The organism is Parvimonas sp. KA00067 (assembly GCF_001553085.1).
Classification (GTDB): Bacteria; Bacillota; Clostridia; order Tissierellales; family Peptoniphilaceae; genus Parvimonas; species Parvimonas parva.
Window position 1 is genome coordinate 111,385 of sequence record NZ_KQ960151.1, and the last position, 46,657, is coordinate 158,041.

Consider the following 46,657-nt stretch of genomic DNA (forward strand, 5'->3'; position numbering starts at 1 on the left):
AAAAGGATAATGGGATTTTTTCTTGCTCTAGTAATATTTATGGGTTATCTACCTTTAAATCCAACAGCTAGCTATGCAAATGGCAATGTAGAGATAAATGATACAAACTTTGAGGATGAAATTTTTAGAAATTATGTAAAGGATAATTTTGATAAAGATAAAGATAACTATTTAAGTCAGGACGAGTTAAATAAGGTTAAAAATATTTACATATACGGCCAATCAGTTTCTTCTTTAAAAGGAATTGAATATTTTAAAAATCTTACTAAATTGTATTGTTATGAAAACAAGCTAAGAAGTTTAGATTTAAGAGAAAACACAAAGCTTATTGAATTGGATTGTAATAAAAACAAGCTAACAAAGTTAGATATAAGTAAAAACAAAAATCTTACTATATTGAATTGTATATCCAACAAGCTAACAAGTTTAGATGTAAGAGAAAACACAAAGCTTATTGACTTGTTTTGTTCTTACAACAAGCTAACAAAGTTAGATATAAGTAAAAACAAAAATCTTACTAAATTTTATTGTGATAACAACAAGCTAACAAGTTTAGATATAAGTAAAAACAAAAATCTTACTAACTTGTGGTGTTATAACAACAATCTAACAAGTTTAGATTTAAGAAACAACACAAATCTTACTCGCTTGTATTGCAGTGAAAACAAGCTAGAGAGTTTAGATATAAGTAAAAACAAAAATCTTACTAACTTGAGGTGTGATAACAACAAGCTAAGAAGTTTAGATTTAAGAAACAACACAAATCTTACTAAATTGTATTGTTATGAAAACAATCTAACAAGTTTAGATGTAAGTAAAAACACAAAGATTTTTGGATTTTATTGTAGAAATCAACAATACAAAATAACAGTAATTAAGGGCATAAGAGAATTTAAATATAGCGAGTTCCCAGGGCAATTTGATAAAGATAAAGTTACTTCACAAGTTGGAGCAAGTTTTGGTACTGATGCTCTTACAGTTGATAGTGATGATACAAATAAAGTAACTTACAAGTATAAAGTTGACGACAATAGAGAGATGGATGTAACATTAAATGTTACCTATTTTGACCCAGAAAATGTAGAAAGTATGGTAGTAAAAGAACAACCAAAAAAACTAAGCTACACAGAAGGAGAAAAACTAGACCTATCAGGACTTGTAGTAACATTAACAGACAATCAAGGCTTAACAAAAGATGTAGAATTTAAAGACTTTGGAGCATATAAAATCACAACAAATCCTATAGATGGAACAGCTTTAACATTAGAAAACAATAGAAAAGGCGTAAAATTAACAAAAGGTTTGTTAACTGCACAAACAAATGCATTAACAGTAAAGGCAAAAGTAACACCTTTGCCTTCACCAACACCTACAGATCCAGCAATAGTAGGACCGGTAGATCCAACAGATCCAAACGGCGGAAAACCGGCAGATACAAGCAAGTACTGGACAGTAACCTTTAAAGCAGACTCAGCAAAGGGAACAATGGGAACTAAAAATACATTCTATGTATTAAAGAATTCAGGAAAAACATTAGCAGACCTAGCAAAGGATGCACCAAAGGTTACAGCAAAAGCTGGATTTAAATTTACAGGTTGGGAACCAGCATTAGATGCAAATACAACTATCAATAAAGATATGACAGTAAATGCAAAATTTGAAAAAGTAGCAGTAACACCAGCACCAAAAAATCCACCAGTTGTAGGGACAGAAGATCCAACACAACCAGGTAAAAAGCCACAAGTAGCTAACAATAAGGCACTTCCAAAGACAGCTAATAGTATGAACATAGAATTGTACACTTTTCTTATGATACTTTCAGCAGGACTATTTGTTGTAGCATTTAAAAGAAAAAAAGAGAGTTAATAGATAACTCAAATAGAAAGAAATCGACCTTTAAGATTTAAGGGTCGATTTTTTATTTATTCTTTCATCTAAGATATTTTTAATAAAATTTCGTTAAATTATTTTATAATCAAATGCTAATAGATGTAAAATAGAAAACAAAAAATTTTTATTAACTTTTTGATTTAATTATATTTTTTTAAAATATCCTAGATTGCAAGAACTAAAAAGCTGATAACTAATACTACCGGATTTTTTAACATAAATTTTTCCTCCTAAATAATTTGTTTTTTAAATTAAAAAAAAACATATTTTTTATATCATATATAAATATTCATATTTTTGTAAATAGAAATACTAAATCAATATAAATTTTTTAAAAAAATATTGAAAAGAATTATTAAAAGTTGTATAATATATTTAACGACGATTGTGTCGCTTTGTTTTAGTGTATAAAATATAAATATTTACAAAAAGGAGATTTATTATGCGTAATGAAAGACTACCTGCTGATGAGAGAAAGAGGCAGATTAGATATTGTGCGAAGGATGTTTTTATTCGTAAGGGATTTCACAATACGACTATGGAGGATGTAATAGCAGAGAGTGGCTTAAGTAAAGGTGGAGTTTATAGACATTACAAGAGTACAACGGAAATGATGTATGATTTAATGGAAGATGGTTGTGATTATAGATATAATGTTGTAGATAATTTTTTAAAAGAGCATAAAGATTTAGATAAATACGATATTATTTCCGAAATTATTGTAGAGAAAATTTTAGCTGATAATGAGCTTTTGGCTGTTTATGTTATGTTTCTTCAAGAAAAAAATTATGATGAATCTTTGGAAAACTTATATTTGAAATTGGAAAGAGAAACTTTGATTAATATGAGAAGTCTTTTGAAAAATATGGGTATTAATTTTGATTTTATAGATGATAGGTTCTTTTCTGATTTTATAAACAGTTTAATTTTGGGAGGAGAAATTTTAAAGGCAAAGGGAAACTTTTATAAAAATAAAGAAAATTTAAAAGATATGATAAAAATTTATTTTAAAAATTTAGATAGATAGGAGGGTTAATTATGGAACTGATAAAAAAGTATGTAAATAAAAATGTTTTTAGTTATTTACTATCAGTTGTTTTTGCGATTTTGGGAGTCGCAATGGGACTTATAACTTACATTATTCTTGCTAAGTTGGTGGTTTCAGTTGTTAGTGGAAATATGGATATTTCTTTCTATACACAAAATATTATTTTTATTTTGGGAGCTTTCGTTTTGAAAGAAGTTTTTGCAGGGATTTCTACTTTAATTTCTCATACTGCAACTTTTAAAGTTTTGGCTGATATGAGAAAAGATATTATGGGGAAATTATTTAAAATGCCCTTAGGAGATATTTTAAATTACAGTACGGGAAAATTAAAGGATATAATTGTTGACCAAGTTGACCATATGGAAACTTCTTTGGCGCATATTATTCCTGAGGTAACAGCCAATTTAGTTGGACCTATTGTGCTTTTAGGATATATGTTGATTTTAGATTGGCGTCTTATGTTGTTGTCTTTAATTCCTCTTGTAATTGGTTTTGGTGCAATGGCAACAATTATGAATAAAAGCTATCAATTAAGTTATAAAAAGTCTGTTGAAATAGGACAAAAGATGAATAATTCAGTTGTTGAGTATATTAATGGGGTTGAGGTTATTAAGGCTTTTAATCAAAGCGACAGCTCTTATGAAAAATATTCTAAGTCTGTTTATGATAATGCCAGTTTTTTCTATAATTGGATGAAGTCTTGTTCAATAAGGTCTGCAATGGGGATGCATTTATCTCCAATGGGACTTTTAACTATTTTGCCTTTTAGTGTTATTTTTTATTTGAATGGGAGTTTGAATGTTGTAAATTTAATTGCAATAATTATTTTATCTTTTGGAACTATTGAAAATTTAATAAAGATTTCAGCTTATATTGATGATTTAGCTAGAATTGGAACAATAACAGGAGAAATTCAAGGAATTTTAAGTTCAAAAGAATTGATACATTCAAATTCTGATTTTGAAATTAAAAATTTTGATATAGACTTTGAAAATGTTTCATTTGCATATAATGAAGATAAACAAATTTTAGAAGATTTATCCTTAAATATAAAGGAAAATAGAGCTACTGCATTTGTTGGACCAAGTGGTAGTGGTAAGAGTACGATTACAAAGTTAATTGCAGGTTTTTGGGATGTTGACAAGGGAGATATAAAAATCGGTGGAGTTAGTTTGAAAGATATTTCTTTGAAAAAACTTTCTGATTTGATTTCTTATGTTTCGCAAGATAATTTTCTTTTTGATATTAGCATAAAGGAAAATATAAGAATTGCAAAACCTGATGCAACTGATGAAGAAATTGTTGAAATGGCTAAAAAATCCGGTTGCCACGAATTTATTATAAATTTGGAGAATGGATACGATACTATTGTTGGAGAGGGCGGAAGTCATTTGTCCGGAGGAGAAAGACAAAGAATTTCTATTGCAAGGGCTATGCTTAAAAATGCACCAATAGTTATTTTGGACGAGGCAACTTCTTATATTGATGCTGAAAATGAAAGTATTATACAAGAGTCAATCAGTAATTTGGTTAAGGGTAAAACTTTGATTATGATTGCTCATAGACTTAGAACTGTAACAAATGTTGATGAAATTTTTGTTATAGAAAATGGGAAAATAAATTCAAAAGGAACACATAATGAACTTATTGAAAATTCAAAACTTTATAAGGAAATGTGGGATTCTGCAATAAAGGGGGAAGAGTAATGCTTACAGTATTTAGAAAAATATGGAATTTTTCCATAAAAGAACAAAAAAATATAAAATTTTCTATTTTCTTTGCACTTTTAAATGCAATATTTAACTCTTTTCAATTTGGCGCAATTTATTATATTCTAAATAAAATTTTTACAAATACTTTAGAAACTAGAGATGCCTTAATTGTATTTTTGATTATGCTTGTATGTGTAGTTGGGAAGATTTTTACTCAAAAGACTTCACAGCTACAACAAACTCATGCAGGATATTTTATGTCTGCTCATAGGAGAATAGAAATTGGAGAAAAAATCAAAAAAGTTCCAATGGGATTTTTCTCAAGTTTTAATCTTGGAAAACTTACAACTCTTGCGACTACAAACTTAAGTCAAATAGAAATGTGGGTGCCAATGTTACTTGTAATGGTACTTGGAGGAATGCTTACAACTTTTGTTTTTGTTGTTGGATTGTTCTTCTTTAATTACAAAATTGCTTTGATTGCAACTTTAGGAATATTTGCATTTTTATTTGTAACTGCTATGATGGAAAGAAAATCCAGAAAAAATGCTATGAAGGCGCATAAGATACAAGCAATACTTACTTCACAAGTTCTATCTGCACTTTTAGGAATGCAAATTATTAAGTCATATAATCTTGTTAATGAAAATAATAAAGATTTGGAAAAATCTTTTGATGATGTTCGTGATTATACATTGGGCTTGGAAAAAACTTTAATTCCTTACAACATAATTCAAAAGATTGTAATCGCCATAACAACAGCTTGTATGCTTTATGTTTCTTTTAATATGTATGTTGCAGGTAGTATAATTTTGTCCGATTTAATTATGCTTACTATTGCAAGTTATGTAATTTTTAATGGGATTATCGGAGCAGGTAGTGTAATGGCAATTCTTAGAGTTACTGAAAATGCGATAGATTCACTAAATTATGTAAATGAAATTCCTGATATGAAAGAGGGAAGCGTTGAAAAAGAAATTGATAACTTTGATATAGAATTTAAAAATGTTGAATTTAGTTACAATAAAAAGAAGATTTTGGATAATATTTCTTGTAAGATAAATCAAAATAATTTAACTGCAATAGTTGGGCCGTCAGGCTCCGGAAAGACAACTTTTTGTAATTTGATTGCAAGATTTTGGGACGTAAATTCAGGAAGTATTTTGATTGGTGGAAAAGATATAAGAGAATATTCACTTAAAAATTTAATGAAAAATATTTCTTTTGTTTTCCAAAATGTTTATCTTTTTGAAGATACAATAGAAAACAATATAAAATTTGGAAAGCCGAATGCAACTAGAGAAGAAGTTATTGAAGTTGCTAAAAAGTCTATGTGCCACGACTTTATTATGAGTTTACCTGATGGATACGATACAATTATTGTTGAGGGAGGTTCTAACCTTTCAGGAGGAGAAAAACAAAGAATTTCAATCGCAAGAGCTATGCTAAAAGATGCACCGATAATAATATTTGACGAGGCAACTGCGAATGTTGACCCTGAAAATGAAGATAAATTACAAAATGCAATCGAAGAGCTGACAAAAGATAAAACTGTTATAATGATTGCACATAGATTAAAGACAATCAGAAATGCAAATCAAATTTTAGTTCTAAACCAAGGACATATCGAAGAATCCGGAACACATAGTGAATTGATTGTCAACAATGGTTTATATAAAGATTTAATCGACTCAAAGAATAAATCAGTTAATTGGAAAATAGAAAATTAGAAAAAAGGGTAGCAATGGCTACAATAAATAAAAAAAGAAATAAATAGTTGATTAAAAAAATCCCAGAGTTTAACTTTGGGATTTTTTGTATATTTGTAAATTATGTGAGAGCAAAAATTATAAAAAATATATTGACTTTTTAAATACATTTATTGTACAATGAATGTACAACAATATATTTAAAGGGGGAAAATTTGTTGAATGCTTTGATTACAAGAAATGACGGTTTACTTTTCGTCATATTACTAATGGTTTCATTATCATTATGGGTACAAAAATATAAAGTTTTTAAATCTTTAGGACCTGTTCTTACAGTTGTAGTACTAGGGATTATTTTATCAAATACCCATATTGTTCCTATTTCTCATGATTTATATGGAGAAATTTCTACTTATTTAGTTCCAGTTGCAATTTCAGTTTGTATGCTTAGTATGAATTTTAAAGAGCTAAAAAAGCTTACTAAAGAGCCTCTATTGGCTTTGGTTTCTGCTATCTTTTCTGTCTGTATAGTTGCTATAATATTGGGAATTTATTTTGCACCGAAAATAATTGAAGGTTGGAAATGCGCGGGTATGTTTGTAGGAACTTATACAGGAGGAACTCCTAACTTAACAGCTATAGCTACAGGACTTGATTGTTCAAGAGAAACTCTTGCTGCGGCAAATGCAGCAGATTATGTTGTTTCAACACCACTTATGGTATTTTTATTTGCATCTCCTATGATTCTTAAAGCATCAAAAAGATGGAATAAATTTTGGCCATATCAACTTAGTGATGAAGAATTAGAAGATGGTGAACAAGAAACACTTATGTCCGATAAAAAATGGTCAATAAAAGATATAACTTGGTTACTTACTATAGGTTTTGCTGTAACATTTTTTACTACAATTATTTCTCAAAAAATATTTCCTGCAGATTTTTGGAAATCAGGAAGATTATTGATGCTTACAACTGTTTCTATAATCATTTCTCAATTGAAACCTGTAAAAAAATTAAGAGGAAATTTAGATTTAGGATTGTTTTTATCTTTAATTTTTCTTTCAACAATAGGATTTGCAGTTGATTTAAAACAATTTATCGGTTCAGCATTTATGATGACTTTGTATGTATTACTAATGTTAATATTTTGTATATTAGTACATTTAATAATATGTAGATTATTAAAAATTAAATATGAATATGTAATTTTATCAATGGTAGGATGCATTGTAGATGGACCAACATCTGCTCTTACAGCGGCAGGAGCTAATTGGAAATCTCTTATAAATGTAGGATTGATAATGGGTATAATAGCAGGGGCTTTAGGAAATTATGTAGGAATATTTGTATCCTATACAGTTAAATATTTATGTGGTCTATAGGTTAGATTATGTAATATTAAAAAATTTAGGAAGTGATAAAGTAAAATTCACTTCCTTTTTTAATAAAAATATTTATTTAAACAAATAAATACTTTAATGTACATTTGTAAATGATGGATATAACATTTGTTGTGTTTTTTATTTTCTTGATTTTGTGATATAATTAAATTCACAATAAATTAATCTAAACAGAAAATTTTATTTCATCATAATTTACCTTAAAAAAATTATATAAAATGGAAATTATGATATAATTAAATTTACCTTAGACTAATCTAAAAAGAAAATTTAATTTCATCACAAATAGGGATGACGGAGTAAGTAGAGTGATGTTTTTTAATAGCTTGATGTTAAAAGTAAACAAAAATATGAAAGTGGGAAACTATGAGAAATGTTGAAATAAATATAAATGATTCTGCTCAAAGAATTGATAGGTTTTTGAAAAAGTATTTGAATAATGCTAGTACGTCTATGATTCAAAAGTTTTTGAGGACTAAAAAGATAAAAGTTAATAAAAAAAGAGTTGATGCAAATTATATTTTAAATGAAAATGATATTGTGAATATTTTTATTTATGAGGAAGAACTTGAAAAGTTGATTATTTCAAAGACTAAGAAGTATTCATATTCTAAAAAACTTGATGTAGTTTATGAAGATGAAAATATAATTGTTATGAATAAGCCGAAAAATTTGTTATCTCATGCATCTTCAAAAGAGGATTATGGTAATAATTTGGTTGATTTTATGATTGGCTACTTGCTTGAAAAGGGTGATTACAATCCAAGAGTTGAAAAAACTTTTGTTCCTGCGATAATAAATAGGCTTGATAGAAATACTTCAGGTCTTGTTATTGGGGCTAAGAATTCAATGGCGCTTAGAGAGTTAAATAGAATTAAAGAAACCTCTGTTGAAAAATATTATAAAACTGTTGTAAGTGGTTATGTTAAGAAAAATTTTATCATTAATGAAAAACTTGAAAAGAACGAAGAAAAAAACAAATCAAGTATTTCAACAAATGGTAAGGAGTCCATAACAGAAGTTTATGTTGAAAGGAATAATGAAAATTTTAGTTTGCTTAAGATAAAACTTATAACGGGTAGAACTCATCAGATTAGAAGTCATTTAAGTTCTAAGGGATTTCCTATAATTGGTGATGTGAAGTATGGCGATATGGAAGTTAATAAATTTTTTAGAAATAATTTTGATTTAAAGAACCAGTTTTTACACGCAGAAACTATAATTTTTAAAAATATAGAAGGTGAGCTTAGTTACCTTAATGATAAAGAATTTTTTGCTCCAATGGAAGAAAATTACAAAAATATAATTAGAAAAATATTTTGATAAAAAGTTTCATAAATTTTGTTGAGGGTATATTCTTTGTATCAGAACATTAGAGGTGAATATTATGAAAATTATAATTGATGAAAAAGCTAAAAATTTTTTAGAAAAGAAAAACAATAGTGTTATGACTGTTGAGGTTAGAGGTTGCAGTTCTTGAAGTGGTGTTGTTTTAAAACCAATGGCTTCATTAGGTAAACCTTTAAATTTAGATAAATATACATTAGAAAATATTGATGGAATAGATGTGTATGTTATGAATGGAATTAAAGCAGTTAATGATACTGTTACTGTTTCAACTATGAGTTTTCTATTTATGGAAAATTTGGTAGTTAATGGAATAATTGTTTAAAAGGCTGTTTATACAGTCTTTTTTGTTAGGAGTGATTAATATAAAAGTTGTTATAAATGAAAAAGCAAAAAAACTTTTAAAAGAAAATCAAAAGGATATAACTCTTGAGCTTAAAGGTTGGAGTAGCTGAAATTGTTCAACTGAATTAAAACCGTCGGTTTCGATTGGTAAGCCTAAAAATACAAATGCTTTTGATTTTTTTGAAGTGGATAATTTTAATATTTACATTACTAGAAAACTTCCTGAAGATTCTTTTGTAGAAATTTCTTCAGCTACTTTTTATGATTTGGAGTATTTGATAGCAATAGTTAATTAAGATTTTATATTGTATTGAACTATTGTGTGTTGAACTATGTGATAATTTTTTGTACATTTGTAAATAACATTCTTGACATGTACATTTATAAATGACATTCTTGACACTTATTGCAAAAAATGTTAAAATGTACCCAATAACGATATTAGGGGAGAAAGGAGAGAAAGGAGAGAAAGATGAATAAAAAAATTATAAAACATTTTTTGATTCCCGGGGCACTGAGTCTGACACTTGTGTTTCAGACACAAAGCTCTTATGCCTCTAAAGAAAAAAATGACATCCTACCACCCGGCAATATAGGCCAAAGCGTTGGAAATCCACAAGGGGGGGGTAGAAGGTAGTGAAAACAACCAACAACCTAGTCCTGTTGACGGACGACAAAGTGGAGAAAATCCTAGCGATCAAAAAAGCCCAAGCCAAAAACCAGATGAAAAGGAAAAAAATAAAACTGAGGTTCCTTATGAGGATGAGAACTATAACAAAAATTACCAAAATCATCCAATAGAAGAAGAAGGAACTGGCAAGTATAAATTTGAAAAGGGCAAGGAATTAAGTCAGGAAGAAATTGATAAAGAATTTGCAAAATACAAGGAAAATGCTTCCCAGTTTGTCAAGGTCCAAGAATGGATAGCAAAGCTTAAGAACATAAACCTCCTAGGCTTAGAAAAAAATGAAAGTTCTAGGTTTTACGAAATAGACATGGGAGATAATGCTTATTTTTTGTCACCAAAGGGTTTCAAAATATACAAAAATATTGATAGAGGAATTCTTTTAGCACATGACTTAGCAAATGATAAAATATATGATCTATATCACTACTATTTCGAAGAAAAAGGTTATAAATTAAATTATATAATCGGGGCAGGATCAGACAAGGTTTATGAAAACCCAACCAAACTTTATGGATCATATGTGAAAAAAATAGATGATGGAAATGGCAATATAAGTTATGAATACTACAGGGGAAGTGAGCCTAGCAAGGAAGATTTAGATAAGGTAAAAAAGGTATTAAAAGAAACGCCAAGTGCCCTATTAGAACAACTTGGTGAGAAAAACTATAATAAAATTGTTGAAAGAGCCTATCAGGCTGTCCTTGTCAATTCCTACCTATTAAAAAATGAAAAAGATATGTCAAAAGAGGATAGAAAAAATATCGTTGACTATGTTTACCGTTTTGGTCTAAATTATAAAAATGAAGAATTAGGGATAAAAAAGACTGAATCAAATGGATATGTAGATGTCTCTCCAATGGGATATGCTCAGAAAAATGCTGATGGAACATATAAATATAAGTATAAGGTTAAACTCAATTCTATAACATCTAATGATAAGTATTCTGCAACCCACTTTGATATATATGCTCCAATAGCTGCCAAAAACCTCAAGTTCAAACTAACCGGAGTCCAAGAATATAAGAAAAATGATGACGGGACCTACACTTATGATCACAAAAATGTAGGTGTAGACCTAGAAATAGCTAGTACTGAGGATAAGGTCATAAGAGACCTTATAGAAGCAGATAATAAGACTATACCAAGGCCAACTGAATACATACCTAATGATAAATATATAGAAGAAAGTGTTTGGAATAATGATGAATACAAGCATAGAGAAAACACCTTCTCTATTCCTTATTATAATGATCTAAAGGATAAAAAAAGTCTTAAAAATAAGGTCGTAGAGTTTGATAAAAATGTAAAATTTGACAACTCAACTACTTCCCCATACGGAGATAAAGCGGTAATAGACGAAGAAAGATATAAGGACGGTTATAAACCGAAGGATAATGACAATGTCCTAAGCCCTGCAATCCACTACAGACATTTTAGAATTGTAAACCCTCAAAGTGGAGGTCCTATCACCCTTGAGGCAGAATTTGATGTTGACGAATCAGTAGTAGAAAAATCTCCTAATATGCCACTAGGAGCTAGGATTTTAACAGGATTAGCAGATACTAACCCAACTGCCTTTAACTTTGAATTAACCGGAAGTAAGCCAAGTCATTTTGCAGAAAGACCTGGCTATGGTACTTCGAATGGGAGTTATTTGGGTAGCCCATTTGATGATAAGGATAAGGGTAAATACGACTCTATAAATCAAAGCCTAAAAGATATTTATGGACAGGGCTACTCTACAATATTCAACCATCCAGAGCTAATCAAGCCGGGAGCTTTTGATATAAATGGATTTTATGGAAGTGCTGGAGGTGGACCAAGCGAATATACTGGAGACGATCAGAAAATAGGGCTTAAAATAGGAAAAAGATCTTATGACTATGGTGAATATATTGACAATGAACTTAAAAAGGGTCATGATTATAGCAAGGATAAAGACCTAGAAGTATATATGAGGACATCTGGGGCTAGCTCCTCTGATATAGGTGTCCAAATTGCTAATGGCTACGGCAGGTACGGAGACTATAGAGAAAAGACCAAGGTCAAAGAAGATAAGTTCGTAGAAAATCTTATGACCATAAAAGACTTAGAAATTAAAAAGTCAACTCAAAAGATTAATGAAGTTTATAAAGCCGACTTTACTAAGGATTATAGTGAAAATGGAAAAATTTCCAAGAAAAAACTCCAAGACGCAGACCTAATTGAAAGTGATGAAGGTCCTGCTAATGGAGCAAAAGATTTTTCGTCAGACTCCGGAAGCTTTGGACCAGCAGGAATTGGCCTGGGCATAGACGGAAGGACAAATGCTGACCAGACTCGTGGTGGAGTAGATGTCACTCCAATTGGCAAGGTCAAGAAAAACCCAGATGTGACTCCAATTGGTAAAGTAGAGAAAAAAACAGATGGTAGCTGGAAATATGAGTACCAAGTGAGCGTTAAGTCACTATATTCATATGGTGCCGGAAAAACTGCCGGTGACTACAATATTGTACTACCTAAAAATGCTAAAAATATAGAATTTACTCTTGTTGGAAATAATGACAATTATAGTTCAAGGTTTAATCAAATATGGGACTTAGAAAATATAGAAGATGCTTTAAATGATTATGAAAAACAGATTATAAGCAAGGTTAAGGCTGATTTGAAAAAAAGGGGTCTTTCAGATAATTTAACAAGAGATGAAATAGTAGGTATTATGGAAAAAACTACAGGTACAAAATATTACAATAAAGACCAGAAGCTAGAAGTAGAAGATTGGAGTATAGGTGATAGCAAGGGTAAGTTTATCTCAAGTTCTGATGAAATAACAGCTAAATATGAATTGTTTAAAAAACGTATAGACATCATACCAGACGAAGTTTATGCTGATGCGGGCACAAATAAAAAAGAATATCGAGATAAATTAGAGGCTGAATATGAGCATGCAATGAATGATTTAACAAGTCAGCAAAATTCTCATAAAACTTTCTTAACAGAAGCTAATAGACCAGCCTACTTAGAAGCAGGTAAGATTGATAGTCTAAAAAAATCCTATATCTTTAGCAACTTTAAGGGGATAGACCTCACTGAAGTGCTTAATTACTATGAGTTTTACATCGACAATAAGCTAAGAAGTGAAACAGATGCTCTAGATCAAAAATATAATGACAAAGAGAGTGAAGAATATAAAAAAGAAAAAAATAAGATTACTGAAAAATACCAAAAACTAAAAAGACAGAAAAATGTATCTATCCATGGTTGGTTTGGTACAGGCAACATTGGTTATGAAAGTGAAATGGGAGACTATACTGATCTTTTAGGCCATAAAGTTAAGCTAATAGCAAAGAGAGGATATACTAATGGCAACCCTGGTATAAGTGGTAAGGCTAATATTGGCAACCTAAATATATACACCTTTAGCAGTAAAAATAATTATGGAACGGTAGGATTAAGGGTGACCTTTGATGTTGACGATGAGGTCGCTCGCAAGTCACCATATATGCCTCTAGATATTAGGAGTGCTTGGTTTAGTAAAAAAGACCTGCCAGGAAGAAATCCGGATGAGCCTGAAAATGAAGACTTGCTAAAATTCAATAAGCTAGCGGATAGGTATGTAAATAAAAAAACTGGTCAAGAAATATCACAATCTGCTTTCATGGACTTATCAGATAAGGATAAGCAAGATTATTATGCAACAAATTATTACTATGTTGAACATCCAGAAAATATAAAGAAAGAAATGTTTGACATCCATGGACTTCATAGTGAGTCAAGTGCAAATATAACAACATATACTGGTAGATGGCAAGAAATAGGTGAAGACATAGAACCTTGGGGTGACAATCTAAGAGAATATAGTTTTGAGGCCCTAAAAGACCTAAATCTTAGACAATATAGACATACAGGATTTATTATGGGAGTTAATGAAGACTATAGGGATATTGCTGTGAATGGACCCCCACCAGAGACTCCACCGGAAACTCCACCAGAGACTCCACCGGAAACTCCGCCGAAAACTCCACCGGAAACTCCGCCGGAAACTCCACCGGAAACTCCACCGGAGACACCACCAAAAACAAATAATCCAAGAATTCCAAAAACTGGTATAGGTGGTATGGGAAGTGTATTAGGAGTATTGGCTAGTTCGGTATTTGGCTTGTTTGCAAGCAAGAAAAAAGAAAAATAATTTTTATAAAGGTGATGTTGCAGAATAGAGAAATCTATTATGCTCATCACTTTTTTCTTGTATATCTGTATATATCTGTATATATCTGTATATATCTGTATAAAGCCATTAATTTCTATAGCTTTCTAAGATTTCTTTAGCGGCTATTTTATAGACGGAAATTTCACTATAATATTCTTCTGCGAATTGTTTATCTTCAGGATTTTTCTTGTGATATTTGTAGATTTCACGATACTTATTTATAGTATTTATATTTTTCATATCTTGATACAAAATCTTCATTTCAGCTTCAATTTTCTTTATTTTGTCTAACAAGTTTTGTCTATCATCGGCAGATTTTTTGATTAGATCATCGAGTTGTGTAATTGAATTAATTTCCTGTTCTCTTAATTTAATTATTGAATCAGCCATTATTTTGATATTATGTTTTCTTGCCCAGACTTCGTAACCTTTAGAGGATTGTGCTTTTATATTAGTTGATATTTTTTAAATTAGAGAAGAATAGATATTATTGGGATAAATAGAAAATTTCAGATAAAAATCAGCATTATAACTAATATTCGTGAAGAGAGATGAATTAATAAAACCTCTTAAATGATAATAATGTGTTGAACTATGTGATAATTTTTCTACTTGAAAAAATTTGCGAAATGTGATATTATATGTGAATAAGTAGCGATAAAATTATTTTTAGGAGGAAATTTTATGTGCGGTATTGTTGGATACATTGGTAGTTCAAATGCTATTGATGTAATTTTAAACGGATTAGAAACTTTAGAATATAGAGGATACGATTCATCTGGAATCGCATTTTTAGAAGATAATAAAATAGATGTTGTTAAAACTGTTGGAAGAATCAGCAATTTAAGAGAAAAATTAGAAAATGAATATAAAAATAAAATTTCAAATATTGGAATAGGGCATACAAGATGGGCAACTCATGGAGTTCCATCAGATGAAAACTCACACCCACATTTAAGTATGAATTCAAAATTTGCAGTAGTTCATAATGGAATAATCGAAAATTATTTACATTTAAAAGAAGAACTTTTAGCTAAAAATTTTGTTTTTAAATCAGAAACTGATACGGAGGTTATTCCTCAATTATTGGAAGACTTAGATGATGGAGATTTTTTAAGTACAGTTTTTAAAATGAGAGCAAAGGTAAATGGAAGTTATGCTTTTGGGATTTTAAAACAAGATACTAAAGAGCTTATTGGAACTAGAAAAGAAAGTCCTTTAATCGTTGGTATTGGCGATGGAGAGTTTTTCATTGCGTCAGATGTTATTGCAGTTTTGAAATATACAAGAGATATTATTTATCTTGAAAATGGAGATTTAATTCATTTTAAAGATGGAAAATATACTATTTATGATGAAGATAACAATGTTGTTACTAGAGAAGTTAAACATGTTGATTGGTCTGTTGAGACAGCTACAAAAGGTGGCTATGACCATTTTATGTTAAAGGAAATTTATGAACAACCAAAAGTTATTGAAGAAACTTTCCTTAGAAGATTAGACGAAAATGATGAATTAGTTTTAGACGGAATGGAAAGTTTATTAAATGAAAATTTAAGCAAATTTAATAAATGTTATATTGTGGCTTGTGGTACAGCATATCATTCAGGGCTTGTTAGTAAGGAAATTTTGGAAAAAGCCTTAAGATTTCCTGTAATTGTCGATATTGCATCTGAATTTAGATATTCAGACAGAATGGTAGATGATAAAACTTTGGTTATAATCATCAGTCAATCAGGAGAAACTGCTGATACACTTGCAGGACTTAGAGAGGCTAAAAAGAAAGGAGCAACTATTTTAAGTGTTACAAATGTTGTCGGCTCATCAATAGCCAGAGAGTCAGACAATGTGTTTTACACTTGGGCAGGACCTGAAATAGCAGTTGCAAGTACAAAGGGTTATACAACACAAGTTACTGCTCTTTATATGATTGCTTTAAAATTTGCTAGAATTTTAGGAACAATTTCTTTAGATGAATATAAAAATATAATTTCAAATTTAAAGCAATTGCCAAGCAAAATAGAAACTTTATTGAAAGATACAGAAATTTATAAAAAAATTGCATTAGAATTAAAAGACAAGAATACTTGTTTCTACTTAGGAAGAGGTCTTGATTATTATACTGCTATGGAAAGTGCATTGAAATTAAAAGAAATTTCATATATCTATACTGAAAGCTTTGCAGCCGGCGAGTTAAAACATGGAACTATCGCTTTGATTGAAGAAGGAACTCCTGTTTTTGTGGTTGCAACTCAAGAGAGATTATATGAAAAAATTATTTCAAATGTAAAAGAAGTTAAAGCAAGAGGAGCGCATGTTGTTGAAATAACTCACTTGGATAACAATCTTGACGTTTCTGATGAAAAAATATTAATTCCGGGTACAATAGAAATTTTAATGCCTATAATTTCAGTTGTTGCAAGTCAACTTATTGCTTATTATGTATCCTTAGCAAAGGGAAATGATGTTGATAAGCCAAGAAATTTAGCGAAATCCGTTACGGTTGAATAGAATTAGAGGGGGACTTTGAAGTCCCTTTTTTGATAAAAGTTAGGAGAAAATTATGTATAAATTAATAGCACTTGATATGGACGGAACAACTTTTAATGAGGAGCATAAAATCTCAGATGTTGTTAAAGATGCCTTATTTTACGCTATGGAAAAAGGTGTAAAGATTGCATTTATTTCAGGTAGAGAGGAATTTACAATAAAACAAACCTTAGAGGAGTTAAAAATAGATACTTATTATGGAGCTTTAAATGGTAGTTTAATTTCTACAACTTACAGCAAAGTTCCAAAATTTGTAAAGAGTTTAAATAAAGAATATCTTTTTGATATTTTAGATACTATTGAAAAGAATGATTTGACACCAATAGTTTTTTTGGAAAATTTAATTTTTACAAATGATTCAAATGATGAATATGTTGATATTATTTCTAAATTTATAAATCCTAAAATAGTTAGGGTTAAGAGTGTTAAGGAATATATTTTAGAAAATAATTTAGAAGAAAAGGTCTTGAAAATTGGAATTTGTCAAGAATATGATGTTTTGAAAATTTTAGAAGAAAAGTTTTCTGATACGATAAAAAGTGAATATACTTTAGCTTTTTCATTGCCTTTCTTTTTTGAATTAATGGCAAAAGATACAGATAAAGGTTCTTGTTTAAGGGAAATTTGTAGGCTTAATGATATAGAATTGTCTGAAACTATCGCAATTGGAGATGGAGAAAATGACATTCCTATGTTAAACATTTCAGGACTTTCTATTGCAATGGGTAATGCTATGGAAAATGTAAAGAAAAATGTTGATTATATAACTGATACGAATAAAAATGACGGAGTTGCAAAGTCTATAAGAAAGTTTATTTAGAGGAAAGTTATGAAAAAAATTTTTGTTGATAAAGTTGATAATGTCGAAGATTTTGTTAATACAGTAGTATCTGTTGCGATAGAAAACAATGCATCAGATATACATTTTGAGCCAAGAGAAGATGCTTTTTATATAAGATATAGAATTGACGGAGAACTTATTGATATCTATAAAGTCAGCAGTTTTAATGCTCCTATTATAATTTCTCGTATAAAAATCATCTCAAAAATGGATATTACAATTAAGAGAATGCCACAAGACGGAAGATTAGATTTTAATTTTAATGAAAATTCAGTTGACATTAGAGTTGCATCTGTTCCTGTAATTTTGGGCGAAAAAATTGTAATGAGAATTTTAAATTCCGGAAATTTTAAAATTGATATTGACAATTTAGGACTTTATGAAGAAGAAAAATATCTAATAGAAAATATTATAAAAAGTCCAAACGGTGTTTTAATCATAAGTGGGCCGACGGGAAGCGGTAAATCTTCAACACTCTACTCATTTGTAAAAAAATTACAAAAAGAAAGTATCAACATAATTACTTTAGAAGACCCGGTTGAAGTTAGGATTAGTGGAATAAACCAAATAAATATAAATCAAGCATTGGGACTTGACTTTGCAACCGGACTTAGAGCTATGTTAAGACAAGATTTTGAAGTTGGTTTGGTTGGAGAAATGAGAGATAGAGAAACTGCAAATATTGCTCTTAGAGCAGGGATAACAGGGCATCTCATTTTTACAACTTTACATACAGCAGATACAGTTTCAGCGATAATTAGACTTTTGAATTTGGGAATAGAAAATTATGTAATTTCTTCCGGAGTAATTGCTATTTTATCGCAAAGACTTGTTAGGAAACTCTGTCCAAAATGTAAAGTTAAAAGAGCTTTAACTGAATTTGAAAAGGAGAATTTTAAGAAAAACGGTCTTGAAATTCCAGAATATATTTACGATAAATGTGGCTGTGAAGATTGTAATAGTGGATATATTGGAAGAACTTTGATTTTAGAGCATTTAATTTTAGATGATGAAATAAAAGAAATCATAAATGAAAATTGTAACAGTGTTAGACTTTATGAATACTTTAGAAAAAATGGAAATGAAAGTTTGTATAAAAACGGACTTAGAAAAATTGCTGACGGGATAACAAGTTTTGAAGAGGTTAATAAAATTTTGTTTTCATTAGGAGAGTTTGGAAATGAGTTTTAAAGAAAAATTTTTTAATATTTTAAATATGGAAATTGGAAATAAACTTAATTTACTTGATTTAAGTATTTCTCTAAAAGAGGCGGGACTTCTTTTAAAATCAAATATTAATACTGCTGAAACGATAAATTTACTTTCAAAAACTTCTCCAAATAAGACTTTAAAGAAAATTTTTGCAGAAGTTTATGAAAACTTATTAAAAGGATTTGACTTATATCAATCTTTTTCGGAAACGAAAAAATTTGACAATTTATTTTTATCTTTAATAAAATCTGGGGAGAGTTCAGAAAAATTATCGGAAGTTTTCTTGTATTTATCATTGTATTACGAAAAGAAATACAAACTGAAACAAAAACTTATAAGTATAATGACTTACCCTATTATATTACTTTTTGTTACATTTGTGGTTTTAGTTTTTCTTTTAAACAATGTAATACCAATGTTTTTAGAGATTTTTGAAGATAGTAATGTAGAACTTCCTAAAGTTACAAAATTTTTAGTAAAAAGTACAAATTTTGTAAAGCAAAATTATTTATATATAATTTTAGGAATTTTAATTTTTGTTATTTTTATAAAATTTATTTCAAAGAAATATTCAGTTAGAAAATTCTTTGGAAAAATGCTTTTTAAAATTCCTTATATAAAGGTGCATTACCAAAATTACATCACTTCAATAGTTGCAAAAAATCTTACGATTTTGTTAAATGGAAATATAAGTATAGTTGAGGCTTTGGAAATTGTAAAAAATTCTACAAGAAACATTTTTATTAGTGAACATCTGGAAGTTGCTATTTTAAAAATAAAAAGCGGAAAGCTAATTTCAAATTCTTTGAAAGACGATTTGATTTTCAACCTTGCATTTATAAATATGCTTGCAATAGGAGAAAATAGTGAAAACTTAGTTGAAATACTTGAAAGTGCGACGGAGTATTACGACCAAAAAATAAATTATTCAGTTGATAAAATATTACAATACTTACAACCTATTATAATAATTTTAATTTCATTGTTTGTTGCATTAATCGTCTTTGCAATAGCAATACCGATTTTTGACTTGTCAAACGGAATAAGTATAGAATAGAAAGCAAAAGCTACGATTTTTTCGTAGCTTGTTTTTTTCTTATTTTTCTTTGATTTCTGCTAAGATATTCTTAATATCTGTTAAGATTTCTTCTTGTGTTGGAGCTTTTGGTGCTTCTTCAAGTACTTCTTCTTTCTTTCTTGATAATTTATTCATAGCTTTTACCATCATAAAGATACAAAATGCAATAATTAGAAAATCAATAACATTTTGAATAAATGCTCCATATTTAAAAGCTACTTCTGCAATTTCTTTAGACTTATCTCCAGCTTTTAATACAATTTTTAGGTCTGAAAAATTGATACCACCTGTTAAAATTGAAAGTAAAGGCATTAGAATGTCATTTACTAAAGATGTAACAATTTTACCAAATGCTCCACCGATGATAACCCCAACTGCAAGGTCCATAACATTACCTTTTAAGGCAAATTCTTTAAATTCTTTTAACATAAACATCCTCCTAAATAAATGTGATATAATAAATATGAATTTACAATTCTTGTGTAAAAGAATATTTATTTCATCATATTTACCTTTTTAAATTTATTAAAATGGAAATATGATATAATATACATAACTTAAAAAAGTTAAGTCATAATTACTAAGATTAATTATACCCAATTACATAAAATTTAATCATTTAGGAGATTAATATGTTACAAAAAGTTTTAGTTAGTAATAAAGCTAGTGAAAGTTTTTTTGAACTTTTAAATTCAAAAAATATTGAATATATAAAAAGTGTAGATAATGAAAAATTTAATAAAAATTATAATGACCATATCGATATTAGCGTTTTGAAAGTTGATGATGAAATTTATATTGAAGATTCTGTTTTTGAATATTATAGTGAATTTTTAAAAGAGTTTAGGTTAAAAAGAATTTGCGTTTCAGGTTTTAAAAATAGTGAAATTGTTTTAAATATCGCAAAGAATGATAAGTACTTTTTTCATAATGAAAAATTTACAACAAATGAAATTTTTGAAAAGCTGAGTTTGAATAGAAAATATATAAAAGTAAATCAGGGATATGCAAATTGTAGTATGATTTGTTTTAAAAATCATATCATAACAAGTGATGAGGGAATTTATAAGACTTTAAAAAATGAAAAAATAAATGTGGAATTTGTTACAATAGACGGAATTATATTAAATGGATATAAAAATGGATTTATCGGAGGAACTTGCGGTTTTGTTTCTGATGATACTTTATTGTTCTATGGTGATGTGACAAAATACAAAGATTATGATATAATTAAACACATAGCGGATGAAGAAAATGTGAAAATAATTTTTCCAAAAGATGAAGAATTTGTCGATTTGGGTGGGATTATTTCACTATGGAGGTAATTATGGGATTTATAAAGCCAAGCAATGTTGTTGGAACTATGGAACTTTTGCCTAGTGAACAAATTTTGTTTGATAATGTTAAAAATATAATTGAGGATACTTTTAAAAAGCGTGGTTTTTTACCGATAGATACGCCTGTTTTTGAAAAGAATGAGGTTCTTTTGGCTAAGGGTGGTGGAGAAACTACAAAACAAATTTTTAAGATTGATTCTGAAAGTAAGGATATTTCTTTAAGATTTGATTTGACCGTTCCTTTGGCGAGATATGTTGCTCAGTATTTTAATGATTTGAATTTTCCTTTTAGAAGATACCATATAGCTAAGGTTTATCGTGGTGAGAGAAATCAAAAGGGAAGATATAAAGAATTTTATCAATGTGATATTGATGTTATTGGAAATGGAAAACTTGATATAAAAAATGATGCAGAGCTTCCTTATATAATTTATGAAATTTTTTCAAAGATTATAAACGAAAAGTTTGCGATTAATTTTAGTAATTTAAAAATTATAAATGGCGTTTTTGAAAGCTTAGGTATTGAAAATAAGACAGATATTTTAAGAATTATTGATAAGATTGAAAAAATCGGACTTGAAAAAGTTATTTCAGAGCTTAAAGCTATCGGTATTTCTGATGATGTTTTAGAAAAAATTGTAGAATTTATAAATATATCCGGAAGTAATGAAGAAATTATCGAAAAGTTAAATTCTTTAGAAATTTCAAATGAACTTTTTGTAAAAGGGGTTGAGGAGTTAAAAGAGGTTTATGCTTGTATGAAACTTTTTGGAATTCCTGATGAATTTATAAGAATAAACTTGACGATAACAAGAGGTCTGGATTACTATACAGGAACTGTTTATGAAACATTTTTAGAAAATTATAGACAACTTGGAAGTGTATGCTCCGGAGGTCGATATGACGATCTTTCAAGTAATTATACAAGTCAAGTTTTGCCTGGTGTTGGTATTTCTATCGGACTTACAAGATTGTTCTACCAACTACTTGATAAGAATTTATTTAAGGAAATAAAAGTAAATAGTATTGACGCTTTAATCATTCCGATGGAAAATTGTTATGATTATGCTATAAAACTATTGAATTTATTTGAAAATAGTGGTAAAATAATACAAGTATATTTTGAAGATGCAAAGATGAAGAAAAAAATATCTTATGCAGACAAGTTAAATATTCCTTATATAATCATAGTTGGAGAGGACGAGAAAAATACAAATACTTACACAGTTAAGGATTTAAAAACCGGAGAGCAAAAGACTGTTGATTTTGAAGGATTGTTAAAGTTAATATAGACGTTGAAGTAACGAGTAGGAAAATAGGGCTTTAAGAGAGAGTGGAACGTGGCTGTAATTCCATTTAAGATACCGTTTTTTGAAAACTATTATGGAGTCTTTTATCTAATTAAGAAGTAATTAGGGTGGAACCACGAGCCATCGTCCCTACGTTGTAGGGGTGAAGGCTCTTTTTTGTATAGAAAAATAGGAGGAAGATATGGAAATGATTAAAGTTACATTCCCTGACGGGTCTGTTCATGAATTTGAAAAAGGTGTAAAAATTTTAGACGTTGCAATCAGTATTTCTGAAGGTTTTGCAAGAAATGTTTTAGGAGCAGTTATAAATGATGAGATTACAAAAGGTTTAAGTGAAACATTAAAAGAAGATTGCACAGTTAAATTTGTAAAGTTTGAGGATAAAGAAGGAAAAGATATTTTCTGGCATACATCAAGTCATGTTATGGCTCTTGCCATTCAAAGACTTTTCCCTGATACAAAGTTTGGTATCGGACCATCAATAGAAAACGGATTTTACTATGACTTAGATTCTGATCATAAATTCACACCGGAAGATTTGGTTAAAATTGAAGAAGAAATGAAAAAAATAGTAAAAGAAGGATTTTCAGTAGATAGAAAAGAAGTAGATAGAGATTTTGCTTTAAAATATTTTGCGGAAAAAGGACAAGATTATAAAATTGACTTAATCGAAGGTTTTGATGCAGATGCTGAGCTTTCTTTCTACGAATTAGGAGAATTTACTGACCTTTGTAGAGGACCTCATCTTGTTGATGTAAAGAAAATTAAAGCTGTTAAACTTTTAAGTATTGCAGGTGCATATTGGAGAGGTAGCGAAAAAAATAAAATGCTACAAAGAATTTATGGTATAACTTTTGAAAAGAAAAAAGATTTAGATGAATACTTAGAATATTTAGAAGATGCAAAACAAAGAGACCACAGAAAAATCGGTAAAGAATTGGGAATCTTTATGATTAGCCAAAATGTAGGTGCAGGACTTCCTTTCTGGTTACCAAAGGGAGCAACAATTAGACGTGTAGTTGAAAGATATATAGTAGATAAAGAAATTGAATGTGGATATGAACACGTTTATACACCAATCCTTGCAAATGTTGATTTATATAAAACTTCAGGACATTGGGACCATTACCAAGACAGTATGTTCCCTCCAATGGACTTAGGAAATGGAGAAATGTTAGTTTTAAGACCTATGAACTGTCCTCATCACATGGAAATCTACAATAATGAAGTTCATAGTTACAAGGAGTTTCCTATCAGAATTGCAGAACTTGGAATGATGCACCGTTACGAAATGAGTGGAACATTATCAGGGCTTCAAAGAGTTAGAGAAATGACTTTGAATGACGCTCACATTTTTGTTCGTCCTGACCAAATTCAAGAAGAATTTACAAGAGTTGTAAACTTAATGAAATCTGTTTACGAAGATTTTAATATAAAGAATTATAGATTTAGATTAAGTTACAGAGATCCTGAAAACAAAGAAAAATATTTTGATAATGATGAAATGTGGAACAATGCTGAAACAATGCTTAAAAAGGCAATGGACGACTTGGGATATGAATACTTTGAAGCAAAAGGAGAAGCTGCTTTCTATGGTCCAAAACTTGACGTTCAAGTAAAAACTGCAATAGGTTTAGAAGAAACTCTTTCTACAATTCAACTTGACTTCTTGTTACCTGAAAGGTTTGATTTAACTTATGTTGGAGAAGACGGAAAGAATAATCACAGACCTGTTGTAATCCACAGAGGAATTGTTTCAACAATGGAAAGATTTATAGCTTATCTAATTGAAGAATATAAAGGGTCATTCCCAACATGGTTATCACCTGAACAAGTTAAAATTTTACCGATTTCAGATAAATTTAACGACTATGCTTATGAGCTAAAACAAGCATTTGCTAAAAAAGATATAAGAGTATCAGTTGATGATAGAGCTGAAAAAATTGGATTAAAAATTAGAGAGGCACAACTTGCTAAAATTCCTTACAGCTTGATAGTTGGAGAAAATGAAGTAAACGAAAAAACTGTTTCTGTTAGAAAACGTGGAGAGGGAGATAAAGGCTCAATGAAAGTAGAAGAGTTCCTTGAAATGATTCTTGATGAAGTAAATGCAAAAGCAATTAAATAGTTAAAGAAAAAGTTATTGTGATTTTCGCAATAACTTTTTTTGCGCATAAAAAACTGTATAGAATAATCTACACAGTCAGAGTACAGACAAAACTAATGCTTTTTCTGCACTCTGAAGTAAGGCTTAATGCCTTGCTTTTTATTTTTATTAGATATATATATATATATATATTACAACAAAAAAACAATCGTATAATTAAATTTATCTTAATTTAAATTATCTTTTTAAAGATACAAATAATTTTGTTACTAATTTTTTATATAATATTAATGCTAAAAAACTAGATTGTTAAAAAATATTAAAAGATATTGAAATTTTTTTTGTTTTTTGGTACAATATTACTTACTGTACATATTATTTATGTATAATATATAAATAAAGGAGAAAAAAATGTTTAAGACTATTTTAGTTTCAGTTGTTGTTGCTATATGTTCATTATTAAATTTTAATTTAGGACAAACAGATTTAAGAGCTTCCATGGGAATCGTTGCATTAATTGTTGCACTTCATGATGACCCTGACCTTAATGAATTAAAAACTGGCTTAATAGCTGGTATTTTCGTTTTCTTAATGAGAATATTAGTAAGTGCATTTGCAGGAAAAGCTTTAACCTTTGATGTTATAAGTTCTTATTCTATAGAAATTTTATTTTATGCAAGTTATGCCTTATTCTACCTTATACTTGTTAGACATGATCACTCAGCTTACAAAACACCTTTTATAATGCTACTTATGCTTTGTGATTTTGGTGCAAATACTGTTGAATACGTTGTAAGATTTTTAATATTTGGAGGTGGAATAATGAAAAGTCAATTTAATGATATTTTCATTTCTGCATTCATTCGTTCTGCAATTATATGGATAATTGTTTCATATCTTGCAAAATACAAATTAAAAAATAAGGAGAATTAAATGGATTTTATAAAAATTGTTGATGTTTTAAGCGGTTTCTTATGGAACTATGTTTTACTTTTTTGCTTAGTGGGAATAGGAATTTATATGTCTATTAGACTTAAATTTCCACAATTTACAAGACTTTTTCCAGCTCTCGGAAAAATGTTTAGAGATATAAAAGAAAATAAACCCGTAGAAGAAGGAAGAATGACTCCATTTCAATCTTTATCTACTGCAATTGCCGCTCAAGTTGGAACCGGTAATATAGTAGGTGTTGCAACCGCTGTTGCATCAGGTGGACCTGGAGCTGCATTTTGGATGCTTTTATCTGCTTTTTTTGGAATGAGTACAATTTTTTGTGAAGCAGTTTTAGCACAAGTTTACAGAGAAAAAAGAAATGGAGAATTAGTAGGAGGCCCTGCTTACTACATAAAAAATGGATTAAAAAATAAATATCTTGCTGGATTTTTTGCAGTTACTTGTATAGTTGCTTTAGGAATAGTTGGTATAATGGTTCAATCAAACTCTGTTGTGGAATCATTAAAAACTTCTATAAAATTGCCAAGTACAATAACAATCATCGGGCTTATAGCTTTTGTAGGAATAGTTCTAACAGGTGGTATGGATAGAATTGCAAAATTTACAGAAAAAGTTGTTCCTGTTATGGCTTTTTCTTATGTATTTGGTTGTTTAGTAATAATAGTAATGTTTTCTAATAAATTATTACCTGCTGTAGGTTTGATTTTTGAAGGAGCTTTTACTCCTCAAGCTATTGGTGGAGGCGTATTAGGAATAACTTTAAGAGATACAATAAGATATGGTCTTGCTCGTGGTCTTTTTTCAAACGAAGCAGGTATGGGATCAACTCCTCATTCACATGCCGTAGCACACACAGATCATCCGGCAGAACAAGGTTTTACTGCTATGATAGGCGTTTTCATATCTACATTTTTAATTTGTCTATCTACAATAATTATAAACATTGTAAGTGGTTCATATAACATGAACATTCCATCAGCTGAAATGGCAAAATCAGCTACATTAATGACTCAAAATGCTTTTATCAAAGGATTTTATAGCTTTGGTGGTATATTTTTATCATTATCTCTTACATTTTTCTCACTTACAACAATAGTTGGTTGGTATTTCTTTGCAGAATCAAATATAAAATACATTGCAGGAAACAAAAAAACAATTATAATTGTATTTAGAATAATAGTGCTTACTATGCTTGCTGTAGCTCCAATTTTCCAAGGAGATTTTGTTTGGAAACTATCAGATCTTTTCATGGGGCTTATGGCGTTACCTAACTTAATCGCTCTTATATTATTATCAAATAAAAGCGTAAGTATCTTAAAAGACTATGATAAATGTGTTAAAGAAGGTAATGTACATTTTGAATATGAATTTGAAAATAAATAATTTTTAAATAAAAAAGTGTCAATATTTTTATTGACACTTCAGACTGATGACAAAGGTGTCAATGAGAAATCATTGACGCTTTTTTAGTGGAGAAAAGAGTTGAAAAGTAATATAAGGAGATGTTGAAAATGCTACATAAGAATGATGAAAATAGAGTAAATCAAGTGCAAATGAGAAAGAAAAAGCAAAAATGTAAATAAAAGCTCTCCTAACTTTTGCGTGTCTAAATATGAAAAAATTAGCAAATATGATGAGTAAATTAGGTAGAAAGAGACCTAATTTTTTAAATTTCAGAGAAATTTATATAAAATTTAAGATTTTAATAAATTCTTAAGTGATTTTTAACTAAAAACAAAAATACACAAAAAAAGCACAGACAAAATAATGCTTTGTCTGCGCTCTGACTGTATAGAATAATCTATACAGTTTTTAATATAATAATGTTATTATTGCTAAAAGATTGTTTAAAAAATGTCCCAAAATACAAGGCATTAAAGATTTACTTTTTTCATATATCAAACATCCAATGAAACTTGGAACTATATATAAAGGAACTAAGTACAGTCCATCGTGAATTACTGCAAATACAAAAGCAGAAACTAATGCCGGTAGGAATATTTTTAAGAGCTTTCCTTTGTCTTGAAAAATTTCGTGGAAAAATGTAAATACTCCATATTTAAAAGCAATCTCTTCGCCTATCGGTGCTGATATTAATAAATTAATTAATAATATCTTATTTAATTTTAAAGACTTTAAAATACTCTCAGTATTATTACTCTTAAAAGTTAATCCGAATAGTGGGTAGGTATATGAAATTATGATATTCCATAAAATCATAAATACACCAAGACCAATTCCAATTAAAAATAATTTTTTAAAAGAAACAGTTGTTTTGTTTTTAGAGATACTATCAGTTCTTTTTTTAACTATAAAAATAGCTATTATAAATGCAATAAGTGTTGCAATAGATCCTAAAATATCAACAAAAAATTTATCAAACGATTCTCTGTTTTCAATTAAATAAGCATTATTTTCAAAAAACTTAACTACAAAGTTTAAACTCATCATACTTTCCATAATTTTTTGATTATCTAAAATTTTAATACATATTAACATAATAAAAATTGGAGTTAGAAAGTAGTTTAAAACTATAAATAAAGATTTTTTATTAAATTTTTTTGTCTTTTTATCTGAATTGGATACTGAGTTAGCATTTTCGATAGATTCACTCATAATACTCACCTATTAGTCGTTATCTACACCTTTTTCTTTTGAGTATTCAACTAAATTATCGTAATTTTCCTTTGAAATTATGATTTTACCTGTTTGTCTTGAAATACAATTTCTATCAATCAATTCATTTAAATATCTATACATTGTTCTTTCGTTAATTCTTAAATAGTCAGAGATAACTTTTTTAGTTAAAGTAATTCTAACAGGGAATTCAACTTCAACACATTTAGATAAGAAGAATTCAATTAAGTTTTTCTTTCTTCCGTAGTTTTTAGTTAAATCGAATGTAGCGATAGAATGTTTAGCAAAGTCTAATAAGAAGTGATTGTAAATTTTTAAAAGTTCAATACTTTCAGCTTCTCTTTCAAATGCTTCAACTGGAATTCTAATAAGTCTTGTATCTTTGAAGAATGCAACACTCTTATAGAAATCATGTTTGTTATCCATAAATTCAAGTAAACCAAGTATAGAAGTATTTGTAATGTGATTAAATACTATTAGTTCCCCAACGGGTGTGAAGTGAACTACATTTGCACTACCTCTAACTAATAAATATAAATAATCCAGTTTGTCGTTTTCTTTAATTATTACAGTTTTCTTCTTTACTTTAAGCACAGTGAATTCTGAATATAATCTTTTATCAGTTTTTAAATCGAAAGTTTTGTCGATTAAAACTTTTCTTAATAAAGTAACTAATTTACTTTCCATTAATGTCCCTCCTTAAATAATCATACAATATATTATAATACAAATTAATTAAAAAATAAAGGGATAATCGTTAAAATTCACAAAAAAAATTTAAAAAATACGACTAATAAATGATAATTATTTTTGTTTAGATGATACTTTATCTGATTTATGGTTTTTGATTATTTTTTTAATAACTCAAAAAAGACAAATTACAGTATCATTTTTTGTTTTAATGATATATAATAAGGGTAAATAGTAGATGACTTTATGACATAAAATTTGGAGGTATTATGATTTCAGAAATTAAAACATTAGAAGAAGCTAGAGAGTTGTCAATGAATATTATTAAGGCAAAAGATTTAACTTTTGAACAAAAGACTTCTCAGCTTGCAAAACTTGCGGAAAACTTAAATAATTTTCCAAAAAATTCAGTAAATGAAAGAATATTTGAAATTTCAGAAAACGGAGGTTTTTGTGATTTGTGGGAAGGACATGCTCCTTATGCACCAAGATACATTTGTCCGAATTACCAAAAACTTTTAGATGAGGGCTGTAAATTTTTACGTCTTGAAAAATCTGAAACTCTACTTGATGCAATTAATAATTTATTAATTTTTTACCATCATATTCCTTCTATAACTAGATATCCTGTTTATATTGGGAAAATTGATAAACTTTTAGACCCGTTCATCACAGATAGAGATGAGGCTAAAAAGTTAATTAGATGGTTCTTAATTTCTTTAGATAGAACAATTAACGACAGTTTTTGTCATGCAAATATTGGGCCTGAAAAAACTGTTGCAGGAGAAATCATTTTGGAATTACTTCCAACTTTAAATAATGTTACTCCAAATATGACTATTTTATATGATGAAGACATAACTCCTGATGATTTTGGAGAAAAATGTGTTTATGCATCACTTTTAACTGCAAACCCTGCTTTTGCAAATGACAAATATTACAGAAAAGATTTTGGTGGCGACTATGCGATAGCAAGTTGTTACAACGGACTTCCTATTTCAGGAGGTGCATTTACTCTTAGCAGATTAAGACTTGGTTCACTTGCAAGAAGTTCAAGTTCAAAACAAGATTTTTTTGATAGGGTTTTACCTGAGGCGATAGACTTAATGTGTAACTTTATGGAAGGAAAGATTAGATTTTTAGTTGAAGAAACTCCTTTCTTTGAAGAAAACTTCTTGGTTAAAGAGGGATTCATTGAATTGGATAGATTTGTCGGACTTTTCGGTTTAGTTGGTTTACATGAATGTGTTCAAAAACTTTTAGAATTTGAAAATAAAGATTTGGAATATGGAAAAGATGAATATGCAAATAACTTAGGATTGGAAGTTATGGATTTCTTAGAAAAGAGAGTAAATTCATTTGAAAGTAAGTATTCAACTTTTTGGAATCACAAGTTTATGTTACATTCACAAGTTGGAGCACAAGACGATACAGAGGATAGTGCCGGTGTTAGAATTAGAATTGGAAAAGAAGTTCCAATGTATGAACATATTAAACATTCAGGACTTTTCCACAAATATTTTCCATCAGGGATTGGCGACCATTTTCCATTTGATGAAACTGCAGAAAAAAATCCATCAGCTGTTTTGGATATTTTTAAAGCAGGTTTTAAACTTAATATGAGATACATTTCTTGTTATGGAGAAAATGGAGATTTGATTCGTGTAACTGGATATTTGGTAAAAAAATCTGATATGCAAAAATTTATTGACGGTGAAAGAGTTAGCTACGATACTGTTCAATATGCAAGAGAGGCTTTTGAAAAATATCATTTATTAGAACGTAAGGTTAGAGATGTTGAATAAAGGAAAAATAAACAAAATAATAGATATGTCGGTGGTGGACGGACCTGGTAACAGGACGTCCATTTTCCTACAAGGTTGTAATTTTAATTGTTTTTATTGTCATAATCCTGAAACGATAAGACATTGCATAAACTGTATGGAATGTATTCCGTCTTGTCCGACTAAAAGTTTGACAAATGTAGATGGAAAAATTGTTTGGAACGATAAAACTTGTATAAATTGTGATGAATGTATTAGAGTCTGTAAGCATCTTTCAAGTCCTAAAATATATAATTGGACAGTTGAAGAAACTCTTGAAAGAATTAAAAAGAATATGCCTTTCATAAGGGGAATTACTGTTAGTGGTGGAGAATGTACTTTACAACATAATTTTTTGGTGCCACTTTTTACGGAAGTAAAAAAACTTGGATTAACTTGTTTTGTGGATACAAACGGAAGTCTGCCTTTTAAAAAATTACCAAAATTAGTTGATGTTACAGATTCTTTTATGCTTGATATAAAAGCATTTGATAATGAAGAACATATTTTTATAACTAAGAGCAAAGTTGATACGGTTTTAGAAAATGCAGATTATCTTGCAAGTATTGACAAGCTATTTGAAATAAGAACGGTAACAGTTGCTGGAATGGATAATAGAACAACAGTTGATAAAATTACAAAGATGCTTTCCAAGTACATAAAAATGGGACATAAGATTAGATACAAGATTATAAAATATAGAAAATTTGGTGTTAGGGAAGAATACAGTATGTTTTCATCTCCAATCGATGAAGAAATGGAAGAATTGAAACAAATAGCATTGGATAATGGATTTTATGATGTTGTTATTGTTTAAAGAAAAAGAGGATTTTTAAAAAATCCTCTTTTTGTCTATTCAACTATTATTAAACCATAGTGTCCATCTTTTCTTTTATATAAAACATTTGTTTTTGAATCTTTTGCATTTTTGAAAATAAAGAAGTCATGGTTTAAAAGTTCTATTTGTAAAATAGCCTCTTCTTCAGACATTGTAGCAACGTCAAAGTTTTTAACTCTAACAATTTTTGATTCTTCTTCATCTTCAACCGGTTCAGAAATTTTTTCAAATCTGATAGTTTCTAATGCTTGATATTTCTTTTGTAACTTTGTTTTGTTTTTTCTTATTTGTCTTTCAAGATTGTCTAAAACAATATCTATTGAAGTGTACATATCAGTTGTACTTTCTTCGGCTCTAAGTATTGTACTATTTGGTAAATAAATTGTTGCTTCAAAAATTTTGTTATTTTTAACAGAACTGTAAGTAACTTTACCTTCAATGTCTTTAGAAAAGAATTTATCTAGCTTTTCAAATTTCTTAGCAGTAATATCTCTTAAAGCATCAGTGATTTCAATGTTTTTACCTATAAATTTTAACTTCATACAAATACCTCCTAACATTTTTTACAATTATATCGAAAAAATATAATTGTTATGTTAATTATATTATACCATATTTTCCTGTAAAATAACTAAACTAAGGACAAATACGGTGAAATAAAATTCTCATCATAGAAAAGTTTATTAATGTTGATTTTATTATACCATATTTTCCTGTAAAATACCAAACTAAAGTGAAATAATTTTTTATTTTGCGTTTGTTTGTGGTATAATTAAAATTACTTTAGACTTATCTAAAACGAAAATATGATGAAATAACATTTATTTTAAAGGAGTTAGTATGAAAAGGGATACTGTACTTATAACAGGGGCATCAAGGGGCATTGGCTCGGCGATTGCAAAGAGCTTGGCAAAGGAAAATTATAATATAGTTATAAATTATAGGGAACAAGAAACAGAGGCAAAAAAAGTTTTTGACGAAATAAAAGAATATAATTCAAATGTTTTGATGATAAAGGCAGATATAAGAAAAACAGAAGACGTTGAAAATATGTTTTTAGAAATAGAAAAAATTTTTGGAAATGTAGATATTTTAATAAATAATGCAGGAATTTCAAGTGTGAAATTTTTTCAAGATATCACAGAAGAAGAATGGGAAGATATGTTTAATGTAAATGTTCATGGAGCTTATCGTTGCATAAAGAGAGCTATTCCTTCAATGATAAGTAATAGATACGGAAAAATTATTGGGATTAGCTCAATATGGGGAGTTACCGGTGGCTCACTTGAGGCGCATTACTCTGCAACTAAAGGAGCAATTATTTCTATGAATAAAGCTTTGGCAAAGGAACTTGGTTATTCAGGAATAACCGTAAACACCGTTGCACCGGGTGGAATTGATACAGATATGTTAAAAAATATTTCAAAGGAAAATCTTGAAGAATATTGCTCGGAATTTCCACTTCAAAGACTTGGAAAGCCGGAAGAAATTGCAAGTGTTGTAAAGTTTTTGGTTTCAAAAGATTCTTCTTATATAACAGGACAAGTTATAAATGTTAACGGAGGAGCTTTTATTTAAAAATTATTGAAAAAAACATAAAAAAGCTATTTACAAAATATAAAAAAAGTTGTATAATTTATGCGTGGCTATAAATTATCGCGGCAAATAATTTATGGGGAGTATGAAAATATGGCAAAAATGATGGGACCTAGATTTAAACAATCAAGAAGACTAGGCTTAAATGTATGCGGACACCCAAAAGCTAATAAGAGAATGGGTAAAGGTCTTGCAAGAAACGACAAAAAATTAACAGAATACGGTTTACAATTACTAGAAAAACAAAGACTAAGAGCTTACTATGGAGTTATGGAAAAACAATTCAGAACTTATGTAGAAAAAGCACTTAGACAAAAAGAACGTATAACAGGGGACGCTCTTGTTATGATGTTAGAAACAAGATTAGATAACCTTGTTTACAGAATGGGTTTTGCGTCTTCAATTAGACAAGCAAGACAAATGGTAGTTCATGGACATATGCTTGTTAATGGTAAAAAAGTTGATATACCTTCATACGCAGTAAAAGTTGGAGATGAAATCACTTTAAGAGAAAAATCACAAAAAGTAGAAATGTTCAAAGAAAACTTTGAATCTACATTCTTAGGAGTTGTTCCTTATATCGAAAAGAAAGAAGGATTGAAAGCAACTTTAACTAGAATGCCTGAAAGAAATGAAGTTCCTATTGAAATTCAAGACTCATTAGTAGTAGAATTCTACTCAAGATTAATTTAACACAAAGAAAAGCACGAATCATCGTGCTTTTTTGTTTGTAAAAAAAGAACCTCACCTTTACACGATGGTGGGTTCCTGATAACCTTGTTGATTTACAAAAAAAGTGATGTAAACGCTAATACATCACTTTTTCTTTTGATTTTATTTCTTTTTAATAAATAATGCTATTACAAATGCTATAAAACTTGGAATTATCCAGTTAAAACCTATATCACTTAATGGTAAAATAGTTATAAATTTAAAAATTCCTAATTGTTCATAAAGTACATGTATAAAACTTATTATAACTGCTGTGAAAGTCGGTAGTTTGAATATTAAATCATTTTTGATTTTTTCTTTGAAAAATGTAAGTATAATTAAAACAATTGTCGGTGGATAAACAACAGCAAGTATTGGAGCGCCTATTTTTACTATTCCGCTAACTCCGATTATTGCAGCTGTAGTTCCAAATATACAAATACAAAGTATAAAAGTGGAATATTTTATTTTTCCCTTTGTGATATTTACTAAATATTCTCCAGACGCCGATGTAAGTCCTATTGATGTTGTTAAACAAGCAAGGAATGATGCTAAGCCTAAAGCAATTTTTCCTGCATTTCCCAAAAGATTTTGTGTTACATTTACAATTATTTGTGATTGTTCGGCATCTATTCCATATTGTGTAGAAACTGTTGCTCCAAGATATGTAAGTCCACCATAGATTAGTCCTAAAGTAGTGCAAGCTATAAGTCCTGACTTGAACAATATTTTTACTTGTTGTTTCGGTTCGTTGTATCCTTTGTTTTTTAATGTCAACATTAAAACTGAACCAACTGCAAGAGATACGAAACAGTCCATTGTTTGATAACCGTCGATTAGTCCTTTTCCTAAAACATTATTTATTTTAGCTGTTTCAGCTGGGGCTCCAAGTGGAGTAATTGTTACTTTAACAATGATTACAACCAATGCAAGTATTAGAAAAGGTGTTAAAAATTTTCCGATAATATCTACAACTTTTGAAGGTCTAACAGTTAAAAAATAAGTTAAAGCATAAAAAATAATTGCAACTATTGTGATTGAATAAATATTATGGAAACCTAAAATTGGCTTAATTCCCACTTCGTAAGCTGTTGCTCCAGTTCTTGGAATTACAAGTAATGGACCTACGCACATTATAACCATAAAACTTAAAAATAGTGCCGGTTTTTCTCCGATAGGTCTAAAAAATTTCATTATATCACATTCATAGTAAGTAACTGCCATCAATGCTATAAGAGGAAGACCGACGGCTGTAATTGTAAATCCTAAAAATGTTATGAACCAAGAACTACCTGAAAGAACTCCCAAATATGGAGGGAAAATTAAGTTCCCTGCTCCAAAAAACATTGCAAAAAGTGCAAATCCAAACGTTAACATATCAACTATGCTATTTTTTTTGTTCATTACATTCTCTCCTTAAAAATAAAAAAATTTAAAATGAAAAATCTTGTATTTTACATAACAGTATTTTACAAAAAAATTAGTAAAAATACAATACTAAAAATGAGTTTTCTAAAAATATTTTTTAAATAATGTAATTTTTTAAAAAAATATGGTAAAATAGATAAGAATGAAAGAAAACATTTTAGGAGGAATATGATGAAAAGAAATGAAGTAGATAAAAATCTAACTTGGGACTTAACTGACATTTTTAAAACTGAAGAAGACTATAAAAATGCTCTTAAGGAAATTGTAGAAAAGACAGATGAGCTTGTAAAGATTTACGAGGGCAAACTTGATTGCTATTGCACAATCAATAGCTGTTTAGAAGATTTAAAACCTATTCGTGTTTTATTGGACTTAGCCGGAAACTATGCAAGTTTGGACTACGAAACAGATTTAGGCGGAAAAGCACAATTTGAAAGAATTGTAAACTTTGAAAATATAGTTGCTCCTGTTTATTCAAAACTTAGTTTTGTAGAAACTGAAATTTTAGCAAATGATAAAAAAATCATAGAAAAAGCTATGGAAGAAAATTCTGAAAATAGAAGATTTTTAGAAAAACTTTTAGATAGAAAAGAACATACATTATCAAAAGAAGTTGAAAGTACACTTTCTTCTTTAATTGGAAGTTTTGAAACTCCTTACAGAGTTTATCAACAATCAAAAATGCAAGACCTTTCTTTTGAAGATGTTGAAGTAAATGGCGTAAAAACTCCAATGAGCTACAATATTTTTGAAGGTAGTTTTGAAGTTGATGCAAATACAGAATTTAGAAGAGATGCTTTTAAAAAATTCTACAACACTTTAGAAAAATATGAAAATACTTTTGCAAGTGCATATTACAGCCATGTTCAACAAGATAAGGCTATGTCTAAAGTTAGAAAATACGACAATGTTTTTGAATATTTACTTGCAGAACAAGAAGTTACAATGGATATGTATAATAGACAATGTGATGTTATTATGGAAAAACTTGCACCACATATTAGAAAGTATGCAAGACTTTTAAAGAGAGTAAATAAACTTGATAAAATGACTTTTTCTGATATGAAAATGCCTTTAGATGCAGATTTTCAAAAAGTTTATAGCATTGATGAATGTAAAAAAATGGTTATAGACGGACTTTCCGTTTTAGGTGATGATTATAAGTCATATTTGGAAAATGCTTTTGAAAAGAAATGTATAGACTATGTTGATAACGAAGGAAAAGCCTCAGGAGCTTTCTGTGCGAGTCCTTACAGAGTGCATCCTTATGTACTTTTAACTTGGTCAGGAAATATGTCTGATATACTAACAGTTGCTCACGAACTTGGACATGGTGGACATTTTACTCTTTGCAACCAATATCAAAATATTTTAAATGTTGACTGTTCAACTTATTTTGTAGAGGCACCGTCAACAACAAATGAATTGATTATGGCTCACTATCTATTGGAAAATGCAAAGACGGATAGAGAAAGAAGATGGATTATTTCTGAAATAATTTCAAAAACTTATTACCACAACTTTGTAACACATTTCTTAGAGGCATACTATCAAAGAGAAGTTTACAAAATTATCGACAATGGTGGAGCGGTTGATGCTACAACTTTAAATACAATCTTTAAAGAAACTATGGAAAAATTCTTCGGAGAAGATGTTGAACTTGTTGACGGAGTTGAAAGAACTTGGATGAGACAACCACATTACTATATGGGACTTTATTCATACACTTACAGCGCAGGTTTAACAATCGGAACTCAAATGTGCCTAAACATTTTAAAAGACAATTCAAAAGCTAAACAATGGATTGAAGTTTTAAAAGCTGGTGGAAGTAAAAATCCTATTGAACTTGCAAAAATGGCTGACGTTGATATTACAACAGACGCACCGCTTGTTAATACAATAGAATATATTGGAAGTTTAATCGACGAAATGGAAAGATTAACAGACAAAATAGAACAAGAATAAAAATGGAAAAGATGCTAATTTAATTGGCATCTTTTTTTATATAGAAAGAGAGAATTTATTTAAGGTATGAATTTTAATCCGTTTATATAGAAAAAATTTATTCAAAGTGGTTTATGGATAAGAAAAAACTATTATACTTATATGACAATTTGTGTTAAAATATTAATGAATATTTGTTTTTACGGAAAGGTGGTAAATTATGAAAAATAAAAGTGTATTGGCATTGGCTTTGCTTTGTGGTTTTTCTTTTTCACAAAATATAAGCTATGCAGATGGCGAAACGGTAATTTATAACAAAGATGGAATTGTTTTAAAGTTAAATGGAGATGATAAGGGAACATTTAAAGTTTCTATTGAAAACAATAGTAGTAAGGATATGTTCGGAGTTAAATTAAAATCTGAAGATATTAAAGGGCTTAAAATTGTTGGTGGAAAAGAAATTGAAATTGGAAATGTTAAGGCTGGAGAAAAACGAGTTTTAGATGAAAAAGAATTAAAATTCGAAATAGAAAAAGCTATTCAACATTCAATAAAAAAAGGCAAACTTTCAAAAACTGGAGTTGATGGGGTTTATAAGATTTACATACCAATTGCTATTGCCGGAATGGTGGGTGCTATATGTGTTCTAGTTTCTAAAAAGAGAAATGCTAAGAGATTGTTGTCAGTCGCTATTGGAACTGGAATTTTAGCCTCTTCAATTTTAACTTATACAACAAATGCTGATGTTATTTATAAAAATTCTGTTGATGTTGGTGGAAAGATTAATATAAGCGATGAGTTTTATGATTATGTTGGGGTTTTAATGTGGAATGATGTTGAATCTGGAAAAATAAATGAAAAAGATAATACAAAACCTGATATAAATCCAAACAAACCGGATACAAAACCGGATACAAAACCGGATACAAAACCAGATACAAAACCGGATACAAAACCTGATGAGCCGAGTGTTCCGAATAATCCGGAAGAAAAAGATAAAGTTGTTGAAATCGAAGATGCAAATTTGAAAAAATTTATCCTTGATAAGTTACATGCTTATAATGGCGAAGATAGTTTTGAAGCGGAAATGAAAGAATACAACTTTAAACTGACTGATAAGTCATATAGAAAAGATAAAAATTCAAATGATATATATAAGAGTGATTTGGAAAAAATTGAAGCACTTGGTATAAGAGGAATGAATGCTAATGAAGATGACATTATTGAAGTTAGCAGTATTAAAGGTTTAGAATTTTGTAAAAATTTAAAATCACTTACAATTTCTTCCGGAGAAATTCCTGATGACGACGAAGAAATAAGATATTCAGAGGGAGCTATTAAAGATTTAACTCCACTTTCTGCTCTTAAAAAGCTTGAATTGTTAAGACTTTCTCATAATGAAATATCTGATGTTTCTCCTTTAAAGGATTTGACAAATTTAAAGAGTTTATATATTTCACATAACAACATTTCTGATATTAGTGCTTTGAAAAATCTTAAAAATTTAGAAAACTTTGATTTTGCTGTAAATAAAGTTTCTGATATTGGTGCTTTGAAAAATCTTAAAAATTTAAAACTTTTAGATATTTATTCAAATAGTATTTCTAGTATTGATGCTGTTAAAGATCTTGAAAAATTATTGTACTTTAGAGCTGATAGTAATAAAATTGAAAACATTGACTCTTTAAAGAATTTAAAAGTTTTGGAAGATTTGGACTTGGGAAGTAATGCTCTTAAAGACACTTCTGTTTTGAATGATTTAACAAATTTGAAAAAATTAAGTTTAAAGAAAAATAATCTTAAAAATATAGATTTGAGTAAACTTGTAAATCTTGAAGAGTTAGATTTGGAAAAAAATGAGTTAAAAGATGTTGCATTTCTTGCAAATGTGCTTAATTTAAAAAATCTATATGTTCAAAATAATAAGATTGAAAATTTAAATGCTATTTCAAAGCTAACTAATCTACAATTATTAAATTTTAGTAACAACTCAATTTCAGATATTAATTTTGTAAAAGACTTAGTTAAGGTTACAAGTTTGCGTCTATCAAATAATGTGGTTTCAGATATTTCTGCAATTAAAAACTTAAATGAACTTACTGAGGTGCATATTGATGGAAATAAGGTAAAAGATTTTACAGTTTTAAATGAAAAGAAAGGATTATCTGAAAAAATTATTCACAATCAAAATATTGATTTTGAAAAAGAATTGGAGTCCACTGAAAAAACTTTTGAAGTAGATAATGTATTTATTGGTCTTGAAGATATTGCAAAAGATAAGAAAATAAAAGTTTCTTCTGAAAATAAAGATATTACAGTAGTTTTAGAAAATGGCAAATTGAAATTTAGTTTAACGGATAAAGCCGTTGAAAATTTAAATAAAGGCAGTTTAGATTTTGTTGTTAATTTTGAATTTGAAAATACTTTAGATTATACTAATACTCCTAATGTGTTGAAATTAAATGTAAAACTTAAAAAAGTTGAAAAAGCTAAACCTGAAGAAAAAGATGAGTTTGTTGATATTGAAGATGCTAAGTTATTAAAAGTTATTAATAAAAACTTAGGTCTTGATAGAGCAGACGACCAAAAAGTTACTGTTAAGGAAATGGAAAGTTTAACAGAATTATCTCTTTTCTTAGATGAAAATGGAAAGGCTCATTTTCCTATAAAAATGAGTAAAGAAGAAAAAGATGATGAACCCAAAAAGTCAATTTTAGGAGAGCCTCAAAGTTTACAAGGGACAAAAGATTTTAAATTTGCAGTTACTAGAGGAATAAAGAGTATTAAAGGTTTGGAATATGCAAAAAATCTTGAAAAATTAAAATTAAATGAAAATGAAATTTCTGATATTAGTCCTCTTAAAGATTTAACAAAATTAAAATATTTAGAGATTCAAAGAAATAGAATTGTCGATATCAAACCTTTGGAAAATTTAAAAAATCTTGAATTTTTGAAGTTATATAATAATTTAATTGAAGAATTAAAACCACTTGCAGGTTTAACGAATCTAAAAGGACTTGATTTGCATTACAATGTAACTGTTGAAGGAGATGAAAGTCATAAAAAGATTTCAAAGGGAATTACTGATATTTCTCCACTAAAGGATTTGAAAAACTTAGACTTCTTAGACATTTCTGCAAATAGAATTGAAGATGTTTCTATTCTTAAAGATTTTGATAAGATTGTAGATTTAGATTTGTCAGGAAATAGAATTAAAAATTATACAGGACTTGAAGATTATATTGCCAAAAGATTGGAAAAAGCATTAAATGAAGGTGTTGGAAGTATGCTACACGCAGGACAAACTGTATCGCTTGGAGAAACTTTGAATGTAAAATCAAATGAAGTTTCTTTTGGTTCTCCTTATTTAGGAATAGAAGAATTAGGTAAAAGTATAGCTAAGGCTTTTGAGAAAGAATATAATGTATTTGAAAAATCAAGCACAAATATAAAGGGTATTGACGCAAGTTATGACAAGGAAACTAAAAAAATTACTTTAAAAATTTCAGATGATGCTATTGCTGAAAATAATGGAAAAGAAGTTGATTTAGTGGTAAAATTAACTGATGCTGAGGGAGCTTATGGCTTTACTATCAACAGTATTAAGCTAAAATTTGATGTAGTTGAAGAAATTGTTGCCGAAGAGTATAAAGACTTTTATTACAATTTATTTAACAAATATAATAATTTTGATGAGAAATATACAAATTTAACTGATGAGGCAAATGCAAAGTTTAGTAAGACAAATCGACCTAAAAAGGATAAAAATTTTACTAAAGAAGATTTTAAAATGCTAAAAACATTTAGTATAATCGATAAAAATATTACAGATAAAATGGTTAAATCATTAAGATATGCTGAAAATTTAGAAGAATTTAAAATTATGCTTAATAGTGCCAGTTTAAAAAGAGAAGTTACGAATTTTGATTTCTTAACTAAAACTCCAAAATTGAAACAATTTATTTATCAAAATCAAGATTATAAAAACGCAAAAAAAGAAAAATTTCCTACTGAAGTAGATTTTTCAAAGAATACTGCTTTAGAAAAAGTTATTATTTCACAAACTGACTTGAGTAATGTATTGCCATTTAAAAATTTAAAATTAAAGCAATTGAGTTTGCAAGATAATAATATTACAAATATATTTTTTATCAAGGATATGTCTAGTTTAGTGAGATTAGATTTAGATAACAACAAGATTTCAAATTTGCCGGATTTATCAAAAATGCAAAATTTAGTTACTTTATACTTAAGAGATAATAATATTTCTGATATTTCTAAACTTGAAAGTTTGAAAAATCTTGAGGCTCTACATTTGAGAAATAACAAAATTTCTGATATTTCAGTTTTAACAAAATTACCAAAATTGCATAGAATTTATATTGATAAAAATAATGCTCTTGTAAATTATATGGAACTTGTTAAAAAACTTAAAGGAATAAATACTTTGTTTGTAGATGAAATTTCAAAAGATGATTTTGAGTGGATGAAAGAATTTGCCATAAGAAATGAAGTAGATGCTACTGAAGACGAAGATAAAGCAAGAATGTTTCGTTTTGAAAAGTTAGAAATTCCGGTGAATGTTAAAAAAACCGAAATAAAAGGTGGCTTTATAGAAATAGATAATCCGTTAAAAGATTGGGAAAATAACACCATAGAAGAATTTGATGGAGAAAATGTAAACGAAGAAGAAATAATTAAAAACAACAATTTGATTTTTAATGAAAACAAAATAAAGATTAAAGTTCAAGATAAAAATAAATTTGAAGAAGTTTATGAAATCGTTGCTGAAAATTATGAACATACGTTTGGTAATAAAAATTACAAACAACCTGCAACTGTTTCAGGAAAAGTTGTTTTAAAAATTAATATTTCTGAGTAATAGTTTTGGGTAAAAAGGAGATTGAAAAATCTCCTTTTTGCGTGCTTTAAACTGTTATAAAAGTTGTTTTTGTGATATAATAATTACATTAATTTAATTATCAAAAAGGAATTATGATATAATAAAATGTAATTTATGTTTTAGTTTTAGGAGGAAGAATTTGTTTGAAATAGTTTTAAATTCTTTGGAAGAATGTAATAATTTTTCTAAAAGATTTTCAAAAACATTAAAAAAGGGCGATGTAATCTCTTTGGTTGGAGATTTAGGAGCGGGTAAAACTACTTTTACTAAATTTTTAGGTGAAAGTTTGGGTATAAATGAGGACATAACTTCACCGACTTTTAACTTGGTCAATATGTATTCCGGAAAGTTTGAGTTTAATCATATGGATTTATATAGAATTGATTTTCCTGACGAGCTTTATCAGATAGACTATGAAAATTATTTTTATCCGGATGGAGTTACTATTATAGAATGGGCTGAAAAGGCGGGATATTTATTACCTAAAAATTTGGTTGAGGTTGAAATTTTAAAAATTTCCGAGAATTCAAGAAAAATTGTAATTAAAGGAAATAATAAAAGAGAATTAGAAATTATAGAGGAATTGTAATGAAAATTTTAGCGATAGATACTTCAACAACTCACAGCTCTTGTGCTGTTATGGAAGATGATTTTGTTGTTGGAGATTTTAGTATAAGTCAAAGTATGAGTCATAATGAAATTTTACTTGTTATGGTTGATGAAATGCTTAAAAAATTGAATATGGATATAGAAGAAATAGATTTGTTTGTAGCAGTTACGGGTCCCGGTTCTTTTACGGGTATCAGAATAGGCGTTACTACGATAAAAGCACTTGCTATGTCTTTAAACAAGCCGATAGTAGCTGTTAATACGCTTGAGGCTCTTTCTTTTGGAGTTTTTTCGGATAAAAAGAAAATTCCTTTGATTGATGCTAGAGGGGAGAGAGTTTATTATGGTGTTTACGAGGGTGTTTGTAATAAAAATATTGAACCTCCTGCGCTTTTAACTATTGATGAACTTTTGGAGGAATTTTCTGATAAAAATGAAAAATTTGTTTTTGTAGGGGATTGTATAAATTTATATAAAGATAGAATTTTGGAAAACAAAAATTTTGAAATAGCACCTGCTTGTTTAAACAGTTGCATTTCAAGGAATGCTTGTGTTATTGGAAAACAAAAATTTGAAAGTGGAGAAATTTCAGACTGTTTTACTCTTAGCCCTGAATATGTAAGACTTTCACAGGCACAAAGGGATTTGGAGAATAGGCAAAAATAAGATGATTTTATATAGATATGCAAATTCAAATGATATTTCGGATATTTTGTTATTAGATGAAGAAAATTTTTCGAATAATTTTGATGAAAAGTTTTATTTGGAATATATTGAAAGTAAAAAAGTTATAGTTGCAGAAAATTACGGGAAAATAGCGGGATATATTCTGTTTAATTGTGTTTTAGACGAGGCAGAGGTTTATAAAATAGTTGTGTCTAAAGATTTTAGAAAAAAACAGATAGCTTTTAAAATTATGGAGTTTTTTATAGAAGAATTAAGGTGTAATGTAAAAAAGATTTTTCTTGAAGTTAGAGAAAGTAATATTCCGGCTATTAAATTGTATGAAAAATGTGGATTTGTAAATATTAGAAAAATTGTTGATTATTATAGTAATCCAAAAGAAAATGGATATATGATGATAAAAGAGGTAGTGTAATGAATGATGTTAAGATTATGGCGATAGAAAGCAGTTGTGATGAAACCAGTGTTGCCATTGTGAAAAATGGGAGAGAGGTTATTTCTAATGTGATTTCTTCCCAAATAGATATGCATAAGAGATTTGGAGGAGTTGTTCCTGAGGTTGCAAGTAGAATGCATTTAGAGGCGATTAATAATATAGTTAAAGAATCTTTAGAAAAAGCGAATATGACTCTAAATGATGTTGATGCCATAGCTGTAACAAAAGGTCCGGGACTTGTTGGAGCTTTGCTTGTTGGAATTTCAGAGGCGAAGGCTCTGTCTTATGCAACTAAAAAACCTTTAATTGGAGTTAATCATATGAAAGGGCATATTTGTGCAACTTTTATAACTCATAAGGAATTGGAACCTCCGTTCATTTGCCTTTTAGTTTCAGGTGGACATACTTATTTAGTAGATGTTAAAGATTATAATGATATGGAAGTTGTTGGAAAAACTATTGATGATGCTTGTGGAGAGGCTTATGACAAAGTTGCAAGATGCCTTGGTATGAATTATCCAGGAGGTCCTGAAGTTGAAAGACTTGCTAAACTTGGAAATGAAAATGCGATAGATTTTCCGAGGGTAATGTTAGATAAAGACAGCTATAATTTCAGTTTTAGTGGACTTAAAACGGCAGTATTAAACTATTTGAATAGCAAAAGACAAAAAGGTGAAGAAATTTCAAAAGAAGATGTATGTGCAAGTTTTCAAAGAGCGGTTTTTGACGTTTTAATTTATAAGACTGAGAAGTTATTAAAAGAGAAAAATTTAGATACAGTTGTTGTATCCGGAGGAGTTTCTGCAAACAATACACTTAGGGAAGAAATACAAAAAATGTGTAAAAAAAATAATTTTAAATCATATTTTCCTGATAAAATATTGTGTACAGACAATGCAGCTATGATTGCATCATCAGGTTATTATGAATATATATCAGGAACTAGAAGTGATTTGACATTAAATGTTGAGCCGAATTTAGAACTTTAAAAAATTTTTTAAAATTCTAAAAAAAGTATTGACAACTAAAAAAATAAAGTGTATAATATCCAAGTAACTGTTTGAGAGATGCTTTTCGGAAAGTAATTGATAAAAAAATCAAAAAAACTTTTTAAAAAGTGTTGACAAGTTAAAAGTTATGATGTATAATAATTAGGCAGTCGATTTTAACAGAGATTGATTGATAAGGCCCCATGGTCAAGCGGTTAAGACATCGCCCTTTCACGGCGGTAACCCGGGTTCGAATCCCGGTGGGGTCACCACTTTGTTTTTACAATTTAATATTTTAATTGGTTTATTGGTTTTTATTTGGGCGCATAGCTCAGTTGGGAGAGCATCTGCCTTACAAGCAGGGGGTCATAGGTTCGAGCCCTATTGTGCCCACCAAATACGGCCTGGTAGTTCAGTTGGTTAGAATGCTAGCCTGTCACGCTAGAGGTCGTGGGTTCGAGTCCCATCCAGGTCGCCAATATGCTGGTGTAGCTCAATTGGTAGAGCAACTGACTTGTAATCAGTAGGTTAGGGGTTCAAGTCCTCCCACCAGCTCCAATCTACTTTATAGTAGATTTTATGGAGGAGTTCCCGAGTGGCCAAAGGGGACGGACTGTAAATCCGTTAGCTGCGCTTTCAGTGGTTCGAATCCACTCTCCTCCACCAATTAAATATTTGTTAAGACCATAAAGTTTGAGAGTATATGCGGGTGTAGCTCAGTGGTAGAGCCCCAGCCTTCCAAGCTGGTTGCGAGGGTTCGATTCCCTTCACCCGCTCCATTTTGCACCTATAGCTCAGCTGGATAGAGCAACGGACTTCTAATCCGTGTGCCAGAGGTTCGAATCCTCTTAGGTGCGCCAACCTTTGGGGTATAGCCAAGTCGGTAAGGCACTAGACTTTGACTCTAGCATTCCGCAGGTTCGAGTCCTGCTACCCCAGCCAATTTTATGATTCATTAGCTCAGTCGGTAGAGCACCTGACTTTTAATCAGGGTGTCCGGGGTTCGAATCCCCGATGGATCACCATTCATGGAGAGGTATCGAAGTGGTCATAACGAGGCGGTCTTGAAAACCGTTTGGGTGCAAGCCCACGTGGGTTCGAATCCCACCCTCTCCGCCACAATGGAGAAATACTCAAGTGGCTGAAGAGGCTCCCCTGCTAAGGGAGTAGATCCTTTACGGGATGCGAGGGTTCAAATCCCTCTTTCTCCGCCAATAATTTGGGCCTTTAGCTCAGTTGGTTAGAGCGCCCGGCTCATAACCGGTAGGTCCCGGGTTCAAGTCCCTGAAGGCCCACCAAATTATCTCAAGATATTTCTATTTTAGAAATATCTATTATTTTATAGAGCTAAAATAAAGGATTTAATATTGTAGGGGTATAGTTTAACGGTAGAATGTCGGTCTCCAAAACCGCTGGTGAGGGTTCGATTCCTTCTACCCCTGCCATTTACATAAAGACTTGAAATTTAATAATTAATATATCCAGATAGCGATAAGTCGGTATAAGGAAGTGGCAAAAACAACGAAGTTGTTTTTAGGCAATGCCTTAGTCTAGTGCGAAGCACGAGAGAATGAGCTATCAAATGTAAAAATAAAAATTATATAAAAAGAAAACTTATTTAAAGAAAAAATTGAATATTATATGCCCAGATA

At 29.3% G+C, this 46,657-nt stretch carries 32 protein-coding genes, 13 tRNA genes and 1 pseudogene; 40 read left to right on the forward strand and 6 right to left on the reverse strand.

What is annotated here, in order from left to right:
* From HMPREF3181_RS05790 to HMPREF3181_RS05820, 8 genes are all read left to right on the forward strand, one after another.
* The coding region (locus tag HMPREF3181_RS05790) for a leucine-rich repeat domain-containing protein (protein ID WP_197415930.1) at nt 1-1,866 on the forward strand (1,866 nt) is incomplete at its 5' end.
* Nucleotides 1,867-2,332: 466 nt separating this feature from the next.
* A complete protein-coding gene (locus HMPREF3181_RS05795) occupies nt 2,333-2,917 on the forward strand; it encodes a TetR/AcrR family transcriptional regulator (RefSeq protein WP_068474378.1) in 585 nt (194 codons plus the stop codon).
* Between the two features lie 11 nt (nt 2,918-2,928).
* Complete coding sequence (locus HMPREF3181_RS05800) at nt 2,929-4,644, forward strand: ABC transporter ATP-binding protein (protein WP_068474380.1); 1,716 nt, start codon at nt 2,929-2,931, stop codon at nt 4,642-4,644.
* Nucleotides 4,644-6,380: an ABC transporter ATP-binding protein gene (locus HMPREF3181_RS05805; RefSeq protein ID WP_068474382.1), complete on the forward strand. Its 1,737-nt coding sequence runs from the start codon at nt 4,644-4,646 to the stop codon at nt 6,378-6,380. Before HMPREF3181_RS05800 ends, HMPREF3181_RS05805 begins: the two co-directional genes overlap by 1 nt.
* A 197-nt stretch (nt 6,381-6,577) precedes the next feature.
* Nucleotides 6,578-7,741 carry a DUF819 family protein gene (locus HMPREF3181_RS05810; RefSeq protein WP_068474612.1) on the forward strand — a complete coding sequence of 388 codons (1,164 nt, stop codon included), beginning with the start codon at nt 6,578-6,580 and terminating at the stop codon, nt 7,739-7,741.
* Nucleotides 7,742-8,125: 384 nt separating this feature from the next.
* On the forward strand, nt 8,126-9,082 hold the full coding sequence (locus HMPREF3181_RS05815) for an RluA family pseudouridine synthase (protein ID WP_068474384.1): 957 nt from the start codon (nt 8,126-8,128) through the stop codon (nt 9,080-9,082).
* A 64-nt stretch (nt 9,083-9,146) separates the two neighbouring features.
* Nucleotides 9,147-9,431 (forward strand): CC/Se motif family (seleno)protein, encoded by a 285-nt coding sequence (locus HMPREF3181_RS08080; protein ID WP_304438320.1) that lies wholly within the window; start codon nt 9,147-9,149, stop codon nt 9,429-9,431.
* 625 nt (nt 9,432-10,056) lie between these two features.
* Complete coding sequence (locus tag HMPREF3181_RS05820) at nt 10,057-14,307, forward strand: hypothetical protein (protein WP_068474389.1); 4,251 nt, start codon at nt 10,057-10,059, stop codon at nt 14,305-14,307.
* 114 nt (nt 14,308-14,421) lie between these two features.
* Here HMPREF3181_RS05820 and HMPREF3181_RS05825 read toward each other — a convergent pair.
* A pseudogene (locus tag HMPREF3181_RS05825) lies at nt 14,422-14,790 on the reverse strand (endonuclease); the annotation flags it as partial.
* Nucleotides 14,791-15,012: 222 nt separating this feature from the next.
* On the opposite strand from HMPREF3181_RS05825, the gene glmS reads away from it, so the two are divergent.
* The 4 genes from glmS to HMPREF3181_RS05845 are packed head-to-tail and all read left to right on the forward strand — an operon-like array spanning nt 15,013 to nt 19,988.
* Nucleotides 15,013-16,839, forward strand: coding sequence for a glutamine--fructose-6-phosphate transaminase (isomerizing) (gene glmS / locus HMPREF3181_RS05830; protein ID WP_068474391.1), 1,827 nt, complete (start codon nt 15,013-15,015; stop codon nt 16,837-16,839).
* Between the two features lie 52 nt (nt 16,840-16,891).
* Nucleotides 16,892-17,698 carry a Cof-type HAD-IIB family hydrolase gene (locus tag HMPREF3181_RS05835; protein ID WP_068474393.1) on the forward strand — a complete coding sequence of 269 codons (807 nt, stop codon included), beginning with the start codon at nt 16,892-16,894 and terminating at the stop codon, nt 17,696-17,698.
* Between the two features lie 9 nt (nt 17,699-17,707).
* A complete protein-coding gene (locus HMPREF3181_RS05840; protein WP_068474396.1) occupies nt 17,708-18,910 on the forward strand; it encodes a GspE/PulE family protein in 1,203 nt (400 codons plus the stop codon).
* On the forward strand, nt 18,900-19,988 hold the full coding sequence (locus tag HMPREF3181_RS05845) for a type II secretion system F family protein (RefSeq protein WP_068474398.1): 1,089 nt from the start codon (nt 18,900-18,902) through the stop codon (nt 19,986-19,988). The genes HMPREF3181_RS05840 and HMPREF3181_RS05845 overlap by 11 nt, the downstream gene beginning before the upstream one ends.
* A 39-nt stretch (nt 19,989-20,027) precedes the next feature.
* Here HMPREF3181_RS05845 and mscL read toward each other — a convergent pair whose 3' ends face one another.
* Nucleotides 20,028-20,438, reverse strand: coding sequence for a large-conductance mechanosensitive channel protein MscL (gene mscL / locus HMPREF3181_RS05850; protein ID WP_369817073.1), 411 nt, complete (start codon nt 20,436-20,438; stop codon nt 20,028-20,030).
* Nucleotides 20,439-20,641: 203 nt separating this feature from the next.
* On the opposite strand from mscL, the gene HMPREF3181_RS05855 reads away from it, so the two are divergent.
* The 5 genes from HMPREF3181_RS05855 to HMPREF3181_RS05875 all read left to right on the forward strand — a co-directional run bounded on the left by HMPREF3181_RS05855 (nt 20,642) and on the right by HMPREF3181_RS05875 (nt 27,100).
* On the forward strand, nt 20,642-21,334 hold the full coding sequence (locus HMPREF3181_RS05855; protein ID WP_068474402.1) for a DUF6873 family GME fold protein: 693 nt from the start codon (nt 20,642-20,644) through the stop codon (nt 21,332-21,334).
* Between the two features lie 2 nt (nt 21,335-21,336).
* Nucleotides 21,337-22,638 carry a histidine--tRNA ligase gene (gene hisS, locus HMPREF3181_RS05860; RefSeq protein ID WP_068474404.1) on the forward strand — a complete coding sequence of 434 codons (1,302 nt, stop codon included), beginning with the start codon at nt 21,337-21,339 and terminating at the stop codon, nt 22,636-22,638.
* 199 nt (nt 22,639-22,837) lie between these two features.
* Nucleotides 22,838-24,784, forward strand: a complete 1,947-nt coding sequence (gene thrS, locus HMPREF3181_RS05865) for a threonine--tRNA ligase (protein ID WP_068474406.1) — start codon at nt 22,838-22,840, stop codon at nt 24,782-24,784.
* Between the two features lie 390 nt (nt 24,785-25,174).
* Entirely contained in the window at nt 25,175-25,696 is a 522-nt protein-coding gene (locus tag HMPREF3181_RS05870; protein ID WP_068474409.1) for a hypothetical protein, read from the forward strand.
* Nucleotides 25,697-27,100 (forward strand): alanine/glycine:cation symporter family protein, encoded by a 1,404-nt coding sequence (locus HMPREF3181_RS05875; RefSeq protein WP_068474412.1) that lies wholly within the window; start codon nt 25,697-25,699, stop codon nt 27,098-27,100.
* Between the two features lie 429 nt (nt 27,101-27,529).
* On the opposite strand, the gene HMPREF3181_RS05880 is transcribed toward HMPREF3181_RS05875, so the two are convergent.
* Nucleotides 27,530-28,333, reverse strand: a complete 804-nt coding sequence (locus HMPREF3181_RS05880) for a CPBP family intramembrane glutamic endopeptidase (protein ID WP_068474415.1) — start codon at nt 28,331-28,333, stop codon at nt 27,530-27,532.
* A gap of 12 nt (nt 28,334-28,345) precedes the next feature.
* Nucleotides 28,346-29,041 carry a Crp/Fnr family transcriptional regulator gene (locus tag HMPREF3181_RS05885; RefSeq protein WP_068474417.1) on the reverse strand — a complete coding sequence of 232 codons (696 nt, stop codon included), beginning with the start codon at nt 29,039-29,041 and terminating at the stop codon, nt 28,346-28,348.
* Between the two features lie 272 nt (nt 29,042-29,313).
* Between HMPREF3181_RS05885 and HMPREF3181_RS05890 the strand changes: the two genes are divergently transcribed.
* Both HMPREF3181_RS05890 and HMPREF3181_RS05895 read left to right on the forward strand, forming a co-directional pair.
* Complete coding sequence (locus tag HMPREF3181_RS05890) at nt 29,314-30,849, forward strand: YjjI family glycine radical enzyme (RefSeq protein ID WP_068474423.1); 1,536 nt, start codon at nt 29,314-29,316, stop codon at nt 30,847-30,849.
* Nucleotides 30,839-31,684 (forward strand): YjjW family glycine radical enzyme activase, encoded by an 846-nt coding sequence (locus tag HMPREF3181_RS05895; RefSeq protein ID WP_068474432.1) that lies wholly within the window; start codon nt 30,839-30,841, stop codon nt 31,682-31,684. Before HMPREF3181_RS05890 ends, HMPREF3181_RS05895 begins: the two co-directional genes overlap by 11 nt.
* 35 nt (nt 31,685-31,719) lie before the next feature.
* Here HMPREF3181_RS05895 and hpf read toward each other — a convergent pair whose 3' ends face one another.
* Nucleotides 31,720-32,247: a ribosome hibernation-promoting factor, HPF/YfiA family gene (gene hpf, locus HMPREF3181_RS05900; protein ID WP_068474435.1), complete on the reverse strand. Its 528-nt coding sequence runs from the start codon at nt 32,245-32,247 to the stop codon at nt 31,720-31,722.
* Nucleotides 32,248-32,545: 298 nt separating this feature from the next.
* On the opposite strand from hpf, the gene ymfI reads away from it, so the two are divergent.
* Nucleotides 32,546-33,283, forward strand: a complete 738-nt coding sequence (gene ymfI / locus HMPREF3181_RS05905; RefSeq protein WP_068474438.1) for an elongation factor P 5-aminopentanone reductase — start codon at nt 32,546-32,548, stop codon at nt 33,281-33,283.
* Between the two features lie 111 nt (nt 33,284-33,394).
* A complete protein-coding gene (rpsD, locus tag HMPREF3181_RS05910) occupies nt 33,395-33,994 on the forward strand; it encodes a 30S ribosomal protein S4 (protein ID WP_068474441.1) in 600 nt (199 codons plus the stop codon).
* Nucleotides 33,995-34,135: 141 nt separating this feature from the next.
* Here rpsD and brnQ read toward each other — a convergent pair whose 3' ends face one another.
* A complete protein-coding gene (gene brnQ / locus HMPREF3181_RS05915; RefSeq protein WP_068474444.1) occupies nt 34,136-35,416 on the reverse strand; it encodes a branched-chain amino acid transport system II carrier protein in 1,281 nt (426 codons plus the stop codon).
* Between the two features lie 195 nt (nt 35,417-35,611).
* On the opposite strand from brnQ, the gene pepF reads away from it, so the two are divergent.
* The 19 genes from pepF to HMPREF3181_RS06010 all read left to right on the forward strand — a co-directional run bounded on the left by pepF (nt 35,612) and on the right by HMPREF3181_RS06010 (nt 46,450).
* Entirely contained in the window at nt 35,612-37,405 is a 1,794-nt protein-coding gene (gene pepF, locus HMPREF3181_RS05920; RefSeq protein WP_068474447.1) for an oligoendopeptidase F, read from the forward strand.
* Nucleotides 37,406-37,604: 199 nt separating this feature from the next.
* Nucleotides 37,605-42,266, forward strand: a complete 4,662-nt coding sequence (locus tag HMPREF3181_RS05925) for a leucine-rich repeat domain-containing protein (RefSeq protein WP_082713923.1) — start codon at nt 37,605-37,607, stop codon at nt 42,264-42,266.
* Nucleotides 42,267-42,426: 160 nt separating this feature from the next.
* Nucleotides 42,427-42,876 carry a tRNA (adenosine(37)-N6)-threonylcarbamoyltransferase complex ATPase subunit type 1 TsaE gene (gene tsaE, locus HMPREF3181_RS05930; protein ID WP_068474450.1) on the forward strand — a complete coding sequence of 150 codons (450 nt, stop codon included), beginning with the start codon at nt 42,427-42,429 and terminating at the stop codon, nt 42,874-42,876.
* Nucleotides 42,876-43,562 carry a tRNA (adenosine(37)-N6)-threonylcarbamoyltransferase complex dimerization subunit type 1 TsaB gene (gene tsaB, locus HMPREF3181_RS05935; RefSeq protein ID WP_068474454.1) on the forward strand — a complete coding sequence of 229 codons (687 nt, stop codon included), beginning with the start codon at nt 42,876-42,878 and terminating at the stop codon, nt 43,560-43,562. Before tsaE ends, tsaB begins: the two co-directional genes overlap by 1 nt.
* Before the next feature lies 1 nt (nt 43,563).
* The gene (gene rimI / locus HMPREF3181_RS05940; RefSeq protein WP_068474456.1) at nt 43,564-43,995 is read left to right on the forward strand and encodes a ribosomal protein S18-alanine N-acetyltransferase; all 432 of its coding nucleotides are present in this window, start codon (nt 43,564-43,566) and stop codon (nt 43,993-43,995) included.
* A complete protein-coding gene (tsaD, locus tag HMPREF3181_RS05945; RefSeq protein WP_068474458.1) occupies nt 43,995-45,005 on the forward strand; it encodes a tRNA (adenosine(37)-N6)-threonylcarbamoyltransferase complex transferase subunit TsaD in 1,011 nt (336 codons plus the stop codon). The genes rimI and tsaD overlap by 1 nt, the downstream gene beginning before the upstream one ends.
* Nucleotides 45,006-45,202: 197 nt before the next feature.
* A tRNA-Glu gene (locus HMPREF3181_RS05950) sits at nt 45,203-45,277 on the forward strand.
* A 48-nt stretch (nt 45,278-45,325) separates the two neighbouring features.
* Nucleotides 45,326-45,401, forward strand: a tRNA-Val gene (locus HMPREF3181_RS05955).
* A gap of 5 nt (nt 45,402-45,406) precedes the next feature.
* Nucleotides 45,407-45,483, forward strand: a tRNA-Asp gene (locus HMPREF3181_RS05960).
* A gap of 4 nt (nt 45,484-45,487) precedes the next feature.
* Nucleotides 45,488-45,563, forward strand: a tRNA-Thr gene (locus HMPREF3181_RS05965).
* A gap of 23 nt (nt 45,564-45,586) precedes the next feature.
* Nucleotides 45,587-45,671: transfer RNA gene (locus tag HMPREF3181_RS05970), tRNA-Tyr, on the forward strand.
* 39 nt (nt 45,672-45,710) lie between these two features.
* Nucleotides 45,711-45,784, forward strand: a tRNA-Gly gene (locus HMPREF3181_RS05975).
* A 4-nt stretch (nt 45,785-45,788) separates the two neighbouring features.
* Nucleotides 45,789-45,865, forward strand: a tRNA-Arg gene (locus tag HMPREF3181_RS05980).
* Nucleotides 45,866-45,870: 5 nt separating this feature from the next.
* Nucleotides 45,871-45,947 (forward strand) — tRNA-Gln (locus HMPREF3181_RS05985).
* Between the two features lie 7 nt (nt 45,948-45,954).
* Nucleotides 45,955-46,030: transfer RNA gene (locus HMPREF3181_RS05990), tRNA-Lys, on the forward strand.
* A 5-nt stretch (nt 46,031-46,035) separates the two neighbouring features.
* Nucleotides 46,036-46,124: transfer RNA gene (locus HMPREF3181_RS05995), tRNA-Ser, on the forward strand.
* Nucleotides 46,125-46,128: 4 nt separating this feature from the next.
* A tRNA-Ser gene (locus HMPREF3181_RS06000) sits at nt 46,129-46,219 on the forward strand.
* A gap of 7 nt (nt 46,220-46,226) precedes the next feature.
* Nucleotides 46,227-46,303 (forward strand) — tRNA-Ile (locus HMPREF3181_RS06005).
* A 73-nt stretch (nt 46,304-46,376) separates the two neighbouring features.
* Nucleotides 46,377-46,450: transfer RNA gene (locus HMPREF3181_RS06010), tRNA-Trp, on the forward strand.
* Nucleotides 46,451-46,657 lie beyond the last annotated feature (207 nt).

What these genes read in the sequence shown, in the direction of transcription:
- HMPREF3181_RS05795 (WP_068474378.1), top strand. Translation starts at nt 2,333, where the DNA reads ATGCGTAATGAAAGACTACCTGCTGATGAGAGAAAGAGGCAGATTAGA.
- HMPREF3181_RS05800 (WP_068474380.1), top strand. Translation starts at nt 2,929, where the DNA reads ATGGAACTGATAAAAAAGTATGTAAATAAAAATGTTTTTAGTTATTTA.
- HMPREF3181_RS05805 (WP_068474382.1), top strand. Translation starts at nt 4,644, where the DNA reads ATGCTTACAGTATTTAGAAAAATATGGAATTTTTCCATAAAAGAACAA.
- HMPREF3181_RS05815 (WP_068474384.1), top strand. Translation starts at nt 8,126, where the DNA reads ATGAGAAATGTTGAAATAAATATAAATGATTCTGCTCAAAGAATTGAT.
- glmS (WP_068474391.1), top strand. Translation starts at nt 15,013, where the DNA reads ATGTGCGGTATTGTTGGATACATTGGTAGTTCAAATGCTATTGATGTA.
- HMPREF3181_RS05835 (WP_068474393.1), top strand. Translation starts at nt 16,892, where the DNA reads ATGTATAAATTAATAGCACTTGATATGGACGGAACAACTTTTAATGAG.
- HMPREF3181_RS05840 (WP_068474396.1), top strand. Translation starts at nt 17,708, where the DNA reads ATGAAAAAAATTTTTGTTGATAAAGTTGATAATGTCGAAGATTTTGTT.
- HMPREF3181_RS05845 (WP_068474398.1), top strand. Translation starts at nt 18,900, where the DNA reads ATGAGTTTTAAAGAAAAATTTTTTAATATTTTAAATATGGAAATTGGA.
- mscL (WP_369817073.1), bottom strand. Translation starts at nt 20,438, where the DNA reads ATGTTAAAAGAATTTAAAGAATTTGCCTTAAAAGGTAATGTTATGGAC.
- HMPREF3181_RS05855 (WP_068474402.1), top strand. Translation starts at nt 20,642, where the DNA reads ATGTTACAAAAAGTTTTAGTTAGTAATAAAGCTAGTGAAAGTTTTTTT.
- hisS (WP_068474404.1), top strand. Translation starts at nt 21,337, where the DNA reads ATGGGATTTATAAAGCCAAGCAATGTTGTTGGAACTATGGAACTTTTG.
- thrS (WP_068474406.1), top strand. Translation starts at nt 22,838, where the DNA reads ATGGAAATGATTAAAGTTACATTCCCTGACGGGTCTGTTCATGAATTT.
- HMPREF3181_RS05870 (WP_068474409.1), top strand. Translation starts at nt 25,175, where the DNA reads ATGTTTAAGACTATTTTAGTTTCAGTTGTTGTTGCTATATGTTCATTA.
- HMPREF3181_RS05875 (WP_068474412.1), top strand. Translation starts at nt 25,697, where the DNA reads ATGGATTTTATAAAAATTGTTGATGTTTTAAGCGGTTTCTTATGGAAC.
- HMPREF3181_RS05880 (WP_068474415.1), bottom strand. Translation starts at nt 28,333, where the DNA reads ATGAGTGAATCTATCGAAAATGCTAACTCAGTATCCAATTCAGATAAA.
- HMPREF3181_RS05885 (WP_068474417.1), bottom strand. Translation starts at nt 29,041, where the DNA reads ATGGAAAGTAAATTAGTTACTTTATTAAGAAAAGTTTTAATCGACAAA.
- HMPREF3181_RS05890 (WP_068474423.1), top strand. Translation starts at nt 29,314, where the DNA reads ATGATTTCAGAAATTAAAACATTAGAAGAAGCTAGAGAGTTGTCAATG.
- HMPREF3181_RS05895 (WP_068474432.1), top strand. Translation starts at nt 30,839, where the DNA reads ATGTTGAATAAAGGAAAAATAAACAAAATAATAGATATGTCGGTGGTG.
- hpf (WP_068474435.1), bottom strand. Translation starts at nt 32,247, where the DNA reads ATGAAGTTAAAATTTATAGGTAAAAACATTGAAATCACTGATGCTTTA.
- ymfI (WP_068474438.1), top strand. Translation starts at nt 32,546, where the DNA reads ATGAAAAGGGATACTGTACTTATAACAGGGGCATCAAGGGGCATTGGC.
- rpsD (WP_068474441.1), top strand. Translation starts at nt 33,395, where the DNA reads ATGGCAAAAATGATGGGACCTAGATTTAAACAATCAAGAAGACTAGGC.
- brnQ (WP_068474444.1), bottom strand. Translation starts at nt 35,416, where the DNA reads ATGAACAAAAAAAATAGCATAGTTGATATGTTAACGTTTGGATTTGCA.
- pepF (WP_068474447.1), top strand. Translation starts at nt 35,612, where the DNA reads ATGAAAAGAAATGAAGTAGATAAAAATCTAACTTGGGACTTAACTGAC.
- HMPREF3181_RS05925 (WP_082713923.1), top strand. Translation starts at nt 37,605, where the DNA reads ATGAAAAATAAAAGTGTATTGGCATTGGCTTTGCTTTGTGGTTTTTCT.
- tsaB (WP_068474454.1), top strand. Translation starts at nt 42,876, where the DNA reads ATGAAAATTTTAGCGATAGATACTTCAACAACTCACAGCTCTTGTGCT.
- rimI (WP_068474456.1), top strand. Translation starts at nt 43,564, where the DNA reads ATGATTTTATATAGATATGCAAATTCAAATGATATTTCGGATATTTTG.
- tsaD (WP_068474458.1), top strand. Translation starts at nt 43,995, where the DNA reads ATGAATGATGTTAAGATTATGGCGATAGAAAGCAGTTGTGATGAAACC.